Source organism: Capnocytophaga catalasegens (assembly GCF_026005215.1).
Taxonomy (GTDB): domain Bacteria; phylum Bacteroidota; class Bacteroidia; order Flavobacteriales; family Flavobacteriaceae; genus Capnocytophaga; species Capnocytophaga catalasegens.
Window position 1 is genome coordinate 1 of sequence record NZ_BPMA01000005.1, and the last position, 41674, is coordinate 41674.

Sequence of the window (41674 nt, forward strand, 5' to 3'; positions counted from 1 at the left end):
TTTGGTTTTGCTATTTAATCAAACAGGGCATTTCATCTCGGCATATGCTACCGGAGTTGTTGTAGGAGCTCCTGTTTTGGTGGCTCTTTCGTCCAAATATGCTCCAAAGAAAGTCTTATTAGTGTTGATGCTCTTATTTACCTTATTCAATGGTATTTCTTGTCTTATGCCCAATTACACTACATTTTTGTTGGCACGTTTTTTCTCAGGATTGCCTCACGGAGCTTTTTTTGGTGTGGGAGCAATTACAGCAAAATCATTAGCAACTAAAGGAAAAGAAGCTATGGCTATTTCGATTATGTTTGCAGGACTTACACTTGCCAATGTACTGATGGTACCTTTGCTCACTTATATTGGTAATGAATGGGGTTGGCGATTGGCTATGAGTGGAGTTGCTTTTTTGGGAATAGCTACTTTTCTTTCTATATATTTTTTCTTGCCTGATGTACAAATACAAAAAGAAATTGGAATAAAAGACGAAATACGATATTTTTTCAATCGTAGATCTTTGACAGTATTAGTGATTACTTCATTAGGCTGTGGAGGTCTTTTCGCTTGGCTCAGTTATATTCAACCTCTGATGCTTGAAGTGGCACAACTACGTATCAGTCAAATGCCTACTATAATGACGTTGGCTGGAACGGGAATGGTGGTTGGTAACTTATTTGGAGGTTGGCTTGCTGATAAAATACGTCCTATAAAAGCATCAATTATTATTTTGACATTACTTATTAGTACTCTTTTGATAGTTTTCTTCACGACTCACAATCCTATTATGGCATGGGTTTCTACCTTTTTGTGCGGAATAATGGCAATGTCTCTTGGTTCGCCACTGAATATGATTATGTTTCGTTCAGCGCCACAGTCTGAAATGATGGGGGCAGCTTTTATGCAGGCGGCTTTTAATATTGCCAATGCGTTAGGTGCTTTTCTGGGAGGAATTCCGCTTGATAACGGATATTCAGCGAATTATCCTTCATTAGTTGGAGCGTCAATGGCGTTATTAGGACTTATTATTTGTATTATTTTTTCGGCTCGAAGTGGTAAAAAACTCTATCCAAAATAGATTTTCGACTGATTTTATTTCGTATCTTTGCCTTTGTAATCAATCATTTTGATAATGACTTTTGAAAAAATACTGGGACATCAATCCGTCAAAAAATATCTACAAGAAAACATCGAAAATGGACGAATAGCACATGCGCAACTTTTTATAGGCGAAGAAGGCATTGGTGTATTGCCTATGGCGATTGCTTACGCTACACAAATTATTTGTTTGGAAGGTGATGAAAACACGCTACGCAAGTGCGAAAACCTCTCCCACCCCGATTTGCATTTTGCTTTCCCTACCGCTACCAATTCCAAAGTAAAAAAAGACCCTGTTAGCTCTCTTTTTATGGAAGAATGGCGTGGATTTGTTTCTGAAAATCCGTATGGAACTATTTTTGACTGGTATCAACATATTGGCATTGAAAACAAACAAGGCAATATGGGTGTTGCCGAAGCCAAAGAGATAACCGATAAACTTGCGCTTAAATCATTTGAAGGAGGTTACAAAGTAATGGTTATTTGGATGGCAGAACTAATGAATACCGAATGTGCCAACAAGCTACTTAAACTTTTGGAAGAACCCCCAGCAAAAACAATCTTCATTTTGGTTTCACAGAATGAACATCAAATCTTAACTACGATACTTTCTCGATGCCAAATTACTCGATTTTCTAAACTGGGCGATGCCACTATCAAAGAAGGACTTATGCAGAGAGGAATATCGACCAAGCAAGCTACAGCAATTGCTCTTCGAGCACAAGGTAATTACAAAAGAGCTTTAAATCTTCTTGAAAATCAGTCTGACGAAACAATTTTTGAAGAATGGTTTATTCGTTGGGTTCGTACAGCTTTCAGAGCCAAAGGCAATAAAGCCTCTATTTTAGGGCTTTTGCAATGGAGCGAGGAAATTTCTTCCAGAGGAAGAGAAATGCAAAAACAATTTTTAGATTATTGCTTAGAAATTTTCAGACAAGCACTTTTGCTCAATTATGGAGCTAATGAGTTGATTTATTCGCAGTTTCAAGATACGAGTTTTCAACTTGAGAAATTTGCTCCTTTTATCCATCATAACAATATTGAAGCTATTCAAAACGAAATAGAAACTGCCATTTATCATATTGAGCGCAATGGTAATGGTAAGGTCATTCTTACAGATTTATCCATCAAATTAACACGTCTTTTGCATACAAAATAAACAAAATCTACATTTTTCTGCTACTTTTTTGTGTATTTTGAAATATTCTAACTGAAAATATACACGAAAATCTATTTTCTTATTAGAAAAATTCCAGAAAAAAATTAAATTTTTTTTCTTTCAAATTATTAAGCTAGATTTTATCATAATAAGTCTGGTTGGTTTTGTTTTATAGAGTTTTACGCTAAATTTTATTTTACTTTTTAACAAAAAACAAAAACTTTTCAACAAAGTGGAAAAAAGTGGGAAAAAGTGGAATAAATATCATATCTTTGGGGCGTAATTTATAAAGAAATGATTACTTTTTTTGAAACATATCAATGTAAAGCTGATGCAAAAGGGCGTATTTCCTTGCCTTCGGGGTTGAAAAATATTCTTAATGACGTACTTGCCGAAGGTTTAGTTTTAAAACGCTCAGTGTTTAAACCTTGCATTGAACTTTACCCAATGAGCGAATGGAAAATGATTTTAGAAAAAATGAGCAAATTGAGTCAATTCAATCGAAAAAATCTAGATTTTATCCGCCGTTTTACAGCTGATGTCAAAGTTGTAGATGTGGATAATGCTGGGCGTTTTCTTATTCCAAAACATTTGTTTGATTTTGCTCAATTAGACAAAGATGTAGTGCTGGCTTCGACGATTACTTTTATCGAAATTTGGGATAAAAACCTTTATGAACAAGACATTAACAGTCTTGATGAGACAGAATTTATGCGTTTAACCGAAGAAATAATGGGTAACCATGCAGACGAATTATCATAAATCGGTATTGCTTCAAGAGAGTGTCGATGGGTTGAATATTCAACCTGATGGTGTATATGTTGATGTTACTTTCGGTGGAGGTGGTCATTCCCGAGAAATTTTAAATCGCTTAAATGAAAAAGGGAGACTCATCGCTTTTGACCAAGATAAAGACGCATTCAACAATGCTTTTGATGATTCTCGATTTATACTTATTCATCAGAATTTCAGATACTTAAAAAGATATTTACGTTTTTATGGATTTAAACAAGTTGATGGTGTATTAGGCGATTTTGGAGTGTCTTCTTATCAGTTTGATGAGCCAACTCGGGGTTTTTCAACCCGTTTTGATGGAGAACTTGATATGCGTATGAACCAAGACGAAACCACCTCGGCTCATACCATATTAAATAATTATGACCAAGAGGCACTCACTGATCTTTTTTTCAAATATGGCGAACTGAAAAATGCTCGTGCCATCGCACATCAAATTGTTTCAAAACGCAGTGAAAAAGAAATAAAAACAACACTTCAACTACAAGAAATTTTACAAAAATTTTTACCTAAACATAAGGAATTCAAAGTTTTAGCTCAAATATATCAAGCCATTCGTATTGAAGTAAATGACGAGATACGTGTTTTAGAAGAGTTTTTGTTACAACTCCCCGAAGTAGTAAAACAAGGCGGACGAATAAGTTTTATCAGCTATCATTCGTTAGAAGATAGACTAGTAAAACGTTTTATTCGTGATGGACAATTCGAAGGTGTGCCAGAGAAAGATTTTTACGGACATATCAATGTCCCTTTTAAAAAAGTAGGAAATTTAATCACTCCTTCCGAAATTGAAATAAAAGAAAATAATCGTGCGCGAAGTGCCAAATTACGAATTGGTGAGCGATTGTAAATTTAAAACAATATTTATATCCAAATGAAACGTATACGAGAAGAGCTTATAAAAATATTGAAAGTTGATTTCTTGGTAGGAGAATCTGCACTAAAAAACTGGACTATGATTCTCTTTGGAGTTTTGTTAGCCATTGTAATGATTTTCAGTTCGCACCTAATCGAACAAAAAGTTCATACGATTGCTAAACTCAACAATGAAGTAAAAGAATTACAAAGTGAATTTGTTGATGTACGTTCAAAACTTCAACGTATTCGATTAGAATCCAAGGTGTTAGAATCATTAAAAGAAAGTGGGTTGAAACAATCAGAGACACCTCCACACAAAATAAAAGTCATCATAAAAAAATAGAAAAATCTAAAAGATTCAGAAAATAATATTGTATGGAAATACAAAAAGATAAAGGTATTAGCGGACGAACATTTTTTATTGCTATTTTGTTCTTGGCTTTTGCTATTGCTATTGGGGTAAAACTCATCAATGTATTTGCCAATGGCGACCAATATGCTCAATTGGCAAAAGAAAGTACCATACAAGAGTTCAAAATAGAACCCAATCGAGGAAATTTGTATTCCGATGATGGAAGCCTTTTGGCTACTTCGGTTACGCGTTTTGACATTCGTTTTGATGCAAAAACTCCTTCGAACAAAAATTTTGAAAAACTGATAAATCCGTTAAGTGATTCGCTGGCAAAAGTGCTTCCTGAATCTGTTTCATATTATAAAAATTTGCTTCGTAAAGCTCGCAAGACAAACAATCGATATTTGTTACTTGCACGTGACTTAGGATATAGTGATTACATACGTATTAAACGATTTCCGTTACTAAATCTGGGGGCATACAAAGGAGGGTTAATTGTAGAACAACGAACTACACGCGAATATCCGTTAGGAGGTATCGCTCATCGAAGTGTTGGATATGTTCGACAAGATGAAGAAGGAAATTATACACGTGTAGGATTAGAAGGGGCTTTTGATAAATATTTGGCAGGAATAGAAGGCAGACGCCTCAAACAAAAAATTGCCAAAGGTCAATGGAAACCCATCAATGATAATAATGAAATTGACCCAAAAGATGGATATGATGTTGTTTCAACTATAAACATTAATATTCAAGATATTGCTCATCACGCTCTTTTAAAACAACTCGAAACCTATAAAGCTGACCACGGATGTGCGGTAGTGATGGAAGTAAATACAGGTGAAATAAAAGCCATTTCTAATTTAGGTAGAAATTCCAGAGGTATGTATTATGAACGATTGAATTATGCCATTGGCGAAACACACGAACCTGGATCAGTTTTTAAAGTCGCTGCCTTAGTTGCCGCCTTGGAAGAAGCTACTATTGATACAAGCTACGTTGTTGATACTCAAAATGGAAAAATTTCTTTTTATGGAAAAGACGTAAAAGATTCTAACGGAAAAGGATATGGGAAAATTTCTCTTTCCAAAGCCATTGAAATATCATCTAACACAGCTATTGTTCAAGTAATACACGATTTGTTTCACAAAAATCCAAAAAAATTTGTCAATAAACTCAATCAAATGCATCTGAACAAACCCTTAGGATTGCCTATTATCGGTGAAGGAAAACCAAAAATCCCGCAACCAAATAGTAAGGAATGGAGCGGAATTGCTTTAGAATGGATGGCTTTTGGTTACGGATTAGAAATGACTCCTTTACAAATTCTTACTTTCTACAATGCTATTGCCAACAATGGTGTAATGGTAAAACCTCGAATGATTAAAGAAGTAAAAGAATGGAATAAAACCATTGAAAAATTTGATGTTGAAATAACAAATAATAAAATTTGTTCTGAAGAAACTGTATCAAAAATGAAAAAGATTTTGGAAAATGTCGTAAAAAACGGAACCGGAAAAAGTTTGTATTCACCCAATTTTTCTATGGCTGGCAAAACAGGAACGGCACAGAAAAATTACGATGATAAATCAAAACTTGGATATATCTCTTCTTTTGCTGGCTTTTTCCCTGCCGATATTCCCAAGTACTCGTGTATTGTTGTGATTCATAACCCCGACAAATCTATTGGATATTATGGAGCCGATGTTTCAGGTCCTGTTTTCAAAAGTATTGCACAGAAAATCTATACTAATTCACTTTTGATTGACACTATTGATGATGTAGAAAAATCATCTGCTAATACTGACAAAGATTATAATAAATATTATGACATCTCTAATCGATACAAAACTATAATGCCCAATTTACAGGGAATGAGTGCTATGGATGCCATTTCTATTTCAGAAAATTTAGGGCTTCGAGTAAGCATTTTGGGTAAAGGCAAAGTGATAAATCAATCCCTACCAAGTGGTCAAAAAGTACGAAAAGGAGAAAGTGTCGTTTTAACTTTGGGAAGTTAAGGTTTCTATAAACAAACGTTCAAAAGATATAAAAAAATGAAAAATCATTGGGCAAAAATAGCAATTTGTTGTTTGTTTCTTTTCTTTTTCAGTTGTAAATCAACAGGAAATATAGAAAAGAAGGCAATGTCGCCCAACGTGATTTTGATTTACACCGATGATTTAGGTTATGGCGACATAAGTTCTTACGGGGGAGCGGTTTCCACGCCACATATTGACCGATTAGCGGATTACGGTGTGCGACATACCAACGCTTATGCCGCCGCTTCCACTTGTACGCCATCTCGATATACCTTACTTACAGGCGAATATGCGTGGCGAAAGAAAGGGCGTGGCGTGGTAGATGGTGATGCGGTGGCATTGATTCCAGCAGGAAAACAAACCGTAGCGAGTCTATTCAAAAAGGCAGGTTACGCAACGGCTGCTGTGGGCAAATGGCATTTGGGATTGGGAGATGAAAATGGAATTGATTGGAATACAACTATTTTCAACGCACCTGAAGATATTGGTTTTGACGAAAGTTTCATAATGCCAGCTACTTCTGACAGAGTACCTTGTGTATATGTTCAGAATCGAAAAGTGCTGAATTTAGATGCAAATGACCCTATTTCAGTGAATTATAATCACAAAATCGGGAATTTTCCTACAGGAAAAGAGAATCCTAATTTGTTGAAAATGAATTATTCACACGGACACGATATGACTATTGTCAACGGTATCAGTCGCATAGGGTATCAGTCAGGCGGAGCGAGTGCTTTGTGGAAAGATGAAGACATCGCTGATGATTTTGTTCGTGAATCGAAGAAATTTATTATCAAAAATCGTCAAAATCCTTTCTTTTTGTATCTGGCAACCAATAATATACACGTTCCGCGAATGCCCCACCCGCGTTTTCAAGGCAAATCAGCACAAGGATTGCGAGGAGATGCCATTTTGGAGTTAGACGAAATAGTGGGAAATATCGTCCAAACACTTGATAGTTTGAAGATTACAGAAAATACTATCATTATATTTTCAAGTGATAACGGAGCTGTTCTTGATGATGGATATGCAGATGAAGCGGTTGAAAAGGCAGGAAATCACAATCCGTTTGGAGGATTTCGAGGTGGAAAATATAGCGTATATGAAGCAGGAACACGCGTACCGATGATTGTTTCGTGGAAAGGAAAAATTAAAAAACAAACCTCTGTGGCATTGGTAAGTCAGGTGGATTTTATCGGTTCGATAAGTGAATTTTTAAGAATTCCGTTTGACGAAAAACAAGCGTTAGATTCTGAAAGTCAATGGAATGCTTGGATGGGTAACGATTCCAAAGGGCGAAAAGTAGTAGTGCAAGAAGCCATAAGACACGTACTTTCGATAATTCAAGAAGATTTCAAATATATCGAACCGACAGAAAGTACAATGAAAACGGCTTGGCAAACAGGCATTGAAACGGGATTTTCACTAGAGCCACAACTTTACAATCTTAAAGAAGATATTGGCGAAACAAAAAACATAGCAACTGATAATCCTGAAATACTGAAAGATTTACAAAAAGAATTGGAAAATATCAGGTTAAAAAAATGAAAATGATGTAATGAAAAGTGCCCTTTGTCAGACTGAATGAAGTCTGACATTGAAAACTATCATTATACTGACTTATATCCAAAACGGAAATTTCGTGCTAAAAAGCAATTTTTTCAGTGGAGGAAATTCGTTTAAAAGTTCATTGACATATTGAGAAAAATATCGGAGCAAATTTGTCTGTAACAATAAAAAAAGCCGATGCGATGAAGCGGATTTAGCTAAGTCCCTTTTTCGATAACTTTGTACAAAATGCGTAGTTTTTACGCTTTTAATAATGAGTTGGATTTTTCTTCGGTACAATATATTGAAAAATAGTTATTTACCGAAGAAAAGTTCGCTCATATATCCCAATATAATGTATTATGTATTTGCCAAAAGATACCAGCCGAGGCAAATTCAACACCAATTTTTGAAGAAAACATCAAAAACCAATAATCCCCAAACCTATGAATCAAAAAAACTGGATTGACAAGTGGAATCACAATTTCCAAAACAAAGAATATGTATATGGCAAGTTGCCCAATGTGTTTTTGAAGGAACAACTCGACTTGCTCCCTGCCCAAAACATTCTTTTTGCCGCAGAAGGCGAGGGACGAAATGCCGTGTATGCCGCTCAAAAAGGTTGGCAAGTTACCGCTTTTGACATCAGCGAGGAAGGACGCAAAAAGGCTTTCCAACTGGCAAACGAAGCTGCGGTAAGCATTGATTATCAGGTGGGAGAATTGCTCAATTTGGATTTCTCCGACCAAAAGTTTGAAGTCTTAGCATTGATTTATGCCCATTTTCCTGCCGAAATAAAATCGGACTATCACCAGCGATTGGCTCGATTAGTATCCGAAAATGGCATCGTGATTTTTGAGGCATTCAGCAAAAAACATTTGCCCTACCGCGAGAAAAATCCCAAAGTGGGAGGCCCTGCCGACGAAGCCTCGTTGTTTTCTATCGAAGAACTAAAAGCAGATTTCTCCGATTTTGAGTTTCTCTATTTGGAAGAACGCGAAATTGAACTCAGCGAAGGACTTTTTCACAACGGCAAAGGCTCTGTGATTCGATTTGTAGCGAAAAAGAAATAACATCTTAAACAACGAAAAAATGAAACATATCAAATACATTATTTTTGCATTTACACTTTCTGTAATAAGTGCTTACGGACAAAAAAAGTAAATAAAATGAATACAGCATTAGTAATTATCGACATTCAAAATGATTATTTTAAGGAAGGAGCAATGCCTCTGAATAATCCCGAACAAACAAGTGCCAACGCTAAAAAATTGTTACAAGATTTTAGAAGTAAAAAAATGCCCATTATCCACATTCAGCACATTGCCACCCGTGCCGACGCTACTTTCTTTTTGCCCAATACCAAAGGAGCAGAAATCCATTTAGATGTTGCTCCACAAAAAGGAGAAAAGGTCATTACCAAGCATTTCCCTAATAGTTTCAGAAATACGGAACTTTTGGAATATCTGAAATCTCAAAAGATAGAAAAGCTGGTTATATGTGGAATGATGACCCATATGTGCATTGATGCCACCACCCGAGCTGCGAAGGATTTTGGCTTTGAAAATATCGTAGTGGGCGATGCTTGTGCTACCCGCGACCTTGTACATAATGGCGAAAAAGTGGCTGCTCACGAAGTACAAAAGGCTTTTCTTTCCGCTCTGAATTATTTTTATGCCAAAGTGATAACCACCGAAGAATTTTTATTTGAGTAATTGCATTGAACAAATAGAAAAGTATTATTAAAAGAAAAAATATTACCTTTGTTAGTGTCGAGAGAAGCAAAGTGTTTCTCAGTATAATGTTTAATTTTTAAATACTTATAAAGAATGCAAGTAAAAACACATACAATCGAAAATATAAAAATAGCAGAGATAATCTCGGAAGATATTTTTTTAAGTTCGGTAGAAGATGCTTTGAATCTCATTGGTAATTTTTCGTATCAAGGATTTGATAAAGTAATTATATACGAGAAGAATATCACACCAAATTTCTTCGACTTGAAAACCAAAATAGCAGGTGATATTTTGCAAAAATTCGTACAATACAGAATGTCTTTAATTATTATTGGTGATTTTTCAAAGTACGAAAGTAAAAGTTTGAAAGATTTCATTTTTGAAAGCAATAAAGGGGAAAGAATTAACTTTTTAAGTTCAATTTCAGAAGTAATTTAAACAAAAAAAATGAAATCATATATCGTATTGCTCAGAGGCGTAACGCCCACAGGAAAAAACAAAATTCCGAGTATGACTTTTCTGAAAGAAATTTTAGAAAAAGGCGGTTTTGTGAATGTAAAAACCTATATCCAAAGCGGAAATATTGTATTACAAACGGAGCTTTCCCCTGTGGAAGTGAGTGGGAAAGTACATCAACTCATCAAGGAAAACATTGGGGCAGAACTCCCTGTGATGGTGAAAACCGCTGAGGAAATTAAACAGGTCTTGAGCGAAAATCCGTTTACGGAAAACCACGATATTAAGCGTGTTTTCTTTACCCTTTTTAACGATGAGCTATCGCAATCATTGGCAAACGAACTCAAAACGCAAGATTTCGGAGAAGAAAAATTCGATTTCACATCCCGAGCGATGTATATGTATTTGCCCAAAGATGCCAGTCGCACCAAACTGAATAACAATTTTTTGGAAAAGAAACTAAAAATCATTGCTACTACACGCAATTTCAATACATTGAGTAAGTTGGTGGAAATGGTGGAAAATGGAAATTGATTCGTAACATTGTAGGAACAGGACAAGTCCTATCCGTATAGTAATTTGAATATATTCTGTCCGTACAATTTGTGAAAACCTTCATTTTTTTCTATTTTTGCCATCTTAATTTAACATTTATTAGTTATGACAGAAAAAGAGACAAATGAGTATGGAGGTTTACTCAAAAAGGATCCAAAATTAGGTGTTTTAGTACTAATTCTTATCGGGGTGGGGTTTCTATGGTATGCGTTTAAAACTTATAACGATTTGACCCTTTGGGAGCAAGAGGGTGGCACTCGTCCGATGCCTCGTATTTTTGCAATAATATACGATGTGGCAGGTATTTGGGGTGTTGTTTCACTTATGATAGCTGGTGGGGTATTTTTTCTGCATCAAGCATATCAGGCATATAATAAGTTGATAAAAAAATAATGATGTAAAAAAATGGTAGTTGCCAGTTTATCAAAAATCGTTTTCGGGCTGGTTTTATTTTTTACACATATACAGGTAATTGATTAAGGAACGGATATATCTGTTCCTTAGTTTATCACTGAGGAAAGAGTCATTATGTAAAATTCTTTCGCAAGGACAGGAAGTGTCCTATCTGTACAATCATTAAATAGAGCAAATATCTCTTTCTTACGGAAGACAACAGAAATTAAATACAATCACTTATGAATAAAATAATAAAAAATATCATTATAGGCTTTTCAGCATTGGGTTTGATGGCGTGTTCGGAGGAAAAACTCACTACCTTTAAAACCTATGACGAGCAATTTACTTTTGAACTGAGCAACCACTTTAAAAAACACAAGCCCGAAGACCTTAACTTTTTCGACAATGGTAAGTATCGTATTGAAATAGATGCCGCATTCAAGTCTAATCAGGCGTGGAAAAATCAGTTTGAGGAATTCCGTAGCGACCCTAAACGCAAATATAGAAACTCGTCCTTTATGACCTTTGAACGCATTGAAGTGCCTGTTAATAACGACAACAGCTACCCTATAATGGCTTTTTTTGGAAACGGAAAAGACCGCAGTATTCTTTTACCCAAATACTTTGAGGGCTATTTCTTTATGGTAGAAACACCTCGCCATTTTGTGAAAATTACCCTCAAACATACCGCAAGAAGCACCAATGCAATCAATAAAGATAAGGCATTAAGCTATCTTATCCCAATGCTAAAAAGTTTCAAAGAACAATAAATCTGGCTGATTATAATGCAATTTTTACTTAAAATATTACCCTCTTTGCTCAAAATAGTGGCGTGTGTATATATCATCTATATTTTTATTGTAGAAAAAGGATTGCGAAGACACAGCCCTATCAACTGGGAAACGCTAATGATGCTCGGCATTATGATATGGCTTGTTGTTATTATCTCTGATGCTTGGAAAGATATTAAGATGCAATGGCAAAAAAGGAAATAAACCTTTATAAAAATGAAAATCAATGCTGTATAATGCTTAAAAATACTATCTTTGTTAGCCATAGGATATACAAGGTATTCCTTAATGAATGTATAATCTCTAAATATTTTCAATTATGAGCATCAAGTACAAAGTTATTGAGAAAGGGCAACCGGGCGTTGCCGGAGGCGGAACCAAAAAGTTTTATGCCAATGTAGTAACCGAAGGAGAGCTATCGGTAGATGATTTGGTAAAGCAAATCGAAAAGTTTTCCGCTCTTAGTGAGGCGGACATTCGCGGGGTGATTATCGCTTTGGAAAATGTAATTCAGCAAGGATTAGCCGATAGCAAAATCATTCGTTTGGAAAAATTGGGCAGTCTTTACCCTACACTCAGCAGTAATGGTGTGGAAACCGAAAAAGATTTTACCACACATCAGATTAAATCCGTGGGGGTAAATTATCGCCCCGGAACCCGCATCATAGCGGCAATGAAAGAGGCAGGTTTTGAAAAGAAAAAATAGTTTTCAGAAAAACCTGCGGTAGTATCCCAAAAAACCAAGCGTGGTTTCACCCAAAACCACGCTTGGTTTCACTCAAAACCTGCGGTGTTTTTTTTATGAAGGAAAGTAAGGTTTAAATTTTTAAAAAGTAAGGATATGAAACCAATTATTTACAAAACAACTGAAATCCCTGATGTAGAACAAATTATTGCGGTCTACAAAAGTTCGGGTATCGTGCGACCCACCGCAGATAAAAAGCGGATAGAGCGAATGTATGCCAACTCCAATGTGATAATTACGGCGTGGCACGACAACCAGCTGATAGGTGTGGCTCGTGCATTGACGGATTTCGCTATCTGTTGTTACCTTTCCGACCTTGCTGTACGAAAAGAGTACCAAGGGCAAGGCATTGGAAAACAACTAATTGAAGAAGTAAAAAAAGTAATTGGCACCACATCAGAAATCTCACTTTTATTGCTTTCTGCTCCCAATGCAATGGAATATTATCCAAAAATTGGTTTTAATAAAATAGAAAACGGATTTATTATCAAAAGAAAGAGTTAATTATTTAATAATCAGTTTAATACATTTAAAAATAGATTTTAATTAAAAAAAATAAATTATGAATTACGACAATTTTTTTCTTCCTGCGGAAGATTTTGAGAAAAGCAAATATTTTTTTGCTGATGTTTTGGGTTTGGAAATCAAATTTGATTTCTCCCAAATGGGAATGATTGCCTTTAAAGTGGGCAATGAAGAGGCTGCTATTATCTTAAAAGACAAGAAAAAATTTCCGAATGTGAAACCTACCATTTGGCTGGAAGTAGATAATGTAACGGAAGTGTACGAAGATTTAAAAACAAAAGGCATTACATTTTTGACACCTCCTTTTCAGATAAAAACAGGTTGGGCGGTAGAGTTTTTAGACCCATCAGGCAATGTAATGGGTTTTACGGATTATCTTACAAACCCTTAAAAATTTAGCTTTTGTCCGAAAATTGGTTTTAAGAAAATAGAAAACGGATTTATCATCAAAAGAAAAAGCTAAATACTTAAAAAATGAATAAAACCACAAAACTTTGGCTGTATTTTATCATCACAATGTCGGTGTACTTACTGATGGTTTTTATTACTATCCCCACACTGAATCGCCTTGCCAACGGATTGGAAATCATTGATGTCCTTCCCTTTTACGATGGCGAATATGTGGTGCGTCTTTTGGAATATTTAGAAAGTGAGGGCAGACATTACTATCTGTACAAGCAATTACCTGTGGATATGATATACCCGCTACTTTATGCCTTTACTTACAGACGGATATTAAAGCATTTCATTGATAAATTGGACTTCAAAAGGGTAAGATGGGTGGTCTTTTTACCCATTGTAGCGGCAGTGTTTGATTATTTGGAAAATATCGGTTTTGGCATATCGCTCTATCGTTTTCCGTCGCTTTCGGATACGATTTTATCGGCATTGCCTTTTTTCAGTCTGCTAAAAACCCTTTTTGTGGTGCTGTATCTGTTGGCATTTTTCGGATTGGGAATTATGGTTTTGGTGAGAAGAAAGAAAAAAATATAAAAATAAATCATCATAAAAAGGTAAATTATGCAAACACTTTTAAAATTAGAATACATCGCTCTTTTTCTGTTGGGCGTTGTGATGTTTGGGCAATCAGAATACGAATGGTGGTGGTTTTTAGTGCTATTCTTCGTGCCTGATTTGTCTATGGTTGGCTATTTGGTAAATCCTAAAATTGGGGCAATGTTTTATAATTTTGCACATCACTTCGGGACGGCTGTTATTGTTTTTATATTAGGTAAGTACTTATCTATAAATGAATTGACATTGGCAGGAGGTATTCTCCTAGCTCATTCGGCTTTTGATAGAATCTTAGGCTTTGGACTCAAATACAGCGATGATTTTAAAAATACACATTTGGGAAAAATTGGAAAAAAATAAAAATATGACACACGAATTTAAAATTATAGGCATAGCGGTACGCACAACCAATGCCAACGGACAAGCCGCAACAGATTTGGGCAAACTTTGGGGACAATTTATGAGCGACACCATTTCAAAAATCTCGAATACCATTTCCGAAGAAATTATCGCCATTTACACCGATTATGAAAGTGATTATCAAGGAGCTTATACCGCGATTATCGGGAAGAAAGTCAGTTCGTTAGACGAAATTCCAAACGGAATGATTGGGCGAGAATTTCCTGCTACAAAGTTTCAGAAATTCATTGCCAAAGGAGAAATGCCCAATGCCGTTATGCAGACTTGGAAAACCATTTGGGAACAAGATGAAGTGCTGAATCGTGCCTACCAGTACGATTTTGAAGTGTATGGTGAAAAATCCCAAAACGGCAGTGAGTCCGAAGTGGAGATTTTTGTTTCGGTGAAGTAAAATTATATAACTCTTAAAAATACAAAAATGAAAAAAACACTTATCATTGTGGCTCATCCCAATATGGAGGCTTCTACTGTGCATAAATGTTGGGTTACTGAATTAGAAAAATATCCCAATCACTACACCATTCACCGATTGTATCAGGCGTACCCTGAGGGAAAAATCGATGTTCAAAAGGAACAAAACCTAGTTGAAGCTCACGGAAATTTAGTTTTACAATTTCCCGTGTATTGGTTTAATTGTCCGCCTTTACTCAAACAATGGCTTGATGAAGTTTTTACTTATGGCTGGGGTTATGGCTCTCAGGCACAAGCACTTGTCAATCGCAAAATAGCCTTGGCTGTTTCTACGGGAATTGATAAAGAAGGATATAGCCATAGTGGGAAACAAAAATATACCATAGAAGAAACCTTGCGTCCGTTTGAAATGACAATGGATTATGTAAAAGCAGATTATCAGCCTCTTTTTGTTTTTTATGGAATTGATTCTAATGAAGGTTATAATCCAGAGACTTTACAAAGAGTTGCTCAAAGTGCAAAAGATTATATCGTTTTCTTAGAGAAAATGTAAAAAAAAAAATCGAGCGTATGAGCGAATTATTAGATAGAAAATAAAACAATGAGATAAAATACTGATTTTTAAATTTATAAAAAAATAAAAATGCAAAATTTCATTATTACATCAGACGAATGGTTTGTTGAGTGGGAAGAAAATCGTCGATTGACTCGAAAAGTCATTGAGGCTTTTCCAGAAAAAGAATTATTCAGTTATTCCATCGGTGGAATGCGAACTTTTGCTGAGTTGGTTGGTGAGCTTATCCAATTGGCAGTGGAGGGAACACAACAATTAGCTGAAAATAAACCTTTCCCGCTTGATAGAAATAAACGAGATTTCGGAAAAACCAAAGCAGAATTATTAAACTCTTGGGACAAAGCAACTGAACAAATTGCTGAAAATTAGAAAAAAATTCCACAAGAAATGTTTCGTCAGAGAATTAACATTTATGGGAAATTAGATTTTATGGGCTGGAAAGATTTGTTATACTTTTACGAAAACGAAATTCATCACCGCGGACAAGGTTATGTATATTTGCGTTCGTTGGGGATTGAACCTCCTTCATTTGTTGATAGAAGTTAATTGAATTTGAAATTGAAATAAAACCAATGAACACCTATATCGTCCTTTTGCGTGGTGTGATGCCCACAGGGAAAAACAAAATTCCGAGTATGACTTTTCTGAAAGAAATTTTAGAAAAAGGCGGTTTTGTGAATGTAAAAACCTATATCCAAAGCGGAAATATTGTATTACAAACGGAGCTTTCCCCTGTGGAAGTGAGTGGGAAAGTACATCAACTCATCAAGGAAAACATTGGGGCAGAACTCCCTGTGATGGTGAAAACCGCTGAGGAAATCAAACAGGTCTTGAACGAAAATCCGTTTACGGAAAACCACGATATTAAGCGTGTTTTCTTTACCCTTTTTAACGATGAGCTTTCGCAATCATTGGCAAACGAACTCAAAACGCAAGATTTCGGAGAAGAAAAATTTGATTTCACACCCCGAGCGATGTATATGTATTTGCCCAAAGATGCCAGTCGCACCAAACTGAATAACAATTTTTTGGAAAAGAAACTAAAAATCATTGCTACTACACGCAATTTCAACACATTAACAAAGTTAGTGGAAATGGCGGAGGAAAATATATAAACAACTGAAACTATGAACCTAAAAGATATATTACAAAACATAGAAATCATCTCCCTTTCGGGGGAAATCAATACCGAAGTAGGTAACTTGGTGCAAGACTCGCGGTTAATACAGCAAGGCGATGTATTCATTGCTATAAAAGGCACCACATCGGATGGGCATCAATTCATCAAAAAAGCAATCGAAAAGGGAGCGAAAGTCATCGTTTGCGAGGAAATTCTGCAAGAAACTATTTCGGAAATCGTTTACATAAAAGTAAAGGATACCTCTTCGGCTTTGGCAACGATGGCTTCCAATTTCTACGGAAATCCTTCCGAAAAACTCAAATTAGTAGGTATTACAGGAACAAACGGAAAGACCACTACCACGAGTTTGCTGTACCAATTGTTCAGAAAAGTAGGATACAAAGTCGGACTGATTTCTACCATTGCCATTTATGTTGATGATGAAAAATTCGACACGATAAACACCACGCCTGATATTCTTACATTGAATAAATATCTGAAAATGATGGTCGATGCAGGTTGCGAATATTGTTTTATGGAAGTGAGTTCGCACGGCGTGGAGCAACGACGCATCGAAGGATTGCACTTTGCAGGGGGCGTATTTACGAACCTCACACACGACCATTTGGACTATCACGGAACGTTTGCGGCATATCGCGATGCCAAAAAGAAATTTTTCGACCAATTGCCCAAAACGGCTTTTGTCCTGACAAATGTTGATGACAAAAACGGCAGTGTGATGCTACAAAACACCAAAGCCCAAAAGAAATTGTACGCTTTGAAAACAATGGCAGATTATCGTTTGCAGATTTTGGAAAATCAGTTTTCGGGCTTGGTGCTCAAAATAGACGGACAGGAAGTTTGGACGAACCTCATTGGGCAGTTCAACGCCTATAATCTGTTGGCGGTTTATGCCGTTGCCGATTTGCTCGGAATCGAAAAAATGCAGAACCTAACCGCTTTGAGTACGTTGCAGTCGGTGGGCGGACGATTTCAGTATTTTGTATCAAAAGACAAAATCACCGCGATTGTGGATTATGCCCACACACCCGACGCCTTGCAAAATGTGTTAGACACCATCAACAACATACGCACCAAAAACGAACAACTCATCACGGTAGTGGGATGTGGAGGAAATCGCGACAAGAGCAAACGCCCTATAATGGCGGACATCTCAACTAAGGAAAGTACGCGAGTGATTTTCACTTCGGATAATCCGCGAGACGAAGACCCACAAACGATTTTGGAAGAAATGGAGGCAGGGGTTTCGGCAGAGCATTACAAAAAGTTTGTTACCATAACCGACCGCCGTCAGGCAATAAAAACCGCTTGTCAGTTTGCCCAATCAGGCGATATTATCCTCATTGCCGGCAAAGGACACGAAACCTATCAAGAAGTAAAAGGCGTTCGCACCCATTTTGATGATATGGAGGAGGTTAAGAAATATCTAGTGACAACAAATTAAAAAGTGAAATTAATATATGAGTAATAAAAATTGTAAAGTTGATATAGTTAAAGTTTCAGTAGAACATAAGAAAAATTCTACACATAAATTAGATTTTGATGAAATATTAGCACACAATAAAGTTAATAATAAGGAACTTAATCTAAGAAACAAATTAGTACATTTTTCTATTGTTGAAAATAACGATTCCTATATAATTAGGTTTTGTAAGAGTAACCATTGATAAAGATTTACCTCCAAAAATCGATAGAAAAAGTAAAAAAATATCTTCATTAGGATTAACAGAAGAAGAAGGTATAGCATATGGTAATGTATTTTTATATTCAAAAAAATTAAAAGTTCTTTTCTATGAAGTAAATAGAGACAGTATTTATTTGGATGTGTTTAGAATTTTTCTATACAAATGTTTTAATTCTTCAAAAAAAATGAATAAAGAATATACTTTTAACATTCATTTTTCTACTATTTTTCGTAAAGACGAGTATAGAAGAGCTTTAGATATGGATAAATATAAAGGTTTTAAAATGAAAGTTTATCAGCCTCAAAAATTATTAAAAGAATTAAAAACTATCAATTCTTCTTTGGAAGATAAAATAGATTTTGACTTTATGCCTGAAATCGAAAATGCGGCAAAATTAAATAGCGAGTATGCTCAAATTGAATATACAGTTCAGTACGCTAAAAAGAAAGCAGGACTATACAAAGATAAAATAGAACCTATGATACGAAAAATAGGACAAATGTTAAAGTTTGGGCAACTAAGGGATAACATACAGGAAATAGAAATATGTGGCTATAACACGGAGTATGCTTCTTCTCAGGTTGCAATAGATTTAGTAGGGGATGTTTATAGTGGTTCATTTCAATTAAATATTCCTCGTTTAAATAACAGTTTACAAATCACTGAGAGAGTTCGTGCTATCAAAGGCGTTTTTGAGAAAGAATTCTCTATATTAGAAAACTATTGATGATAAATTATAAAGATATACAGGAAATTCAAAAGCTGAAAAGAAAAAAAAATTTCTAAAAATACTACCTTATGGAGTTTTCTTCTTTATATTCTTTGCGTCATATTTTTTTCGTTTTGAATATAATGAAAATACTGAACTTTTCATTGATAAGCTTATAGATGTTGGTTCTATTTTTTTTGGAATATTTATAGGGTGCATATATTTATTTGAAAAATTTAAGGAAAATACAACCTACATAATCTTTTTAAGATTTTGTAAATTGTTACTTTATCAAAATATAGTGATTATAATTTTTTCTTTCTTAATAATACTTGTTAATGATCAAATTATAGAACAATATGTAATTAAAAAAACTATTATTTATCCTAGAGTTGGTTTATTCTCAATATATGTAGCATTTTTTTCAGTAATTATGACAAATATGATAAGGTTTATATCAATAATGTTAAAGTTGTTGAGATACAAATAATTTTGTAGAAAATAAAAATGTGATCTTTTAGAAAAGGACACGAAACCTATCAAGAAGTAAAAGGTGTTCACACCCATTTTGATGATATGGAGGAAGTGAGACGATTTTTAAAATAACCAAAATATGAAACTAATCATAAACGAAAAATTATATCTCGAATTGGTAAAACTATCTGATGCTGAAACCATTTTCAATATCATCAACACACAAAGAGAATATTTGGGCGAGTGGTTGCCTTTTGTTCAGTATATCAAGGAAGTTGCTGATGAGGAAATTTTTATAAAATCAGCTTTGGAAACGATGGAACAGACCAAAGAATATGTCTTTTGTATCCGAAAAGATGAGAAGCTTGTGGGGCTTATTAGTTTTATCAAACCGGATATTGCAAATCAAAAAACAGAAATCGGTTATTGGATTTCAAAAGATTATCAAAAACAAGGTATTGTAACCCAAGCTACTAAGCGAATGTACAAATTTGCCTTTAACGATTTGGGAATGAACCGAGTTCAGCTACGATGTGCGGTGGGAAATCTGCCAAGCAAAAGCATTCCAAAGCGATTGGGATTTACTTTCGAGGGCATCGAACGGCGAGGCGAACGCGTTTCGGAAGGCGTTTTTAGAGATTTGGAAGTGTATAGTATTTTAAAATCGGAAATGTAGCATAAATCAAATTTGTTGATTGATATAGGAGTAGGGACAGGACGTGTCCTGTCCGTACATTTAAAAGCGTTTTATCCGCACATTTGAATATATGTCCATATATTGAACGCCCATTTTGCACTTTGAGAAATGGAAAATAATTAAAAGTAGTGTTTGTATGCAAATTCATTAAAAAAACAAGCAAAATGAAACAAAAACTATATAAAAGCCTAACGAAAATACAAGAAAGTATCGCCGATATTCGTCAGGTTACGATTCATAATTCGGCTTTCAAATCGAGTATCGAGGTGTATGATTATGCTTATCCGTTTGATTTGGAGGAGAACTTAGAACAACATCAAAACGAATGTAAGCAAGAGGGTTACGAGAATCTGTATCAGCTTGTTGCAGAATTTATGAAAAAGTGCAACATCACGCCCTTCACCGAATCGGAATTAAATGAGGGAAAAAATCATTCTTTCCTGTTGTTTTATTTTTTGGTCAAACCTTCCGAAGAAATAAAGAAAAAAGGATTCAATGCCGAAGTGAGAACTTTTTTTGCCGTGCCTTTTACTGAAAATGGCGAGGAAGTATTCCAAATTTTGGTGTCAAAAAATCGTTTTAGCGGAATTGTTGAAGAAATGAAATACGCCGAGCCTCTTTCGGAAGACAATGATAAAGAACATTGGGCGATATTTGAAAAAGCTGTAGCAATAGTAGAACAGGAACTAAACCTCGTTGCGAATGCAGAACATATCGAACTCAGTGCTTTTGACGATGCATTGAATGATTTTGTCGCTATTGCCAATATCAAAAAGCAGAAAACTTTTAAAAATCAGTGGAAAAAGCTAAAACAAAACCCTAAAAAATACATCGACCAAATATTAAAAGCAGGGTTTTACGGCAATGCCAATCAGCAGCAAATCAATTATGAATTTCTCCTCAAGGAACATCTCGAAACTTATAATGACGACTTTCCTATTGAGATTGATGCCCTTACGGATTATATAGAAGAACGTTTGGGAGAAAAAATTCACATCACCGAAGAGGATATATTGTACCCCAAAAGTATTGCTGATAAAATCGAAAAACAAACCGATTATACCCTTTTAAATGTAGAAAATCAGCTGGGCTTTTATACTTTCTTTCTATGCCATAAAGAATATAAAGACTGGATTTTATCTCTGGCACAGCAACTGGAATTACCAATTGATGATGATTTTTAGCATTTTATATAAAAATGATGTAATACACACAACCTTTAATGGCAAAACAATAATAAAAGCGTATGTACGCAACCACAATAACAATAAAAGACAATAAAAATGTTATATTATCTATTTGATTACTTAGAAAAAGAATACAATTTGGCGGGAGCAGGATTGTTTCAATACCTTTCGTTCCGTGCGGGGATTGCGGCGATTCTCTCACTTTTAATTGCTACAATCTTCGGAAAGAAAATTATCCGTAGGCTGTACGCACTTCAGGTGGGGGAAACCATTCGTGATTTAGGTCTGCAAGGACAGAACGAAAAAGCAGGAACACCTACAATGGGAGGCGTGATTATCATCTTGGCAACGCTTGTACCTGTGCTTCTATTTGCTGAACTCGCAAATGTGTACATCATTTTACTTGTAGTTTCAATGATTTGGATGGGAATCATCGGGTTTGCGGACGACTACATCAAGGTTTTTAGAAAGAACAAGGACGGACTTAAGGGCAAATTCAAAGTTTTAGGGCAAATAGGTCTCGGACTTTTTGTCGGAGCGATGCTTTATTTCAACCCTAATGTAACCGTGAAGAATGAAAGCACAAAAGCAAGTACAGTAACCGAAGTTCAAATTCAGCAGGAAGAAATAAAATCTACCAAAACCACTATTCCGTTTATGAAAAACAACGAATTTGACTATGCCGACCTGATTTCGTGGGCAGGTGAAGGAAGTAAAGATTGGGTTTGGGTGGTTTTTATTCCAATAGTTATTTTAATTGTGACGGCAGTCTCCAACGGAGCTAACCTCACCGACGGAATTGACGGACTGGCAGCAGGAAGTTCGGCAATCATTGTGCTAACACTCGGGATTTTCGCTTGGGTATCTGGGAACATCATTTTTTCGCAGTACCTTAACATAATGTATATCCCCAATGTAGGAGAAATGACCATCTTCATCGCTGCATTTGCTGGGGCTCTCATCGGATTTTTGTGGTATAACACCTATCCTGCTCAGGTTTTTATGGGCGATACAGGTAGCCTGACCATTGGGGGGGTAATTGCTGTGATTGCCATTTCAGTTCGTAAAGAATTGCTCATTCCGTTGCTGTGTGGTATCTTCCTGATTGAAAATCTATCGGTTATGATGCAAGTTTCTTACTTCAAATACACAAAAAAGAAGTATGGCGAGGGCAAACGCATCTTCCTGATGTCGCCTTTGCATCATCATTATCAAAAAAAGGGCTACCACGAAAGCAAAATTGTGATGCGATTCCTAATTGTGGGCATCATTCTGGCAATAATGTCCTTCGTGACCTTAAAAATTAGGTAATCGGTCAAAAATCTTGATTTGTAAAAATCCAAAAAAAATGAAAAATGTTATAAAGAAAAGTATCATTTCTTATGTAATAGCGTGGTTAATTACATATTTTTCAATGATAGACTATTCGGATAGCCTGTCTTCTGCTTGTTTGAATTGCTCATATACAGAAGATGTGGCTTTGTATTCATTACTTCTTTTGCCTTTATTCTTTATCACTTTTTTATTCTTAGAAAGAAAGGCAAAGAATAATAATTTAAGTTCCATTTTTCTTTCAGTAATGTTTACTTTTCTTGTTTTGCTTAATAATGTAAGTATTTTTTCTGACAGAGCCTCTTCGTGGAGTACTTTTTCTATAATGGAAGAATTTTTAGCTACTTTAATCGAATCTTATTTATTTTTGATTATAGGAATTGCTATTTTTTTATTTATTTTTAGGGAAAAACGACTTTTTATGAATAAAAATAACACGATTTATAATGATAATAGATAAAAAATACAGATTAAAATTTTTAATCAAACAAAATTTAGATGATTTTCAGTATCTTTTACAAGAAACAGAAACTGATTATATAGATTTAGATTTCTATTTTTATTGTAAATTTGATGTATCACAAACCTAAATTTGTATGTCCGTTTAGTGTAATAAATGATTTTTTCTGTGATAATTTATTAAAAATATAAACACTTGGTTATCAATTGTATATCTTTATTTTTGACTTATAAAATTTAGCTACTAACTCTTTTATTAGTGATAACGGAAATACATAAACCTAAATTATAAATTTCAAAAAAATACAAATATGAAAATTTTTTTAGCTTTTTTGACTCTATTTTTGGTGTCTTGTCAAAATAATCAGCAACAAGTACAACCCACCCAAGTAGAACACAATACGCTTTTGATAGCTTCTGGCGGGAGTGTTTTTAGTTACAACCTTGAAGAAAATAAAGTAAATTGGACTTATACGAGTGATTGGGATACACCTGAAAATCGTAATTACTTTGCACTAAATGGACAACATCTTTTGATGCCTTTTGAGAGCGGAAAATTAGTTAATCTTGATGTGAAAACAGGAGAAATTCGTTGGCAACAACAGATTTATGGTATAGATGATATTATATCCTCTACCACAGAAGAATCTTTGGAAAAAAATCCAATGAGTCCGCTTTTTATGAGCCAACCACTCATAGATAATGACAATGTGGTTATTGCTTCCACTTCGTCAGAGAAAAGAGCTTGGCTTTATAATTTTGACTTAAATCAAGGTAAGAAAAAATGGAGTGAAGAATTAGTAACCAAATATAATTTTTTCGCACCTGTAAAGTGTCGTGATTATTATTTTGTAAATTCCGCAGTGTTTTTAAAAAAATATGATATAAAAATGGGAGTATCAACTTCTTACGGAATGTTTGATGGTGCTGATGAATATCCAAATGCTGAACCCAACCAATTTGAAAACCCAATCTATGTACCGATGCAGTCCGATGGCGAAAATCTCTACATAGGTGATGAAAAAGGAAATTATTATTGCCTCCCTTTAAACAAAGATGGCAGTGTAAAAACACAATATTCTATATCTGATCCCAATAATACTTTTATCAAAAATCCTGCGGTATTTAAGTGGATATATTCGGATAAAGATTTCCCTTATAGTCAGTGGTATTCCTTACTGGATAATAACACTCTTTATGTTGTTGCAGATGATGGATATGACAAGCTATCGGCTTTGGTGGCAATTAATACAGAAAATGGAAAACCTAAATGGAAGCAAGTCATTGATGCAGAAGAACTTATGAATGTAACTCTCCAAGCAGAAAAACTAACGGGAATCAATAAAAAACAGATTTTTTGGATAGATACGAATGGGAAAAATTTCACACAAGTTCAGGTAACTAATCAGCCTGTATCCAATTTGGAATGGCTTGATTCAACACATCTTACTTATGTTTCGGTCAAAGGGATTGAAGTATTGGACACTCAAACCAAAATTTCTAAAATCATTTTTGAAAAAAACTTTGAAAATCTTGGTTATCAAAATTATACACAAATAAAATTTTTAAAGAAATAAAAATCAATCCAATGAATACGCTAAAAAACGAATTTTATAATAGTTTAAAAGAGATGGAAAATCTTGCCATAGAGTTAGATTTTCTGGGATTTGCGAATATGTTCAGAAATGGATATAAAATTCTTGAAAACGAAAATATTTCCACAAAGGAAAGACTTGTAAAAGCCTATAAATCAACATATGTTTTTGGTGGAATGGGGTCTTGGAATGATTCTCCACCTTGCTATGCTCACGAGAAAGGCATTCTTGAAAAATATAATGAACTTACAGAGAAATTTTACGAAATCCGAAAGAAAATAGAAAAGTTAATAAATTAACCTCAAACAAAAATGCAAGTATATCTAATCAGACAAAATTACAAGGAATTTCTGTATCTATTGCAAGAAACAGAGGCGGATTATATTGATACATTGGACAAAGAAGGAAAAGAATTTAAAAAATGGAAAACACCCACTTGGAAAATATTTGAGAAAGGCAAGAAAAAACTAAAACTAAGAAAAGATTTTAACACAACTTGCTGGTTTTCTAGTATTTTAATTATGGAAAAATCTTTGGCAGAGAAATATTTTCCAAACGAATTTTGTAATACAACTCCTATTTTTCCAAAAGAGCTAAATTCCATTGTTCCTGCAAAAAAAGGAATATTATTTAGAGATTGGAACAACCTTTTTGATATTTATAATGGAAAACCTCCAATAATGAATGGAAATAAATTATGACACACCTTTTTATCAAACATTTTGGGAAAATAAATGCTTGTATTTATTTGATTTTGAGCATTTTTATACAGCATTTAGCTTGGAAAATAAGCATATTCAGCTATTCTACAACATTACTGATTTATAGTCTTGTTATGAGTGTCGTTCTTTTTGTGTTGATGTATCGCAAAAAATGTATTTATTTATGTAAAATATTATTTTTGAGTATTTTATGGAGTTTTCACTTTGGAATTTTTACCACATTTGAAAAATCTATCCGACAAGATTTTGAAAATGAAAATATTTCAATGATGGAAATGAAAGCCTCCCTTTCTTTGGGAAGTTTAATACTTACATTTGCTCTTTTTATCGCTTTTTTGGTAATGGGAAGTATTTTTGACAATTTAGCAAAGAAAAATAAAACATAAGAATTTTGTAAATCTCAATAAATTATACCACAAATGAAAAAAAATAATAATCCATCACAACTACCGACTCGCTGTCCTTGGTGCGAAAAGGACGATTTATACCGCTCTTACCACGATAACGAATGGGGAAAACCCGTTTATGATGATGCTACGCTGTTTGAGTTTCTCGTGTTGGAGAGTTTTCAGGCGGGGCTGAGTTGGCACACCATTTTGAAGAAAAGGGAAAATTTCCGCAAGGCTTTCGACAGTTTTGATTACCAAAAAATCGCCCAATATTCCGACGAAAAAGTCGCCGAACTGATGCAAAATGACGGAATTATCCGTAATCGGCTCAAAATTTTGGCTACCATCAATAACGCCCAACGATTTATGGAGGTGCAACAGCAATTTGGGTCGTTTTCCAAATATATTTGGGACTTTGTAGACGGCAAACCCATTGTCAATCGCCCCAAAACCCTCCAAGATATTCCCGCTACCACCGAACTTTCCGACAAAATTGCCAAAGATTTAAAGAAAAAAGGCTTCAAATTCCTCGGTTCTACCGTCGTTTACGCCCATCTTCAAGCTACCGGAATGATAAACGACCATTTGGAAGACTGTGACTTTAGGGAATAAAGCCAAAATGTTACCCATCATAGAGATGCAACACAAGTAGAAACGCAATACCATAATGTAGAGACGCAATGCATTGCGTCTCTACCATAACACAAAAACAATCCAAAATAGCACAAAAAGAACATAAATAAAGGGGCAAATCATTATTTGCCTAAAATCTTTTCTATTTTTAAACCATTCAAGGCGATAAATTGCAAAAAAAGCAAATAATTACATAGTTTTGTCCAATCACAAGAACAAAAATCATAAAAAAATGAAGATAAAAACGCGTCCCAATCCGCCTTTGTTTCCAGAGATGAGCCACGAGATGAAAAAACTAGTGGAAGAAGCCTACCAATGGTTTATTCGTCCGTTAGGAAGCCATCTTACAGATGTTTGTACAGATTGTTGTGTAAGCAAACAAGACGAAACATTGCTTATCAAAACACCTGTGCAAGAACTTTCGGAAGATCTGATTTACCAATATTTAGATGCGGCTTATACCGATTGTCGTAGCAACGAAATCGCTCATTTTTTGCCCCGAATTTTAGAACTTTTGGCATCGCACAAACACATTCGACATTCTACCGAAATCACTTTGGATAAATGTCATTTCGAAGCTCCCTATTGGAAGCCGCAACAATTGGATTTTATACACCGATATTCAGCTCAGTACCTTACAGATTTGCTTAAAACTCCGCCAAAACAAACCCATTTGCCCAGTGCGACAGAAGTTATTGTAATGTTTTCATTATCAGGGATTGATGTGACACATCTTTTTTCTGTTTGGGAAGAAATGGCGACAAAATATCCCACTGCGGTAGCTCATTTTGCACAAATGATGCGTTATGAGGTAGATGATTATAGCACTTTTAACAATGTTTTTTGCGATAATCCTAAGTTTTATCAGCAAATAAATGATTGGTTGAATAGTTCGCAAACCGCAGCAATCTTTTTACCAGCCATTGAGCATTATTACTTTGAAAATGAAGATTTAAGCGAAGAGGAAAGTCGGCATTTTTCGTGTTTACATTCCCATTTGTCTAAAAAAGTGGGTAAATGATTTCAAAAATGAAGTAATATTTCCGTAGAGAAACAATTTTTTATATCTTTACAATTCCTCACAAGGGAAAAATAACGCACTGCAACGCAAAACTAACGTACCGCAATACAAAACTAATGTTCAAAAATACAAAACTAACGTACTGCAACGCAAGAATGATTCAAAATGGTAGGGCAAATCATAATTTGCCAAAAACAATCGTAGAGACACAAAACATCATATATACGCTATGCATTGCGCCTCTACTGCCACATAAAAACAATATAAAATAAAAGCAATACATCCTATGAAAAACAACGAAAATCATATTTTTTCTAAAAAAGAAGCCATTATAGAACACATTTATACTGATTGGAAAGAAATTTCTGAAGAAAATAGGTGTTTTTCGGAGGAAAATATTCAGAAATGTAGCCAAGATTTGGATAATTTTATCCGAAAAATGCAAAAATACCAACAAAATAACGCTCCACAGTCCGATTATGCTGAGGCGATTTACGAAATTTGTAAAAATCTGGCTACTTTCAGCCAAGAAGATGAAGAACCTGAGCATCTACACGGATTTTTATACGATATTTATACGGAAGAATTGAGTGATTTTATTCGCGAGACGGCCTTTGAACACGGTTTTGAACTTCCTGATGCTGAAATTATAGCGACCAATGTGTTTTCGCTTCGTCATTCGTCTGAATTCAGGTATGAATACTTTTCTGTTTACATCGGAGAGGACGACCAAAACGGAATTTCGCTACTATACGACAGCGACCGCCATCGTTTTGAATATAATGAGAATCCGTATGGCGATGCTTATTCGTTGCCGATTTATAATTTCCGTAGGGGAGAAGCCGTTCATTTTGAGGTGCTTTGGCAGGGGCGTTACCGAAACATTAAGCTCGTTGCTCAGCATCCACAAGACGGCGTATGGCTAAAAATGTTGGCTTATTTACATCAAAATAGCGTTTTTCCGACCTTTCCTGACAAAGCTCCAGCCGATTTTTGCGATATTGAATTGGAAACCAAGCGAGGAAAGATAGCTACTTTGCGTATTATCAACAAAGATGACAAGGGATATATTATTCCAGAGTTTCAAAAAGGAGCAGGAATAGAGATTTTGACTTATGAAATCAATGAAAAAGGCGAATTACAGAGCGAATATTTAGTAAATCGACCCAAAGCGGTAGATAAAAAGCTGTTTTTATTTGGCGAAGAGCCGTATGGCGTGTGTTTTGAGGTGGTTTTGATAGCCTTTAAAGATGATTTTATAGAAGTTACAATCAAAAATAAGCCTTATCAATGCGATGCAGATGATAATCCGCAGATCGCCAATGCCCATCAGCAGACTTTTGCCCATCAACTGAAAACTTTTCCTTTTATGAAAGATTTTCTAAAAGAAATTATAAATTTGAACATGTAAAATATTTTATAAAAAATGAAATAAACTATTTTAAATAAAAAATTAAGTATCAATAATATAAAAATCAGTTTTAAAGATATGAAATTCGATTTTAATGATGTGAAAAATGATTTTAAAGACATAAAATGAATAATAAATGAAGTGAAATTTCGATTTAAAGATATGAAATAGCATTTTAAGTAAGTGTAATTTGATTTTAATTGACTGAAATAAAGTTTTGATATTATAAAATAAAATTTTTAAATATCAAAATTGAAATAAAATCTTTTGTGATATATAAAATAACAATAAAAATTGATATAAATTGAATCTAAAAATAATCAAAAATTATCATAATAGATATTGAAAAGGATTAAAAAAGTATTAGGTGATAAAAAATATAGCCAAAAATGAAGAAATTAGTAATCTTAGGAGGAGGAGAAAGTGGTGTAGGAGCAGCAATTCTCGGTCAAAAGAAGGGTTGGGAAGTTTTTCTTTCAGATAAGGGAAAAGTAGCTGAAAAATACGCCGAAATTCTCAATAAATATCACATCGATTGGGAAGATAATACACACACGGAAGAGAAAATTCTCATCGCAGATTGTATCATCAAAAGCCCAGGTATTCCAGAGAGCGTCCCAATTGTGAAAAAGGCAAAAGAAAAAGGAATAGAGATAATATCAGAGATAGAATTCGCTTTCCGATATACGAAAGGGAAAATAATTGCAATAACAGGGAGCAACGGAAAGACGACAACCACCAGCCTAACGTATTATATCTTAAAAAATGTAGGATTAAACGTTGGCGTAGCAGGAAACATTGGGAAAAGTTTTGCGCAAATGGTTGCCGAAGATGATAAAGAGTACTACGTATTAGAGATAAGTAGCTTCCAACTTGATGGAATTACAAGTTTTAGACCACATATTGCTATATTATTGAATATAACGCCTGATCATTTGGATAGATATGAGTATAAATTTGAAAAATATATCGAATCAAAGTTCAGAATAACAGAAAATCAATCTGAAAATGATTATTTTATATATGATATAGACGATCCAGTAATAAAAGAATGGATAAAAAACAATAAAATTAAGGCACAACAGTTGCCATTTTCAATAGAAAAAGAAGTAAAACAAGGAGCTTTTTGTTCTAAAAATGAAATCATATTAACAATAAATACAAACATACTAACAATGAAAACAGAAGAAATTGCAATCAAAGGAAAACACAATGTAAAAAATTCAATGGCAGGAGCTGCTGCTGCACTATTACTAAACACTCGTAAAGAATCTGTTCGTAAAAGTTTGACAACTTTCAAAGGAGAACCTCATCGGTTAGAGTTTGTCCGCGAAGTAGAAGGTGTACGCTACATCAACGATTCTAAAGCGACTAATGTTAATTCTGTTTATTATGCATTAGACACCCTAGTAGCTCCTATTATTTGGATTGTGGGTGGACAAGACAAAGGCAATGATTATGGTTCTCTTATTCCTTTTGTTCGTAACAAAGTAAAAGCTATTATTTGTTTAGGTATTGATAATCAAAAAATTATAAATACATTCAAAGGCATAAAAGAAATTATTGCTGAGACTCATTCCATGGAAGATGCAGTAACTATGGCAAAAAAATTGGCAAATGAAGGGGATACAGTATTGCTTTCGCCTGCTTGTGCAAGTTTTGACCTTTTCAAAAATTATGAAGAGCGTGGTAATTTATTCAAACAAAATGTAAAAGAATTGTAAAATATATTTCCTTTCTGGCAAATTTTATCAGACAGCTATAACTTCAAAAAAAATTGTATCTTTGTCCCTTATCAATAAGATATAAATGGAAAAAATAATTGACGAAAGCAAACAAGGAACAAGCCTTGTAATAGAGGCAAACGAAAAGAATGCTCGAAAATTATATATTGAAAGTTATGGCTGTCAGATGAACTTTTCGGATAGTGAAATCGTAGCATCTATTTTGGCAAAAGAAGGATTTAATACAACGCAAATCTTGGAAGAAGCTGATTTGGTGTTGGTTAACACATGCTCTATTCGCGAGAAAGCTGAACAAACCATTCGCAAACGATTGGAGCAATTCAATGCCGTAAAAAGACATCGTCCTGCAATGAAAGTAGGTGTTTTGGGATGTATGGCTGAGCGATTAAAACATAAATTTTTGGAAGAAGAACATATCGTTGATTTGGTCGTTGGACCAGATGCCTATAAAGATTTGCCTAATTTGTTGGAAGAGATTGATAATGGACGTGAAGCTATCAATGTTATTCTTTCCAAAGAAGAAACATACGCTGACATCTCCCCTATTCGACTGAATTCCAATGGAATAACAGCTTTTGTATCTATCACTCGAGGGTGTGATAATATGTGTACTTTTTGTGTAGTTCCTTTCACACGTGGAAGGGAAAGAAGTCGTGACCCTCAGTCTATTATCAACGAAATCAATGATTTATACGAAAGAGGATTTAAAGAAATCACACTTTTGGGACAAAATGTAGATAGTTATCTTTGGTATGGAGGCGGACTGAAAAAAGATTTTGATAAAGCCTCTGATATTCAGAAAGCAACTTCGGTTAATTTCGCTCAATTATTAGATCTTGTTGCCAGCCGATTTCCTAAAATGCGTATTCGATTTTCTACTTCCAATCCGCAAGATATGACTCTTGATGTTATTCACACAATGGCACAATATCATAATATTTGTAAATCAATTCACCTACCTGTACAGAGTGGAAGTAATCGTATCTTACAGGCAATGAATCGATTACATACGCGTGAAGAATATTTTGAGTTGATTGATAATATTCGTCGTATTATTCCCGAATGTGGTATTTCGCAAGATATGATAGCAGGATTTCCAACAGAAACCGAGCAAGACCATCAAGATACGCTTTCGCTGATGCAATACGTAAAATACGATTTTGGGTTTATGTTTGCTTATTCGGAACGACCAGGAACACTTGCAGCACGTAAAATAGAAGATGACATTCCTGAAGAAGTAAAAAAACGTCGATTAGCTGAAATCATTGACCTTCAACAACAACATAGTATGGAACGAACTCAGGCACAGATTGGGAAAATTGTTGAAGTTTTAGTCGAAGGAAATTCTAAAAAATCTGACCAACATTGGATGGGACGAAATACACAAAATACTGTGGTTGTTTTTCCAAAAGAAAATTATCGAAAAGGAGATTTTGTCAATGTGAAAATTACAAGTTGTACATCAACAACACTTATCGGTGAGGCTATCGGATATGGCCAAATGCAATAGAACTAAGCGAATTTATTATTTTTTACTACAATGAAAATATTAGATGAATTCTTCATTTATCAGAAATACCAAGAATTCAGTAAAGATATGAATAAAAGTTTATTTTATTGTACAAAAAGAATAGATTAAAAAAACAATAGATATTTTCAACAAATAACTATTTTCATAAGTAATTTCAAAATAAAACAACCTTTTAAATAGAGATAAAACAACTCTTGATGATTTTATAAAATTATCAGGTAGATTTTTCAAATTTACCTTAATATTTTCAAATAATAAGCTGATTTGCAAATAGTTAAAAATATTTCTATACTTTTTTCATTATTGAAAAAATTAATCAAAATATTCTTTAAAAGTTTGAATATCAAGCCAACCCTTTTGTCCATTTTTACTTATTAAGTAAAAAGAATTTGTCTTTTTTTCAATGGAATCATACTCAGGTATTTTATGTTTAGGATAAATACCTATCTTATTTTCTTTATAAAAATAAATAAGACCATCTTCTTGCATTATAATTTCATCATAGATAAATGGTAGCAATTGTTCTACTGAAATTGATTTATTTTCTGCTTGATAATCATAATGTATCAAACCATATTTTCCGTTTCTTTTTACTCTAAGTAGTGACGGATTTAAATAAAATCCTTGAGAAATATAAGTATTTTCTGTCCATAGACATGTTTTTTCTTTATTTAAAAACGAAACTTCATCAGAAATCTTAAGTCCGTTCAAGAAAATAATTTTTGAAAATTCGGGTACAACATAACCTGTTTTTTTTATAATATAATGGCTTTTTCCTTTTTTTAGTTGATATGATTCTACATTAACAGCACCACATAAAAATTTTTCTCTCCAACTAATTCTATCAATTTCTGGTGAAATAATGCTGTAATACTTAGCTTCTTTGCTGGTCATTACTTCAATTCCTTCTTGGTATAAATAGGCTTTTTTTAGGTTTTCTATAGGGAATTTTTCTAAAAAAATAGTGTATATATCTGTATTTTTTTCATTTTCCCCTATTATAAAGTAATTATTGAAATTTAAATTTTCATAAGAATTTTCAAGAATTTTATTATTAAAAGCATCTACAAGTTGATATTTATCACTGTTTTCTACCTTTTTCTTTTGTAAAGAACCTTTTACATCTTTATAGGAAAAATCCTCGTCATTTATAACATTAGTAATAGAAGTAGGTTTAATTTTACTAAATGTTAGTGGAGGAATATTTAGAAAATTTCCTTCATAGGTAGGGATTAGTTGCCAATTCTTTGCTATATAAATTTTTAAACTATCTCTAAGAAGTAATGTAACAGGATTTGAGAAATTACTAATAACTCTATCAATAGTATCATTTACAATTTTATTATTTTCTGCATTATCAAGATATTTTTTATAATTATAAACCCTATGAAAACCTTCAATACACAGGTTTTTATTAAGAAATGAGCAGAAGTATTGATGTTCATTTTCCCAATCAGTAGTCCAAGTTTTACCGATAAAATCTTGAATAGTTGTTACTTTTATATCTTTTAAAAATAATATTTTTTTAGATTTTTGCTGAATTTCAGAAATAGTTTCTAATCTTCCATACTCTCTCACTGAAATACTTTTAAGGTTATTATCTTCGGAAATAACAACACGTATTTGTTGAAAGAGATTGCTCCCACATGATTTGTAGTAAAATACTCCATTATATTTACTAATTCTAATCAATTCAATTTGAGGAATTTCTACGCTCTTTTGCCCCCAAGTACAGAAAGGAAATAACAGAATAAGTATAAAAAATCGTTTCATATAGAATGAGATTTTAGATAATTTATAGCTTTTAAAGTTTTTTCTATTGATTTTTTTGCTAAAAAAATTAATATTCTACTATAAAGTTTGTTGTAGATTTTCTTTAGAAAAAATCACATAAGTAATTAGCAATATTTGTGCCGAAATTTATCAGAATTAATTTTAAATAATAAAGAATAGTTCTTTTTATTAGGCAAATGATGGAAATCACAAAAAGATTTAGTAAGTTTTTTAACCTTTAAAATAATATTGAAAAGGATAAGAGTAAAGATAATGATAGTTTGTAAGATGAGGTACTTACTGAATTTTCTTTAATAAAAAAAGAAAAAGCTATCCTATCGGATAGCTTTTTTAGCTATATTTTCTGCCCACGAAAGTATATAATGATATAATTCTTTCATTGGGATGTTAGGATTTTGTTTGTATTTGTCCAAAAGAGCACGATTAAAGTCTTTGAAACGAACAAAACCTCGAGAATTCTGCATCATATTTTCCAAATAAGGAATAAAATTCTCAACGTCTTTTGCCTCGTAATTGTCACTGATATACAGGCTGAATAAAGCAAAAGTCATATACTCATTATAAACTTTGTAAGAAGAATCATACATCGTAATGCTTTCTCTTTCAATCCATTCCGAAGTGAAAATTTTGTTTATTCGGCTGATAATTCCATATTCCAACGAAAGAGGGTTTACGTAATTGTGGTCGATTTCCGTAAAAACAACCCAACTTGCGTGCAATTCATTGCTGATTTTGGACAATTTTTCATCTTCCGAAACCTTTGCAACAAACATAAGGGCTTGTTTGAAGTTGTTATTTTCGTGCTGAATGGTCGCTTGAGCTCCTTTGTTCAGCGGTGAAAAATAAATAAGATAAGAATCATAGCCGAAACCGAATTTGTTCTCCAACCAATTTTTCATTTTTGTAAGGGGAACTAATTTGTGATAATCCGTTAGTAAATTATCATAATATAATTTGTTATCTTGGTGGGATTTTCTAAAATTTGACTTTTTAGCAAAATCTTCAAAAACAGCCAAATCTATCATTGGGTCAAATGTATGCCAATCCAATGCTATTTCGCGAATAAATCCGTTGTTTTTTATGTTTCCTTCTTTATCAAAAATATAAGCACAAGTATTCATTTTCAGTGCATAAAAATAATTGTAGCTATCTTTTGAAAATAAATAAACGCCCAACTGCGGATGAAGCTTGGGCGAAGGCATATGCTTTTCAACTAATGCCACCTCAGGGTGTGAGCGAAAAGGAGCAAAATATTCCTTAACTCGCTTATAATAAATCGGTTTGCGTGTCGAACATATTGTTGTCTTTTTCGGCATCTTTGTATAGTGCCAAAATAACATTTACAAGTTCGCTAACTTCGGGAATATCAATCAGCATTTTCCCTTTGTAATGCTGAATATATTCTGGTGTGAAATTTTCATTGGGAGCAATTCCTACCAAGCGAATATTTATTTTCTCGTCTTCGGACAGATTTTCTATAAATGAAATTTCCCAAAATAAGATTCCCTACGCTTGTTTATTTTGAAAAACAGACTATCTTTACCCAAAAAAATCCTATGAAAAAACTTTTATTGCTAACTTTTGCGTTAGCCCTAACTGCTTGTTAAACAAATCAACAGACACAAAATCAGACCATGAAGACAGAATGGAACCGAAACTATGGCAGTGCCGACAAATCATACGATACAGACCTGCTATCATTGCGAGAGAAAATCGCTCCGAAGTTTCAGAAATTTAGTTATAAAGACGAAAAACGGGTTTGTCGGGTGAGAGAATCGTAGCTTGTTTGCCGTCGATAGCTCCAAGAAGCAGACACTCGCTCTGAATGATAGCAATTTGCTTTTTGGGAAAATTCACAACGGCGGTAACTTGCTTTCCGATGAGTTATTCTGGCGAATAAAGTACCGTAACCTGTGCCGATGTTTTTCGCATTCCGATTTCTCCAAAATCTATCGTAATGATATACGCTGGATTTCGTGTCTCTTTGAAAACCTCCGCATTTACTATCGTTCCCACACGAATATCTATTTTCTCAAAGTCCGCCCAAGTGATTAATTCTTTATTCATTATATTGAAGTTTTTCGCAAAAGTATTTATTTCTAAAGCAATTCCAAAACATTTATAATGGTTAGTTGTTAATTATCAATGGTTAATGATAAATTATAAATTACTAATGTTTCTCATCAATTAATAACGCATATCAATCGTCAGGGATTAAATTCTTTTATGCGTTCTTAAATTAAAAATATATTTTTTATCTTTTAAGAGTTCTTAAAACACTAAACGGAAAACATTTTGACCTTTTAAGAGTTCTTAAAATGCTAAACGGAAAACTTTTTGAGCTTTTAAGAATACTTAAAATGCTAAACTGAAAACTTTTCGAGCTTTTAAGCGTTCTTAAAGGATTGTCCGAATAATTTTTTGATATTTTATGTATTCTTAAAAAGTTTAATATTATATCTAGACACAATATATTGCATATATACGATATCAATTTTAATTAATTTCAGCATTGTAGGGTCAAATAATTATTTGCCAGAATGATAAAAGGGCGAAAAATGTTTCGCCCCTACAATGAAAAATTTTCTAACAATCAAAATCTTTAAACATAATGCGTTACCACCCAAAGACTTCCGATACTTATGAAAATCCACAAGGCAATAGCTAAAACAAGGGGTTTGATTCCGATGTTTTTAAGGTTTCCCACAGAAAGCGTTGTACCGATTAAGAAGAGTGTAAGGTGCAATCCTGCTTTGGAAATATCTGTTATGATAGGAGATATTTCTTGTACCGCCTGAAAGTAAGTATTTATCAAAATTGCCAACACAAAAAGACCAATAAACCACGGAATTTTCACTTTAGCACTGCCATTTTTGAACATAAAAAGCGTAACTATTGACAGTGGAATAATCCACAAGGCACGAGCCAGCTTAACCGTCATTGCTATTTTCAGAGCCTCGTTTCCGTACTTACTTGCCGCACCCACTACCGAACTCGTATCGTGAATTCCGATGGCACACCACAAGCCGAAATCGTGTTGCGAAAGCTCCAGCCAATGTCCCACCGCAGGGAAAACAAACAACGCTACCGAGTTGAGCGTAAACACAATAGCTAATGCTACTGAAATATCCTTTGGCGAGGGTTTCACAATGGGTGACACTGCCGCAATGGCACTTCCGCCACAAATTGCGGTTCCTGTTGAGATAAGATATGAAAGTGGCGTGGGAATTTTGAGCAATTTTCCTAAAATCCAACCCAATGTCAGCACTGCAACAATGCTGATTACGGTGATTCCGAAACCTGACTTCCCTGCCTGTAAAGCCTCATCGAGGTGCAACCCAAAACCCAGCCCTACAATAGCAATTTTTAGTAATAAATGAATGTATTTGTTCGATTTCTCCTGATACGGATTTCTTATTAGAAACGAAGTGAAAAACCCCAACGACAGTGCCACCGGCGACGAAATCCAAGGGGTAAGACAAAGAACAACGAGCATTAGAAAAATGATTTTCTTGTAAATGTTATTTTCAGTACTAGCCATTTTTAGAAGAATAATTTTAAATTAAAAAAATCTATTTAATGGGGACAAAAGTAATAAAGTACATTATTTTCTGTCAAGAAAATACGCGATTTTTTTTGAATATTCAAAATTAAACCCAACACCATCAGGATTTTTGGAAAAACAATCAATCAGCTTCGAGAATATATTTTTCTCATTTACAAAGCATTCACTGAAGTGAAAACCTTCAACGGAAAGTAAAATAACCTTTTCACTATAACGAAAATCTTCAACAGAAAACAAAACAGCCTTTTCACTGTAATGAAAACACTCAACGGAAAGCAAAATAGCATTTCACTATAGTGAAAACATTCAGCAGAAAACAAAATAGCCTTTTCACTACAATGAAAACACTTAGCAGAAAGCAAAACACTCTTTTCACTGCAGTCTTTTCAAAATTTGTAATATTGATTCAGAATAAGAAAAATATTTTTGTAGATTTGCCAAACAAATTCTAACATTCTTTGTTTGTTTGAATTATCTATTTTTCCAAAAAAAGTAAAATAAAGAACAATGTCGAAAAATAGGTCAAATGCAAAAAAAATACTATATTTGCGTGATAATTCAGCAATCTAAAACACAGCGAAAATTCAAACTAAAATTTTAGGATAATGAGAAAAAAACACATCACATCATTGGCGTTTTTAGGACTGATGATAGCTTCGTGCAACGAAGTAAAACAACCTGTAACTGAGCAACAAACAGAGCAAAAACCACTCACGAGTTTCGTAAATCCGTTTATCGGAACGGGCGGACACGGGCATACGTACCCCGGAGCTGCCGTTCCTTTCGGGCAATTACAAGTCAGCCCCGTGAACGGAATTAGTGGCTGGGATTGGTGTTCGGGCTATCATCACAGCGATAGTTTGGTCATCGGATTTGGGCATTTGTCGCTCAGCGGAACGGGTATCGGCGATTTGAACGATATTTTGCTGATGCCAGTCAATAAAGAATATGATTTGTCGCAGCTTTCCACGGGGAAGGAAGACCAATACCCGAAAGCCGCTCTCGATTTTCGCAATCAAGTGCCGTACAAATCTCGCTACTCGCACCAAAATGAAAAAGCCGAACCAGGGTATTATCAAGTTTTCTTGGAAGACCCGGAAGTAAATGTGGAACTTACTGCCGACCAATACGTTGGAGTACATAAATATACGTTCCAAAAAGGCGATATGCAATCTGTAATTCTCAATTTAGGATTTGCCATCAATTGGGACAACCCGACCGAAATGAGCATTCGTCAAAGCGACCAAAAATTGGACGGACAAAACGTAGGAAACATCATCACAGGCTACCGATTCAGTACGGGCTGGGCAAAAAATCAGAAAGTGTTTTTTGCGATTAAATTTTCTAAGCCAATTAAAAAAATCGAACTTCATCAAAATGAAAAACAAATTTCTTCGGGACAATTCTTTTTTGATGAAACTACAAATGAAGAATTGGAAGTTCGTGTAGCTCTTTCTTCTGTAAGTGAAGATGATGCTTTGGATAATTTGGATTTGAACGACAACCGCTCCTTTGCTGAAATCCGTCAAAAAGCTCACGATACTTGGGAAAAACATCTTTCTTCCATAGAAATCGAAACGTCGGTAGATTCGCTCAAAACGATTTTCTACACGGCTTTGTACCACGCTCAGGTGGCTCCTGTTACTTTTTCGGATAAAAGTGGTAAATTTCGTCAGCAAAATGATGAAATTTATACCGCCAAAGATTTTACAGCCTATTCTACTTTGTCATTGTGGGATACGTTCCGTGCTGAAAATCCGCTTATTACTTTGCTTCAACCCAAAGTGTCTTCGGATATTATCAACTCAATGTTGGCTTATTCAGATGTAATTCAAAAACTTCCCGTTTGGACGCTCTACGGCAACGAAACCGATTGTATGACGGGTTATCATTCCATTCCCGTAATTGTGGAAGCGTACTTAAAAGGCGTTCGTTCGTTCGATGCCGAAAAAGCCTACCAAATGATGAAAAAAACGATGATGGGAGACGAACGCGGACTGAAATTCTACAAGCAATACGGCTACATTCCGTACGATAAATGGGACGAATCGGTAACTATCACACTCGAATATGCGTATGACGATTGGTGTGTGGCACAAATGGCAAAAGCCTTAGGAAAAACCGATGATTACGAGTTCTTTATGAAACGAAGTGAGGCATACAAACATTTGTTCGACCCTGCTACGGGCTTTATGCGAGGCAAATCGGCAAGTGGAAAATGGCGTGAACCTTTCGACCCGAAACATTCCAACCACCGCGAAGCCACCGATTACACCGAAGGAAATGCTTGGCAACACTCGTGGTTCGTGCCGCACAATCCGAGCGGACTGATAAACGCTTTTGGGGGCAACGAGCCGTTTGTAGCTCATTTGGAAAAATTATTTACCGAAAGCTCTGAGATTACGGGCGATAACGTTTCGGCGGACATCACGGGGCTTATCGGGCAGTATGCACACGGCAACGAACCGAGCCATCATATTGCGTATTTGTTCAACAAAGCTGGAATGCCGCACCGCACACAATATTGGGTGAATGAAATCCTCAAAACGCAGTACAACACGACGCCCAACGGCTTGGCAGGAAATGAGGACTGCGGACAGATGTCGGCTTGGTACGTGTGGAGTTCCATTGGTTTGTACCCGATGAATCCAGCTTCGGGTGAGTATGAAATAGGGCGTCCGTTATTTCCGAAAGCGAAAATAAATCTTCCTAACGGGAAAACGTTTACCATTATCGCTGAAAATGTTTCTGCTGAAAATATGTACATTCAGTCGGCAACGCTCAACGGACAGCTTTTTGAAGGATTTACAATTTCTGATGAAACCCTCAAAAAAGGAGGCGAATTAAAATTTGTTATGGGAGCGAAACCAAAGAGGTAAATACGTTATTTAACCAAAAAGAATTCATGGGAAATTTAAAAGTAGAAAAGAAAACAAAGATAATTCTTATAAAGTCTACATAACACGAAATACTGAAAAATTAGTTGCTACAGTGCATTTAAAAGATGATAATGGTACAATTATTCAAACAAAAACAGCCACACTTACAATTTTGCATAAAGGTGTTGCTATTTATATTGCTTTTCCCGATTACAAAGCTGACCCTGAAATAAACATCCCTCTTCCAAAAGGGAAAAATATTAAAATTCCTAAAATAGAAACAGGTCACGCAGGAATTTTATTAATAGAAAGCGATGGTTATACTGCGTATTATGAATATGGTCGATATCCTCATTCTTGGGATAAGACCAAAGGATATGTAAGAAGAAAAACTGTTCCTAATGTCAAGTGGAATGGAAGTGGATTAATAGATATCTCTGAGCTGAATAAAGTTTTAAGTAAAATTTCTCAACAATCGGGAGATAATGGAAATATTATTGGTGCTTATATAGAGACAAATTATATAAATAGAATGCTGTCTTATGCTGAACAAAAACATATAGAAAGTGTTCCCAATGATATCAATGACCCAACACCTCATAAACATCACGCAAAAGATTATGAAAATATAGAACACATAGAATATTCCAAAGATCGAAAAGAATATAATTTATTTTCTAATAATTGTGGCACTTTTGCATTAGATGTTATTCGAGCAGATGAAAATGTTGCATCTCCTTGGGTTGTTATAAAAACAACTCCAAATGATATTTTAGAAGAATTTTTTGATGAAGGGCATAAAAGAGTCTTTTATAATTCAAAAACAAAAGAAACAATTTTAGAATAAAAAGATGATACAAAAAAAACAACTATATATCAGTTATGGATTTTTATTTTGTGTAATAATAAGTCCCATAATAGCTCTTTCATTTTTATTCGATCAGGATCTTTTCAGAAATGAAATTATCGAATTTATTTGTGGTGGTATTTTTGTTATAACTTACTTGCTTTTCCCTATTTTTTTTATATATCAAATTATCTTAAAAGTAAAGAAACGCTCCAAAAGAAAAATATTTATTATCTCTATTATAACGTTTTTATTATTCATCTTATCTATTGTATTTTATTATTATCTATATCATATAGTAGATGAGGCTATAACCCGAAGATATCAATCAATGTAAAAACATCATAAAGGCATAATGATTGTATAAAAAATATAATTGTATATCCGTAATCACT

The 41674-nt window shown here is 34.3% G+C and carries 44 protein-coding genes and 2 pseudogenes; 41 read left to right on the plus strand and 5 right to left on the minus strand.

The annotated features are described in order from the left end of the window. The 38 genes and pseudogenes from OO775_RS00960 to miaB form a co-directional block, all read left to right on the plus strand. Window positions 1-1066 (plus strand): MFS transporter (locus OO775_RS00960; RefSeq protein ID WP_276584768.1); only part of this gene is annotated, 1066 nt, incomplete at its 5' end. Window positions 1067-1120: 54 nt separating this feature from the next. Continuing rightward, window positions 1121-2245, plus strand: a complete 1125-nt coding sequence (locus OO775_RS00965; protein WP_264845132.1) for a DNA polymerase III subunit — start codon at window positions 1121-1123, stop codon at window positions 2243-2245. Window positions 2246-2539: 294 nt separating this feature from the next. After that, on the plus strand, window positions 2540-3007 hold the full coding sequence (gene mraZ, locus OO775_RS00970) for a division/cell wall cluster transcriptional repressor MraZ (protein ID WP_264845133.1): 468 nt from the start codon (window positions 2540-2542) through the stop codon (window positions 3005-3007). Next, complete coding sequence (rsmH, locus tag OO775_RS00975; protein WP_264845134.1) at window positions 2988-3890, plus strand: 16S rRNA (cytosine(1402)-N(4))-methyltransferase RsmH; 903 nt, start codon at window positions 2988-2990, stop codon at window positions 3888-3890. The genes mraZ and rsmH overlap by 20 nt, the downstream gene beginning before the upstream one ends. Window positions 3891-3914: 24 nt before the next feature. Continuing rightward, window positions 3915-4241: an FtsL-like putative cell division protein gene (locus tag OO775_RS00980; RefSeq protein WP_264845135.1), complete on the plus strand. Its 327-nt coding sequence runs from the start codon at window positions 3915-3917 to the stop codon at window positions 4239-4241. A gap of 32 nt (window positions 4242-4273) precedes the next feature. After that, complete coding sequence (locus OO775_RS00985; RefSeq protein WP_264845136.1) at window positions 4274-6271, plus strand: PASTA domain-containing penicillin-binding protein; 1998 nt, start codon at window positions 4274-4276, stop codon at window positions 6269-6271. A 36-nt stretch (window positions 6272-6307) separates the two neighbouring features. Then, window positions 6308-7840 carry a sulfatase family protein gene (locus OO775_RS00990; RefSeq protein ID WP_264845137.1) on the plus strand — a complete coding sequence of 511 codons (1533 nt, stop codon included), beginning with the start codon at window positions 6308-6310 and terminating at the stop codon, window positions 7838-7840. Between the two features lie 446 nt (window positions 7841-8286). Further along, window positions 8287-8913, plus strand: a complete 627-nt coding sequence (locus tag OO775_RS00995; RefSeq protein WP_264845138.1) for a class I SAM-dependent methyltransferase — start codon at window positions 8287-8289, stop codon at window positions 8911-8913. 96 nt (window positions 8914-9009) lie between these two features. Then, window positions 9010-9555: a cysteine hydrolase family protein gene (locus OO775_RS01000; RefSeq protein ID WP_264845139.1), complete on the plus strand. Its 546-nt coding sequence runs from the start codon at window positions 9010-9012 to the stop codon at window positions 9553-9555. A 114-nt stretch (window positions 9556-9669) separates the two neighbouring features. Next, a complete protein-coding gene (locus OO775_RS01005; RefSeq protein ID WP_264845140.1) occupies window positions 9670-10014 on the plus strand; it encodes a DUF4180 domain-containing protein in 345 nt (114 codons plus the stop codon). Between the two features lie 9 nt (window positions 10015-10023). After that, the gene (locus tag OO775_RS01010) at window positions 10024-10566 is read left to right on the plus strand and encodes a DUF1697 domain-containing protein (protein WP_264845141.1); all 543 of its coding nucleotides are present in this window, start codon (window positions 10024-10026) and stop codon (window positions 10564-10566) included. A gap of 126 nt (window positions 10567-10692) precedes the next feature. Then, complete coding sequence (locus tag OO775_RS01015) at window positions 10693-10980, plus strand: hypothetical protein (protein ID WP_264845142.1); 288 nt, start codon at window positions 10693-10695, stop codon at window positions 10978-10980. A 242-nt stretch (window positions 10981-11222) separates the two neighbouring features. After that, window positions 11223-11753 carry a hypothetical protein gene (locus OO775_RS01020; protein WP_264845143.1) on the plus strand — a complete coding sequence of 177 codons (531 nt, stop codon included), beginning with the start codon at window positions 11223-11225 and terminating at the stop codon, window positions 11751-11753. Between the two features lie 15 nt (window positions 11754-11768). After that, window positions 11769-11978, plus strand: a complete 210-nt coding sequence (locus tag OO775_RS01025; RefSeq protein ID WP_002687297.1) for a hypothetical protein — start codon at window positions 11769-11771, stop codon at window positions 11976-11978. A gap of 115 nt (window positions 11979-12093) precedes the next feature. Beyond that, window positions 12094-12480 carry an HU family DNA-binding protein gene (locus tag OO775_RS01030; RefSeq protein WP_264845144.1) on the plus strand — a complete coding sequence of 129 codons (387 nt, stop codon included), beginning with the start codon at window positions 12094-12096 and terminating at the stop codon, window positions 12478-12480. 135 nt (window positions 12481-12615) lie between these two features. Then, window positions 12616-13023: a GNAT family N-acetyltransferase gene (locus OO775_RS01035; protein ID WP_264845145.1), complete on the plus strand. Its 408-nt coding sequence runs from the start codon at window positions 12616-12618 to the stop codon at window positions 13021-13023. 58 nt (window positions 13024-13081) lie between these two features. Then, on the plus strand, window positions 13082-13435 hold the full coding sequence (locus OO775_RS01040) for a VOC family protein (protein ID WP_264845146.1): 354 nt from the start codon (window positions 13082-13084) through the stop codon (window positions 13433-13435). A gap of 83 nt (window positions 13436-13518) precedes the next feature. Then, complete coding sequence (locus tag OO775_RS01045; RefSeq protein WP_264845147.1) at window positions 13519-14037, plus strand: hypothetical protein; 519 nt, start codon at window positions 13519-13521, stop codon at window positions 14035-14037. A 27-nt stretch (window positions 14038-14064) separates the two neighbouring features. Then, entirely contained in the window at window positions 14065-14418 is a 354-nt protein-coding gene (locus OO775_RS01050) for a DUF4260 domain-containing protein (protein ID WP_264845148.1), read from the plus strand. Between the two features lie 4 nt (window positions 14419-14422). Next, complete coding sequence (locus tag OO775_RS01055) at window positions 14423-14869, plus strand: GyrI-like domain-containing protein (RefSeq protein WP_264845149.1); 447 nt, start codon at window positions 14423-14425, stop codon at window positions 14867-14869. Between the two features lie 27 nt (window positions 14870-14896). Continuing rightward, window positions 14897-15442: an NAD(P)H-dependent oxidoreductase gene (locus tag OO775_RS01060; RefSeq protein WP_264845150.1), complete on the plus strand. Its 546-nt coding sequence runs from the start codon at window positions 14897-14899 to the stop codon at window positions 15440-15442. Window positions 15443-15532: 90 nt separating this feature from the next. Then, window positions 15533-16009, plus strand: a pseudogene (locus tag OO775_RS14095) (DinB family protein). A 26-nt stretch (window positions 16010-16035) separates the two neighbouring features. Beyond that, window positions 16036-16578, plus strand: a complete 543-nt coding sequence (locus OO775_RS01075) for a DUF1697 domain-containing protein (protein WP_264845153.1) — start codon at window positions 16036-16038, stop codon at window positions 16576-16578. Window positions 16579-16590: 12 nt separating this feature from the next. Next, entirely contained in the window at window positions 16591-18048 is a 1458-nt protein-coding gene (locus OO775_RS01080; RefSeq protein ID WP_264845154.1) for a UDP-N-acetylmuramoyl-L-alanyl-D-glutamate--2,6-diaminopimelate ligase, read from the plus strand. A gap of 218 nt (window positions 18049-18266) precedes the next feature. Beyond that, window positions 18267-19016 carry a hypothetical protein gene (locus OO775_RS01085; RefSeq protein ID WP_309297229.1) on the plus strand — a complete coding sequence of 250 codons (750 nt, stop codon included), beginning with the start codon at window positions 18267-18269 and terminating at the stop codon, window positions 19014-19016. A 595-nt stretch (window positions 19017-19611) separates the two neighbouring features. Beyond that, a complete protein-coding gene (locus OO775_RS01090) occupies window positions 19612-20148 on the plus strand; it encodes a GNAT family N-acetyltransferase (RefSeq protein ID WP_264845156.1) in 537 nt (178 codons plus the stop codon). 185 nt (window positions 20149-20333) lie between these two features. Beyond that, on the plus strand, window positions 20334-21353 hold the full coding sequence (locus OO775_RS01095) for a DUF7821 domain-containing protein (RefSeq protein WP_264845157.1): 1020 nt from the start codon (window positions 20334-20336) through the stop codon (window positions 21351-21353). A gap of 99 nt (window positions 21354-21452) precedes the next feature. After that, entirely contained in the window at window positions 21453-22667 is a 1215-nt protein-coding gene (gene mraY, locus OO775_RS01100) for a phospho-N-acetylmuramoyl-pentapeptide-transferase (protein ID WP_041995970.1), read from the plus strand. 37 nt (window positions 22668-22704) lie between these two features. Beyond that, complete coding sequence (locus OO775_RS01105; protein WP_264845158.1) at window positions 22705-23148, plus strand: hypothetical protein; 444 nt, start codon at window positions 22705-22707, stop codon at window positions 23146-23148. Window positions 23149-23458: 310 nt separating this feature from the next. After that, window positions 23459-24724: an outer membrane protein assembly factor BamB family protein gene (locus tag OO775_RS01110; RefSeq protein ID WP_264845159.1), complete on the plus strand. Its 1266-nt coding sequence runs from the start codon at window positions 23459-23461 to the stop codon at window positions 24722-24724. Between the two features lie 11 nt (window positions 24725-24735). After that, window positions 24736-25041, plus strand: coding sequence for a hypothetical protein (locus OO775_RS01115; protein ID WP_264845160.1), 306 nt, complete (start codon window positions 24736-24738; stop codon window positions 25039-25041). 12 nt (window positions 25042-25053) lie between these two features. After that, complete coding sequence (locus OO775_RS01120) at window positions 25054-25443, plus strand: hypothetical protein (protein WP_264845161.1); 390 nt, start codon at window positions 25054-25056, stop codon at window positions 25441-25443. Next, entirely contained in the window at window positions 25440-25850 is a 411-nt protein-coding gene (locus OO775_RS01125) for a hypothetical protein (RefSeq protein WP_264845162.1), read from the plus strand. The genes OO775_RS01120 and OO775_RS01125 overlap by 4 nt, the downstream gene beginning before the upstream one ends. Window positions 25851-25883: 33 nt before the next feature. Further along, entirely contained in the window at window positions 25884-26465 is a 582-nt protein-coding gene (locus tag OO775_RS01130; protein ID WP_264845163.1) for a DNA-3-methyladenine glycosylase I, read from the plus strand. A gap of 253 nt (window positions 26466-26718) precedes the next feature. Beyond that, complete coding sequence (locus OO775_RS01135; RefSeq protein WP_264845164.1) at window positions 26719-27507, plus strand: hypothetical protein; 789 nt, start codon at window positions 26719-26721, stop codon at window positions 27505-27507. Window positions 27508-27793: 286 nt separating this feature from the next. Continuing rightward, a complete protein-coding gene (locus OO775_RS01140; RefSeq protein ID WP_264845166.1) occupies window positions 27794-28918 on the plus strand; it encodes a DUF8184 family protein in 1125 nt (374 codons plus the stop codon). 389 nt (window positions 28919-29307) lie between these two features. Continuing rightward, on the plus strand, window positions 29308-30642 hold the full coding sequence (gene murD, locus OO775_RS01145) for a UDP-N-acetylmuramoyl-L-alanine--D-glutamate ligase (protein ID WP_264845167.1): 1335 nt from the start codon (window positions 29308-29310) through the stop codon (window positions 30640-30642). A gap of 85 nt (window positions 30643-30727) precedes the next feature. Next, complete coding sequence (gene miaB / locus OO775_RS01150; protein ID WP_264845168.1) at window positions 30728-32173, plus strand: tRNA (N6-isopentenyl adenosine(37)-C2)-methylthiotransferase MiaB; 1446 nt, start codon at window positions 30728-30730, stop codon at window positions 32171-32173. A gap of 333 nt (window positions 32174-32506) precedes the next feature. Here the strand turns inward: miaB and OO775_RS01155 are convergent, their stop codons facing one another. The 3 genes from OO775_RS01155 to OO775_RS01165 all read right to left on the minus strand — a co-directional run bounded on the left by OO775_RS01155 (window position 32507) and on the right by OO775_RS01165 (window position 35428). Further along, window positions 32507-33967, minus strand: a complete 1461-nt coding sequence (locus OO775_RS01155; protein WP_264845169.1) for a hypothetical protein — start codon at window positions 33965-33967, stop codon at window positions 32507-32509. 335 nt (window positions 33968-34302) lie between these two features. Next, window positions 34303-35304 carry a DUF4932 domain-containing protein gene (locus OO775_RS01160; protein WP_264845170.1) on the minus strand — a complete coding sequence of 334 codons (1002 nt, stop codon included), beginning with the start codon at window positions 35302-35304 and terminating at the stop codon, window positions 34303-34305. Then, window positions 35255-35428, minus strand: coding sequence for a hypothetical protein (locus OO775_RS01165; RefSeq protein ID WP_264845171.1), 174 nt, complete (start codon window positions 35426-35428; stop codon window positions 35255-35257). Before OO775_RS01165 ends, OO775_RS01160 begins: the two co-directional genes overlap by 50 nt. A gap of 194 nt (window positions 35429-35622) precedes the next feature. Between OO775_RS01165 and OO775_RS01170 the strand changes: the two genes are divergently transcribed. Beyond that, the gene (locus OO775_RS01170; protein ID WP_264845172.1) at window positions 35623-35769 is read left to right on the plus strand and encodes a hypothetical protein; all 147 of its coding nucleotides are present in this window, start codon (window positions 35623-35625) and stop codon (window positions 35767-35769) included. Here OO775_RS01170 and OO775_RS01175 read toward each other — a convergent pair. Then, window positions 35723-36055, minus strand: a pseudogene (locus OO775_RS01175) (tRNA-binding protein). The gene OO775_RS01170 and the pseudogene OO775_RS01175 overlap by 47 nt on opposite strands. A gap of 535 nt (window positions 36056-36590) precedes the next feature. Beyond that, on the minus strand, window positions 36591-37529 hold the full coding sequence (locus OO775_RS01180; RefSeq protein WP_264845173.1) for a YeiH family protein: 939 nt from the start codon (window positions 37527-37529) through the stop codon (window positions 36591-36593). 629 nt (window positions 37530-38158) lie between these two features. On the opposite strand from OO775_RS01180, the gene OO775_RS01185 reads away from it, so the two are divergent. Together OO775_RS01185 and OO775_RS01190 are read left to right on the plus strand one after the other, a co-directional pair. Then, on the plus strand, window positions 38159-40432 hold the full coding sequence (locus OO775_RS01185) for a GH92 family glycosyl hydrolase (protein WP_264845174.1): 2274 nt from the start codon (window positions 38159-38161) through the stop codon (window positions 40430-40432). A 112-nt stretch (window positions 40433-40544) separates the two neighbouring features. Next, window positions 40545-41279: a hypothetical protein gene (locus OO775_RS01190; protein ID WP_264845175.1), complete on the plus strand. Its 735-nt coding sequence runs from the start codon at window positions 40545-40547 to the stop codon at window positions 41277-41279. Window positions 41280-41674: the final 395 nt, after the last annotated feature.

What these genes read in the sequence shown, in the direction of transcription:
- OO775_RS00965 (WP_264845132.1), top strand. Translation starts at nt 1,121, where the DNA reads ATGACTTTTGAAAAAATACTGGGACATCAATCCGTCAAAAAATATCTA.
- mraZ (WP_264845133.1), top strand. Translation starts at nt 2,540, where the DNA reads ATGATTACTTTTTTTGAAACATATCAATGTAAAGCTGATGCAAAAGGG.
- rsmH (WP_264845134.1), top strand. Translation starts at nt 2,988, where the DNA reads ATGCAGACGAATTATCATAAATCGGTATTGCTTCAAGAGAGTGTCGAT.
- OO775_RS00980 (WP_264845135.1), top strand. Translation starts at nt 3,915, where the DNA reads ATGAAACGTATACGAGAAGAGCTTATAAAAATATTGAAAGTTGATTTC.
- OO775_RS00985 (WP_264845136.1), top strand. Translation starts at nt 4,274, where the DNA reads ATGGAAATACAAAAAGATAAAGGTATTAGCGGACGAACATTTTTTATT.
- OO775_RS00990 (WP_264845137.1), top strand. Translation starts at nt 6,308, where the DNA reads ATGAAAAATCATTGGGCAAAAATAGCAATTTGTTGTTTGTTTCTTTTC.
- OO775_RS00995 (WP_264845138.1), top strand. Translation starts at nt 8,287, where the DNA reads ATGAATCAAAAAAACTGGATTGACAAGTGGAATCACAATTTCCAAAAC.
- OO775_RS01000 (WP_264845139.1), top strand. Translation starts at nt 9,010, where the DNA reads ATGAATACAGCATTAGTAATTATCGACATTCAAAATGATTATTTTAAG.
- OO775_RS01005 (WP_264845140.1), top strand. Translation starts at nt 9,670, where the DNA reads ATGCAAGTAAAAACACATACAATCGAAAATATAAAAATAGCAGAGATA.
- OO775_RS01010 (WP_264845141.1), top strand. Translation starts at nt 10,024, where the DNA reads ATGAAATCATATATCGTATTGCTCAGAGGCGTAACGCCCACAGGAAAA.
- OO775_RS01015 (WP_264845142.1), top strand. Translation starts at nt 10,693, where the DNA reads ATGACAGAAAAAGAGACAAATGAGTATGGAGGTTTACTCAAAAAGGAT.
- OO775_RS01020 (WP_264845143.1), top strand. Translation starts at nt 11,223, where the DNA reads ATGAATAAAATAATAAAAAATATCATTATAGGCTTTTCAGCATTGGGT.
- OO775_RS01025 (WP_002687297.1), top strand. Translation starts at nt 11,769, where the DNA reads ATGCAATTTTTACTTAAAATATTACCCTCTTTGCTCAAAATAGTGGCG.
- OO775_RS01030 (WP_264845144.1), top strand. Translation starts at nt 12,094, where the DNA reads ATGAGCATCAAGTACAAAGTTATTGAGAAAGGGCAACCGGGCGTTGCC.
- OO775_RS01035 (WP_264845145.1), top strand. Translation starts at nt 12,616, where the DNA reads ATGAAACCAATTATTTACAAAACAACTGAAATCCCTGATGTAGAACAA.
- OO775_RS01040 (WP_264845146.1), top strand. Translation starts at nt 13,082, where the DNA reads ATGAATTACGACAATTTTTTTCTTCCTGCGGAAGATTTTGAGAAAAGC.
- OO775_RS01045 (WP_264845147.1), top strand. Translation starts at nt 13,519, where the DNA reads ATGAATAAAACCACAAAACTTTGGCTGTATTTTATCATCACAATGTCG.
- OO775_RS01050 (WP_264845148.1), top strand. Translation starts at nt 14,065, where the DNA reads ATGCAAACACTTTTAAAATTAGAATACATCGCTCTTTTTCTGTTGGGC.
- OO775_RS01055 (WP_264845149.1), top strand. Translation starts at nt 14,423, where the DNA reads ATGACACACGAATTTAAAATTATAGGCATAGCGGTACGCACAACCAAT.
- OO775_RS01060 (WP_264845150.1), top strand. Translation starts at nt 14,897, where the DNA reads ATGAAAAAAACACTTATCATTGTGGCTCATCCCAATATGGAGGCTTCT.
- OO775_RS01075 (WP_264845153.1), top strand. Translation starts at nt 16,036, where the DNA reads ATGAACACCTATATCGTCCTTTTGCGTGGTGTGATGCCCACAGGGAAA.
- OO775_RS01080 (WP_264845154.1), top strand. Translation starts at nt 16,591, where the DNA reads ATGAACCTAAAAGATATATTACAAAACATAGAAATCATCTCCCTTTCG.
- OO775_RS01090 (WP_264845156.1), top strand. Translation starts at nt 19,612, where the DNA reads ATGAAACTAATCATAAACGAAAAATTATATCTCGAATTGGTAAAACTA.
- OO775_RS01095 (WP_264845157.1), top strand. Translation starts at nt 20,334, where the DNA reads ATGAAACAAAAACTATATAAAAGCCTAACGAAAATACAAGAAAGTATC.
- mraY (WP_041995970.1), top strand. Translation starts at nt 21,453, where the DNA reads ATGTTATATTATCTATTTGATTACTTAGAAAAAGAATACAATTTGGCG.
- OO775_RS01105 (WP_264845158.1), top strand. Translation starts at nt 22,705, where the DNA reads ATGAAAAATGTTATAAAGAAAAGTATCATTTCTTATGTAATAGCGTGG.
- OO775_RS01110 (WP_264845159.1), top strand. Translation starts at nt 23,459, where the DNA reads ATGAAAATTTTTTTAGCTTTTTTGACTCTATTTTTGGTGTCTTGTCAA.
- OO775_RS01115 (WP_264845160.1), top strand. Translation starts at nt 24,736, where the DNA reads ATGAATACGCTAAAAAACGAATTTTATAATAGTTTAAAAGAGATGGAA.
- OO775_RS01120 (WP_264845161.1), top strand. Translation starts at nt 25,054, where the DNA reads ATGCAAGTATATCTAATCAGACAAAATTACAAGGAATTTCTGTATCTA.
- OO775_RS01125 (WP_264845162.1), top strand. Translation starts at nt 25,440, where the DNA reads ATGACACACCTTTTTATCAAACATTTTGGGAAAATAAATGCTTGTATT.
- OO775_RS01130 (WP_264845163.1), top strand. Translation starts at nt 25,884, where the DNA reads ATGAAAAAAAATAATAATCCATCACAACTACCGACTCGCTGTCCTTGG.
- OO775_RS01135 (WP_264845164.1), top strand. Translation starts at nt 26,719, where the DNA reads ATGAAGATAAAAACGCGTCCCAATCCGCCTTTGTTTCCAGAGATGAGC.
- OO775_RS01140 (WP_264845166.1), top strand. Translation starts at nt 27,794, where the DNA reads ATGAAAAACAACGAAAATCATATTTTTTCTAAAAAAGAAGCCATTATA.
- murD (WP_264845167.1), top strand. Translation starts at nt 29,308, where the DNA reads ATGAAGAAATTAGTAATCTTAGGAGGAGGAGAAAGTGGTGTAGGAGCA.
- miaB (WP_264845168.1), top strand. Translation starts at nt 30,728, where the DNA reads ATGGAAAAAATAATTGACGAAAGCAAACAAGGAACAAGCCTTGTAATA.
- OO775_RS01155 (WP_264845169.1), bottom strand. Translation starts at nt 33,967, where the DNA reads ATGAAACGATTTTTTATACTTATTCTGTTATTTCCTTTCTGTACTTGG.
- OO775_RS01160 (WP_264845170.1), bottom strand. Translation starts at nt 35,304, where the DNA reads ATGCCGAAAAAGACAACAATATGTTCGACACGCAAACCGATTTATTAT.
- OO775_RS01170 (WP_264845172.1), top strand. Translation starts at nt 35,623, where the DNA reads ATGAAGACAGAATGGAACCGAAACTATGGCAGTGCCGACAAATCATAC.
- OO775_RS01180 (WP_264845173.1), bottom strand. Translation starts at nt 37,529, where the DNA reads ATGGCTAGTACTGAAAATAACATTTACAAGAAAATCATTTTTCTAATG.
- OO775_RS01185 (WP_264845174.1), top strand. Translation starts at nt 38,159, where the DNA reads ATGAGAAAAAAACACATCACATCATTGGCGTTTTTAGGACTGATGATA.